General features: G+C 63.0%; 51 protein-coding genes and 3 pseudogenes (1 of these 54 only partly in view). 31 read left to right on the top strand and 23 right to left on the bottom strand.

The window, feature by feature from the left end; translation table 11 throughout:
• A protein-coding gene (locus YH3_RS07405) for a TetR/AcrR family transcriptional regulator (protein WP_228401948.1) crosses the window boundary here: on the bottom strand, positions 1-88 show its beginning. 500 nt of this gene lie to the left of the window's left edge; 88 of the gene's 588 nt are visible here — the first part of the coding sequence; it begins with the start codon at positions 86-88; its stop codon lies beyond the left edge, outside the window.
• 178 nt (positions 89-266) lie between these two features.
• On the opposite strand from YH3_RS07405, the gene YH3_RS07400 reads away from it, so the two are divergent.
• From YH3_RS07400 to YH3_RS07390, 3 genes are all read left to right on the top strand, one after another.
• Positions 267-1832, top strand: coding sequence for an LVIVD repeat-containing protein (locus YH3_RS07400; protein ID WP_042452515.1), 1566 nt, complete (start codon positions 267-269; stop codon positions 1830-1832).
• The gene (locus tag YH3_RS07395; protein ID WP_054831545.1) at positions 1829-2485 is read left to right on the top strand and encodes a DUF305 domain-containing protein; all 657 of its coding nucleotides are present in this window, start codon (positions 1829-1831) and stop codon (positions 2483-2485) included. The genes YH3_RS07400 and YH3_RS07395 overlap by 4 nt, the downstream gene beginning before the upstream one ends.
• Before the next feature lie 65 nt (positions 2486-2550).
• Complete coding sequence (locus YH3_RS07390) at positions 2551-3474, top strand: DUF2797 domain-containing protein (RefSeq protein ID WP_003945794.1); 924 nt, start codon at positions 2551-2553, stop codon at positions 3472-3474.
• A 7-nt stretch (positions 3475-3481) separates the two neighbouring features.
• Here YH3_RS07390 and YH3_RS07385 read toward each other — a convergent pair whose 3' ends face one another.
• Complete coding sequence (locus YH3_RS07385) at positions 3482-3952, bottom strand: hypothetical protein (RefSeq protein ID WP_003945723.1); 471 nt, start codon at positions 3950-3952, stop codon at positions 3482-3484.
• Positions 3953-4656: 704 nt separating this feature from the next.
• On the opposite strand from YH3_RS07385, the gene YH3_RS36405 reads away from it, so the two are divergent.
• From YH3_RS36405 to YH3_RS07365, 3 genes and pseudogenes are all read left to right on the top strand, one after another.
• Positions 4657-5025 (top strand): hypothetical protein, encoded by a 369-nt coding sequence (locus YH3_RS36405; RefSeq protein WP_020906454.1) that lies wholly within the window; start codon positions 4657-4659, stop codon positions 5023-5025.
• A 112-nt stretch (positions 5026-5137) separates the two neighbouring features.
• A complete protein-coding gene (locus YH3_RS07370) occupies positions 5138-5503 on the top strand; it encodes a pyridoxamine 5'-phosphate oxidase family protein (RefSeq protein ID WP_047269305.1) in 366 nt (121 codons plus the stop codon).
• Positions 5504-5581: 78 nt separating this feature from the next.
• Positions 5582-6325, top strand: a pseudogene (locus YH3_RS07365) (HNH endonuclease family protein); the annotation flags it as partial.
• Positions 6326-6341: 16 nt separating this feature from the next.
• Here the strand turns inward: YH3_RS07365 and YH3_RS35975 are convergent.
• From YH3_RS35975 to YH3_RS07350, 4 genes are all read right to left on the bottom strand, one after another.
• On the bottom strand, positions 6342-6512 hold the full coding sequence (locus tag YH3_RS35975) for a hypothetical protein (RefSeq protein WP_007734610.1): 171 nt from the start codon (positions 6510-6512) through the stop codon (positions 6342-6344).
• Positions 6513-6865: 353 nt separating this feature from the next.
• Positions 6866-7234, bottom strand: coding sequence for a hypothetical protein (locus YH3_RS07360; protein WP_228232477.1), 369 nt, complete (start codon positions 7232-7234; stop codon positions 6866-6868).
• Between the two features lie 289 nt (positions 7235-7523).
• Positions 7524-8642 (bottom strand): Ig-like domain-containing protein, encoded by a 1119-nt coding sequence (locus YH3_RS07355; RefSeq protein WP_064443193.1) that lies wholly within the window; start codon positions 8640-8642, stop codon positions 7524-7526.
• A 55-nt stretch (positions 8643-8697) separates the two neighbouring features.
• Complete coding sequence (locus YH3_RS07350) at positions 8698-9912, bottom strand: Ig-like domain-containing protein (protein ID WP_064443192.1); 1215 nt, start codon at positions 9910-9912, stop codon at positions 8698-8700.
• Between the two features lie 297 nt (positions 9913-10209).
• On the opposite strand from YH3_RS07350, the gene YH3_RS07345 reads away from it, so the two are divergent.
• Genes YH3_RS07345 through YH3_RS07335 form a run of 3 tightly spaced genes read left to right on the top strand, consistent with a single transcriptional unit; the run spans position 10210 to position 12817 of the window.
• Entirely contained in the window at positions 10210-11709 is a 1500-nt protein-coding gene (locus tag YH3_RS07345; RefSeq protein WP_228401945.1) for a SulP family inorganic anion transporter, read from the top strand.
• Positions 11710-11744: 35 nt separating this feature from the next.
• Complete coding sequence (locus YH3_RS07340) at positions 11745-12170, top strand: MerR family transcriptional regulator (protein ID WP_047269546.1); 426 nt, start codon at positions 11745-11747, stop codon at positions 12168-12170.
• 26 nt (positions 12171-12196) lie between these two features.
• Positions 12197-12817 carry an L-threonylcarbamoyladenylate synthase gene (locus YH3_RS07335; protein ID WP_003945756.1) on the top strand — a complete coding sequence of 207 codons (621 nt, stop codon included), beginning with the start codon at positions 12197-12199 and terminating at the stop codon, positions 12815-12817.
• 34 nt (positions 12818-12851) lie between these two features.
• Here the strand turns inward: YH3_RS07335 and YH3_RS07330 are convergent, their stop codons facing one another.
• From YH3_RS07330 to YH3_RS07320, 3 genes are all read right to left on the bottom strand, one after another.
• Positions 12852-14765, bottom strand: a complete 1914-nt coding sequence (locus YH3_RS07330; protein ID WP_003945738.1) for an alkyl/aryl-sulfatase — start codon at positions 14763-14765, stop codon at positions 12852-12854.
• Between the two features lie 99 nt (positions 14766-14864).
• Entirely contained in the window at positions 14865-15428 is a 564-nt protein-coding gene (locus YH3_RS07325) for a TetR/AcrR family transcriptional regulator (RefSeq protein WP_042452540.1), read from the bottom strand.
• Positions 15425-16660, bottom strand: a complete 1236-nt coding sequence (locus YH3_RS07320; RefSeq protein WP_064443190.1) for a cytochrome P450 — start codon at positions 16658-16660, stop codon at positions 15425-15427. The genes YH3_RS07325 and YH3_RS07320 overlap by 4 nt, the downstream gene beginning before the upstream one ends.
• A gap of 108 nt (positions 16661-16768) precedes the next feature.
• Here YH3_RS07320 and YH3_RS07315 point away from each other — a divergent pair, with 108 nt between their 5' ends.
• Entirely contained in the window at positions 16769-17614 is an 846-nt protein-coding gene (locus YH3_RS07315) for a glycosyltransferase family 92 protein (protein ID WP_064443189.1), read from the top strand.
• Between the two features lie 109 nt (positions 17615-17723).
• On the opposite strand, the gene YH3_RS35970 is transcribed toward YH3_RS07315, so the two are convergent.
• A complete protein-coding gene (locus YH3_RS35970) occupies positions 17724-17873 on the bottom strand; it encodes a hypothetical protein (RefSeq protein WP_021343080.1) in 150 nt (49 codons plus the stop codon).
• A 205-nt stretch (positions 17874-18078) separates the two neighbouring features.
• Here YH3_RS35970 and YH3_RS07310 point away from each other — a divergent pair, with 205 nt between their 5' ends.
• On the top strand, positions 18079-18840 hold the full coding sequence (locus tag YH3_RS07310) for an SDR family NAD(P)-dependent oxidoreductase (RefSeq protein ID WP_042452547.1): 762 nt from the start codon (positions 18079-18081) through the stop codon (positions 18838-18840).
• Here the strand turns inward: YH3_RS07310 and YH3_RS35965 are convergent.
• Positions 18822-18959 (bottom strand): hypothetical protein, encoded by a 138-nt coding sequence (locus YH3_RS35965; RefSeq protein ID WP_003945592.1) that lies wholly within the window; start codon positions 18957-18959, stop codon positions 18822-18824. The genes YH3_RS07310 and YH3_RS35965 overlap by 19 nt on opposite strands.
• A gap of 219 nt (positions 18960-19178) precedes the next feature.
• Here YH3_RS35965 and YH3_RS07300 point away from each other — a divergent pair, with 219 nt between their 5' ends.
• The 3 genes from YH3_RS07300 (at position 19179) to YH3_RS07290 (ending at position 22449) form a co-directional block, all read left to right on the top strand.
• The gene (locus YH3_RS07300) at positions 19179-20123 is read left to right on the top strand and encodes an alpha/beta fold hydrolase (protein WP_047269548.1); all 945 of its coding nucleotides are present in this window, start codon (positions 19179-19181) and stop codon (positions 20121-20123) included.
• A gap of 262 nt (positions 20124-20385) precedes the next feature.
• A complete protein-coding gene (locus tag YH3_RS07295) occupies positions 20386-21159 on the top strand; it encodes a VOC family protein (protein WP_042452552.1) in 774 nt (257 codons plus the stop codon).
• Positions 21160-21294: 135 nt separating this feature from the next.
• Positions 21295-22449 (top strand): alkaline phosphatase family protein, encoded by a 1155-nt coding sequence (locus YH3_RS07290; protein WP_042452555.1) that lies wholly within the window; start codon positions 21295-21297, stop codon positions 22447-22449.
• Here YH3_RS07290 and murJ read toward each other — a convergent pair.
• The 4 genes from murJ to YH3_RS07270 all read right to left on the bottom strand — a co-directional run bounded on the left by murJ (position 22435) and on the right by YH3_RS07270 (position 27218).
• Positions 22435-24063 (bottom strand): murein biosynthesis integral membrane protein MurJ, encoded by a 1629-nt coding sequence (murJ, locus tag YH3_RS07285; protein WP_235808459.1) that lies wholly within the window; start codon positions 24061-24063, stop codon positions 22435-22437. The two genes, YH3_RS07290 and murJ, sit on opposite strands and share 15 nt — an antisense overlap.
• Before the next feature lie 97 nt (positions 24064-24160).
• Positions 24161-25189 carry a beta-ketoacyl-ACP synthase III gene (locus YH3_RS07280; protein ID WP_003945837.1) on the bottom strand — a complete coding sequence of 343 codons (1029 nt, stop codon included), beginning with the start codon at positions 25187-25189 and terminating at the stop codon, positions 24161-24163.
• A gap of 161 nt (positions 25190-25350) precedes the next feature.
• Positions 25351-25992, bottom strand: a complete 642-nt coding sequence (locus tag YH3_RS07275) for a response regulator transcription factor (protein WP_042452561.1) — start codon at positions 25990-25992, stop codon at positions 25351-25353.
• Positions 25980-27218 (bottom strand): sensor histidine kinase, encoded by a 1239-nt coding sequence (locus YH3_RS07270; RefSeq protein ID WP_238592541.1) that lies wholly within the window; start codon positions 27216-27218, stop codon positions 25980-25982. Before YH3_RS07270 ends, YH3_RS07275 begins: the two co-directional genes overlap by 13 nt.
• A gap of 109 nt (positions 27219-27327) precedes the next feature.
• Between YH3_RS07270 and YH3_RS07265 the strand changes: the two genes are divergently transcribed.
• From YH3_RS07265 to YH3_RS07250, 4 genes are all read left to right on the top strand, one after another.
• Positions 27328-28110 carry an ABC transporter ATP-binding protein gene (locus YH3_RS07265; RefSeq protein WP_054826162.1) on the top strand — a complete coding sequence of 261 codons (783 nt, stop codon included), beginning with the start codon at positions 27328-27330 and terminating at the stop codon, positions 28108-28110.
• Positions 28110-30593, top strand: a complete 2484-nt coding sequence (locus YH3_RS07260) for an FtsX-like permease family protein (protein ID WP_064443188.1) — start codon at positions 28110-28112, stop codon at positions 30591-30593. Before YH3_RS07265 ends, YH3_RS07260 begins: the two co-directional genes overlap by 1 nt.
• 21 nt (positions 30594-30614) lie before the next feature.
• Positions 30615-31247 (top strand): bifunctional 2-polyprenyl-6-hydroxyphenol methylase/3-demethylubiquinol 3-O-methyltransferase UbiG, encoded by a 633-nt coding sequence (locus tag YH3_RS07255; RefSeq protein ID WP_064443187.1) that lies wholly within the window; start codon positions 30615-30617, stop codon positions 31245-31247.
• Positions 31248-31336: 89 nt separating this feature from the next.
• Positions 31337-33172 carry an acyl-CoA dehydrogenase gene (locus YH3_RS07250; protein ID WP_007734578.1) on the top strand — a complete coding sequence of 612 codons (1836 nt, stop codon included), beginning with the start codon at positions 31337-31339 and terminating at the stop codon, positions 33170-33172.
• Between the two features lie 85 nt (positions 33173-33257).
• Here YH3_RS07250 and YH3_RS07245 read toward each other — a convergent pair whose 3' ends face one another.
• Positions 33258-33890, bottom strand: a complete 633-nt coding sequence (locus YH3_RS07245) for a hypothetical protein (RefSeq protein ID WP_238592539.1) — start codon at positions 33888-33890, stop codon at positions 33258-33260.
• A gap of 179 nt (positions 33891-34069) precedes the next feature.
• On the opposite strand from YH3_RS07245, the gene YH3_RS07240 reads away from it, so the two are divergent.
• Positions 34070-34792 carry an ATP-binding cassette domain-containing protein gene (locus tag YH3_RS07240; RefSeq protein ID WP_058227323.1) on the top strand — a complete coding sequence of 241 codons (723 nt, stop codon included), beginning with the start codon at positions 34070-34072 and terminating at the stop codon, positions 34790-34792.
• A gap of 5 nt (positions 34793-34797) precedes the next feature.
• Complete coding sequence (locus YH3_RS07235) at positions 34798-36810, top strand: YhgE/Pip domain-containing protein (protein ID WP_064443185.1); 2013 nt, start codon at positions 34798-34800, stop codon at positions 36808-36810.
• On the opposite strand, the gene YH3_RS07230 is transcribed toward YH3_RS07235, so the two are convergent.
• Complete coding sequence (locus tag YH3_RS07230) at positions 36807-37385, bottom strand: nucleotidyltransferase family protein (RefSeq protein ID WP_007734569.1); 579 nt, start codon at positions 37383-37385, stop codon at positions 36807-36809. The genes YH3_RS07235 and YH3_RS07230 overlap by 4 nt on opposite strands.
• Positions 37386-37450: 65 nt before the next feature.
• On the opposite strand from YH3_RS07230, the gene YH3_RS07225 reads away from it, so the two are divergent.
• From YH3_RS07225 to YH3_RS07215, 3 genes are all read left to right on the top strand, one after another.
• Positions 37451-37696 (top strand): helix-turn-helix transcriptional regulator, encoded by a 246-nt coding sequence (locus YH3_RS07225; RefSeq protein ID WP_007734566.1) that lies wholly within the window; start codon positions 37451-37453, stop codon positions 37694-37696.
• The gene (locus tag YH3_RS07220) at positions 37693-38181 is read left to right on the top strand and encodes a hypothetical protein (protein ID WP_064443184.1); all 489 of its coding nucleotides are present in this window, start codon (positions 37693-37695) and stop codon (positions 38179-38181) included. Before YH3_RS07225 ends, YH3_RS07220 begins: the two co-directional genes overlap by 4 nt.
• 85 nt (positions 38182-38266) lie before the next feature.
• A complete protein-coding gene (locus tag YH3_RS07215) occupies positions 38267-39250 on the top strand; it encodes an LLM class F420-dependent oxidoreductase (protein ID WP_193777148.1) in 984 nt (327 codons plus the stop codon).
• 4 nt (positions 39251-39254) lie between these two features.
• Here YH3_RS07215 and YH3_RS07210 read toward each other — a convergent pair whose 3' ends face one another.
• Together YH3_RS07210 and YH3_RS07205 are read right to left on the bottom strand one after the other, a co-directional pair.
• Entirely contained in the window at positions 39255-41477 is a 2223-nt protein-coding gene (locus YH3_RS07210; protein ID WP_042452579.1) for a VanW family protein, read from the bottom strand.
• A gap of 294 nt (positions 41478-41771) precedes the next feature.
• Positions 41772-43127 (bottom strand): acetyl-CoA C-acetyltransferase, encoded by a 1356-nt coding sequence (locus tag YH3_RS07205; protein WP_003945465.1) that lies wholly within the window; start codon positions 43125-43127, stop codon positions 41772-41774.
• A 130-nt stretch (positions 43128-43257) separates the two neighbouring features.
• Here YH3_RS07205 and YH3_RS07200 point away from each other — a divergent pair, with 130 nt between their 5' ends.
• Both YH3_RS07200 and YH3_RS07195 read left to right on the top strand, forming a co-directional pair.
• Entirely contained in the window at positions 43258-44604 is a 1347-nt protein-coding gene (locus tag YH3_RS07200; protein ID WP_003945596.1) for a 3-oxoacyl-ACP reductase, read from the top strand.
• The gene (locus YH3_RS07195; protein WP_371594756.1) at positions 44601-45467 is read left to right on the top strand and encodes a MaoC/PaaZ C-terminal domain-containing protein; all 867 of its coding nucleotides are present in this window, start codon (positions 44601-44603) and stop codon (positions 45465-45467) included. The genes YH3_RS07200 and YH3_RS07195 overlap by 4 nt, the downstream gene beginning before the upstream one ends.
• Before the next feature lie 115 nt (positions 45468-45582).
• Here YH3_RS07195 and YH3_RS07190 read toward each other — a convergent pair whose 3' ends face one another.
• Both YH3_RS07190 and YH3_RS07185 read right to left on the bottom strand, forming a co-directional pair.
• Complete coding sequence (locus YH3_RS07190; protein WP_003945885.1) at positions 45583-46182, bottom strand: TetR/AcrR family transcriptional regulator; 600 nt, start codon at positions 46180-46182, stop codon at positions 45583-45585.
• Between the two features lie 72 nt (positions 46183-46254).
• Positions 46255-47433: a glycoside hydrolase family 3 N-terminal domain-containing protein gene (locus YH3_RS07185; RefSeq protein WP_058039141.1), complete on the bottom strand. Its 1179-nt coding sequence runs from the start codon at positions 47431-47433 to the stop codon at positions 46255-46257.
• Positions 47434-47534: 101 nt separating this feature from the next.
• On the opposite strand from YH3_RS07185, the gene YH3_RS07180 reads away from it, so the two are divergent.
• The 4 genes from YH3_RS07180 (at position 47535) to YH3_RS37270 (ending at position 53817) form a co-directional block, all read left to right on the top strand.
• Complete coding sequence (locus tag YH3_RS07180; protein WP_058039142.1) at positions 47535-48002, top strand: universal stress protein; 468 nt, start codon at positions 47535-47537, stop codon at positions 48000-48002.
• A gap of 45 nt (positions 48003-48047) precedes the next feature.
• Positions 48048-49136, top strand: a complete 1089-nt coding sequence (locus YH3_RS07175; RefSeq protein WP_064111908.1) for an isochorismate synthase MenF — start codon at positions 48048-48050, stop codon at positions 49134-49136.
• Positions 49137-49265: 129 nt separating this feature from the next.
• Complete coding sequence (locus YH3_RS34865; RefSeq protein ID WP_003945488.1) at positions 49266-49439, top strand: DUF2613 domain-containing protein; 174 nt, start codon at positions 49266-49268, stop codon at positions 49437-49439.
• Positions 49440-49482: 43 nt separating this feature from the next.
• Positions 49483-53817, top strand: coding sequence for an alpha-(1->3)-arabinofuranosyltransferase (locus YH3_RS37270; protein ID WP_064443182.1), 4335 nt, complete (start codon positions 49483-49485; stop codon positions 53815-53817).
• A 23-nt stretch (positions 53818-53840) separates the two neighbouring features.
• Here the strand turns inward: YH3_RS37270 and YH3_RS34860 are convergent.
• Positions 53841-54890 (bottom strand): annotated as a pseudogene (locus YH3_RS34860) (acyltransferase family protein); the annotation flags it as partial.
• Positions 54891-55106: 216 nt separating this feature from the next.
• On the opposite strand from YH3_RS34860, the gene YH3_RS07165 reads away from it, so the two are divergent.
• Positions 55107-56240 carry a DUF3068 domain-containing protein gene (locus YH3_RS07165; RefSeq protein ID WP_064443181.1) on the top strand — a complete coding sequence of 378 codons (1134 nt, stop codon included), beginning with the start codon at positions 55107-55109 and terminating at the stop codon, positions 56238-56240.
• 169 nt (positions 56241-56409) lie between these two features.
• Positions 56410-57366: an ABC transporter substrate-binding protein gene (locus YH3_RS07160; RefSeq protein ID WP_064443180.1), complete on the top strand. Its 957-nt coding sequence runs from the start codon at positions 56410-56412 to the stop codon at positions 57364-57366.
• Here the strand turns inward: YH3_RS07160 and YH3_RS36625 are convergent.
• A pseudogene (locus YH3_RS36625) lies at positions 57347-57506 on the bottom strand (polysaccharide biosynthesis protein); the annotation flags it as partial. The gene YH3_RS07160 and the pseudogene YH3_RS36625 sit on opposite strands and share 20 nt — an antisense overlap.

Raw genomic sequence — 57506 nt, 5'->3', positions numbered from 1 at the left:
CTGCTGAGACGAGTGCCGCACGATTGCGCGCCGCATCTCTCGGCCCTCTGTTGAGAGATCCGCTATTGACGCGGCCAGACGATGTCACGCACACTACGATACCAACCGGACAGCATTGTCCGGTTGGTTGCGGCCCGACACCGGTTCACACCCCGACCCGATCGTCGTGAGCGCTCGAACACGCGCCTGCCCTCCGTGCTGCCTGTCCGTGAGATACGTCTGCCCGTGAGATACGAAAGGCAATCCCGCACCGGGAGTTGGACTCGATGAAATCGTTCACGACCATCAGAACCAGATCTGCCATCGCACTCGTCGCCTTGATCACCGTCCTTCCCGTGTGCGTCGCGTCGGCTGAGCCCGCCACTGCCCCGGGCTCGATCCACGAGAACCCGGGTGTCGCTTCCACCGCCGCAAGCCGCGCCGAATGCGGCCCGGGATCGATGCCCGAGACCGGGTTGCAGGGTGATGTTCCGGCCGAGGACCGAAACAGCGGACGCAGCCGAGACGGCTACAGCTGCAACATGTCTCAGATCGGCGGCTACTCGGGTCGCGGCGGCGGGATCACGTCCACCAACTTCGAACACTGCTCGTACGTCGGCAGTTTCTTCCCCGGGAACCTCCTGGGCCCCGCCCAGGGCGTCCAAGTTCTCGACGTGTCGGATCCTGCCAATCCCGCTCTCACCGCCACGCTGACCGAACCCGCGATGCTGGCCGGAACGTGGGAGAGCCTCAAGGTCAACACCGCGCGAAAGCTGCTGGTGGGCACGGGCGTTCCGCTCTTGACCGGCGTCGGCCTGATGTCGGTCTACGACATCTCCGATTGCGCGCACCCGAAACTGCTCAACCCCGGACCAGGAACCGATCTGGGGATGCTGCTGCCCATCACCAATCACGAGGGAGGATTTTCACCGGACGGGAACACCTACTGGTCTTCCGGCACCGCTCCCGGCGTGGTGAGCGCCGTCGATCTCACCGATCCCGCCGACCCGCGCGTCGTCTGGCAGGACCTCATCGGGTTGTCGACGCACGGCTTCGGAATCAGTCCCGACGGAAATCGCATGTACTTGTCGAACAATCTCGGCGGAATACATGTCCTCGACATCAGTGAGGTTCAGCGCCGGGTCCCGAATCCTCGGGTGCGCCAACTGTCCCAGCTCTCGTGGACCGACGGTTGGGCCACCCAACACAGCATTCCGGTCACCTACGACGGTTCGCCGTACCTGTTCACCGTCGACGAAGGTGGTTCCGGCGGAGTCAAATTGATCGACGTCTCCGATGACGACGAACCGTCGGTCGTCAATTCGGTGAAGCTCGAAATCAATCTGCCGGAGAATCAAGACGCTGCGCTGGCGTCTGCTGCCGGCGGATCGCTGTTCGCGTACGAATCTCACTACTGTTCGGCAGATCGCCCGGTCGACCCGACGGCGCTGGCATGTGGATGGATCTCGAGCGGGATTCGGGTCTTCGATGTTCGAGATCCCTTCGACGTCCACGAAATTGCGTACTTCAACCCACCTGCTCGGACCGGCGGCAATCTCGAACTCGCCAACTCGCCACACGCTCTCGCGTCGCTCATCGGGGTACCCGTTCTCAGCACCCCGGCAATCGCGCAGTCGATCGCGCAGGGCCAGTTCGACCCCGGCCAAGCACTGAGTTCGCGGTCGGGCATGGTCGCTCTCGGCGACATCTCGACCGATTGGTGTTTCTCCCCACCCGAATGGCGAGGGACCACGTTGTGGGCGACGTGCGCCGACAACGGCTTTGTTGCCATGCAACTCGAAAACGGTGTCTACACACCACCCGCTGACCAGAAGACGACCGTGGGATCATGACGGCGCCGCGATCGGTCAAAGCCGTCGCACTCGTGGCCGCGGCACTGATGCTGCTCGTACTCGGCGCAGCACTACGTCCGCTGTTCGCACCCGAGAACCACACGCAGAGAGCTGTTCTGAGCGAAACCGAAATCGGATTCGTGCACGACATGGCGGCCCACCATCAACAGGCCCTCTTCATTCTCGCGCGTCTGAGTCCCGATGTGGACCCGGCGGTGACGAGACTGGCCCAGCAGATCGACGATGTTCAACGAACGGAAATCGGTGTCATGCTCGGTTGGCTGAGGTTGGCCGGTGTCCCGCCGAACAGTAGAACGCCGATGGCGTGGATGGAGGCGTCGCCGAGCGGCGCGGGCGACTCTCGTCATCACCCGGCAACGCTGGACACCGAGACCGACTCCATGCCGGGTATGGCTACGACCGAAGAACTCGAGAAACTGAGCAGCGCTCGCGGGCTCGACGCCGAGGTCCATTTCCTTCAACTGATGGAACGCCACCACCGTGGCGGGATCGCCATGGCGCAGGCCGCCGATGCCCTGCTCGAGAGCGGGCCGGTGAAACAGTCCGCCCGCGACATGATCAATTCCCAGAGTCAGGAATCCGGGCTGATGACGCTGATGCTCGAACAACGTGGGGCACAACCACTGCACTGACCCGCATGTGCAGTGACTACCATAGGTGTCGACCTGCGAACTACAGAAGGAATCGACACTTCATCATGACCCTGCTCGTTCGCGGAATCGATTGGTCGAACCCGACAGCACCGCGGATCCGATGCGTCGACGACACCACTTCCGCTACGACCTTCTTCACTCACGACTCGGTGCTGCGGTTCTCCGTCGACGAGACGAAGGGCCGCCGCTGCCTCGGCTGGCGAGATCTCACCGCTGAAGGTCCAGGGCACTCGCCGTGCGACCGCGGGGCGACGGTCACCGCAGGACGCCAATGCGACCGATGCCGAAATCGTGAGGGGTTCACCACGGTTCATCAGGCACACGTCAGCGGCGCGCACATTCATCCGAATGTGCGTACCTACCTCGCACAACCACAATGGCTCTACGTCGACGTATTCGCCGGCGGCCAGATGAAGGTGGGGACGGCTTCCGAGTTCCGCAAGCATCCGCGAGTCGCCGAACAAGGGGCAGTCTGCGCATTGTTCGTAGCGCGGTCGACGGACGGTTACAGCATTCGCGCCCTCGAAGCCCGAGTTTCGGAGCACTTCCACTTGAGCCAGGCAATACGTACGTCTCGGAAGATCGAAGCGTTGACAGGTCCCTTGGATCGAGAGAAACTACGAAAGTCGTTGCACCACTTCGTATCGTCGATCAAAGACGAGCTGAATGACATCGGATCGGACATCGACGGAATCGAGATCCTGGAGGCTCCCGAAGAATGGACGGCGCCGGCGTGCGCTGACGTGGTCTTCGATGCGGCACCGTTGATCGCGTATCCGCACACTTTCGAGTCCGGGGAACATTCCTTGTATCTGGAGGGCCTTGCCGGTTCGATCGCCTCGCTGCGGATCGACCCCGATCCTGAATCGCCACGCTTCGTCGCGGATGTGTCCGGACTGGTCGGTCGAACCATCACCGTCGGCGAGTTCGAGTCCCCTGGCGTGGCGATTCAGGAATCGTTGTTCTGAAAGTAGGTCAGCAACTTCCCGCGGTCGCTGCGGCGAATCCGCGAGTGACCTCGGCCTGCTCGTCGGCAGACAGGCTCGACCATTCGGGATAAGCCTGGATGGAGGTCAGCATGTCGTTTGCCAATGATTCACGCGTCATGCCCATTTCCTCTCCGGACTCGTCGATGGCCGGCTGGTAGGCGTCGAGGTACCGGAGAACGTCGGAGCACGCCTGCGCGTAGGTCCGTGGCAGTGCCGAACTCACATTCGGGTCGGACGGGACCTCAGCCGGAGCACTCGAGTCGACCGAAGGGGTCTCGGTAGGTATTTCCGACGACGTCGCCGGAGCCTCGGATGACGTCGTCGACGTCGCCGTGGTGGTCGCCGAAGCAGAGGAAGTGAGTGTTCCGACCTCGGTCGGCTTGTCTCCGTCAGAACCGCAGGCAACCAGCGCCACCAGCGAGCAGGCACCGATGAACCCGGTGATCGTTTTCTTCATCCCTCAAGGATGCCAGAGGGCCACTGGCGTTCGAACGGACCGGCATCGCCCGTCAGCGCCAATTGCCCGAGCATCCTGCCGAATCCGAGCGCCTCGCCCTCCCGACTGCGGGATTGGACTGTATGCCCCGTTCGCGAACCCATGCTACGGTGACTTAACTGCAAAATAACTACGGGTGGGATTGTCCGGTCTGCCGCGTTCATCCGGAACGCTCCGATCGGAAATAGTTCGTCTATAAGGGGCTGGAACGAGTGGGACTTTTTCGTCGACGAGGTTCCCGCGAGGAAGACGACGATCGCGGGCACAACCTCGATCGCAGCGACCCCGGGTACGCCGCCTGGTTCGCGAACGTCGCCGACGCGGGTGGTCAGCCGATTCCGTACAAGCGACCGCTGACCGCACCGGTGTATCCGCAACTCCAGCCGCCGGCCCCGGACTACGAGACGGATACGAGACGGCCACTCAACGCACCCGCCGGAGACGGCTGGCTACCCGCAGACCGCATCGACGAATTCGAGTCGTCGAATGGCCGCCCATCTGCACCGAACGGAACGAGCCCACAAATCTCCCAAACTGAAAAGTTGCCGCCCGACCCACTCCCGACGCCGCAACCAACGATTCCACCTCGAAATGTACCGATGACTTCACCACCGAAGCATCACCTGGAGTCGCCCCGCGCGACTCGGCCCTACCAAGGAGAAGCAATGAGCAACATCGACAAGATCCTCGGCGAATTGATGCGCATCGACGGTGCCAGCGGTGCAGCCGTCGTCGACGCCGACAGCGGAATGGTTCTCGGCATGAGCGGCAACCCGTCATTCAGCCTCGAGTACGCCGGCGCCGGCAACTCCGAGGTTGTGCGAGCAAAGCTCCGCACGATGAGTAACTTGGGGATTACCGACACCCTGGAAGACATCCTGATCACCCTGAGCAACCAGTACCACCTCATTCGCGTCCTCGAGACGCCCGGACTGTCGACGCTGTTCGTGTACCTCGTTTTGGACCGTGCGCGTGCGAACCTGGCGCTGGCCCGCCACAAGCTGGGCGAACAGACCCCCAAGATCGAGATCTGACGCTTCCACTTCCTTCCCGACAATGCCCGGTCCTCGCCAACGGCGAGGGCCGGGCATTGTTCGTTCCGAACACTCGCTTGGTGAACCTCGCGCCGGCGCCGATACTGGGACCGTGACTATCGCGGATGCTCCTTGCGTGTGGTTGACCACCCTCCGAAGCGACGGCTCGCCGCACACGACTCCGGTCTGGTTCTTACTGCATCAGAACACATTCTGGATACCGAGCGCTGAGCAGAATCGTAAGGTTCGGAACCTGCTGGATGATCCTCGGGTCTCGTTGGCAGTCGACGGATCCGCTGGCGACCCGTGGGTCGCACAGGGCCTCGCGACAATTCATCACGATGTCGGCGAATTCGTCGACCTCCTGAGACTTTTCGGCGAGAAGTACGACGGCTGGGATGCCGCAGACGAAACTCGTGACGGTCCGCGGGTCCTCGTCTCGGTCCCGGTGACTCGATGGTTCCTTCGACCAGACTGACAGACAGTGCCGGTTAGGCCCGAATTGTCGTGAATGACATACTTGTAGTTCATCTCTCGCAGAAATGGACTCTCACACATGGCACGCACGGCACATCACAGGCGCGGCATCACCGGCGTCACCATCGGCATTGCTGCCGTGATCGTGCTGGGAGGTTGCGCCAATTCCAACGCCGACGCGCCCGAAACATCTTCTCTCGGTTCGGGAATCGGATCCGGTGTCACCACGACGGTCGTGACCGAAGCCTCGGCTCCTTCGTCCGCCGCAATTGAACTGCTGGCACAGATCCCCGTCAAGGGACGCGCACCCAAGACCGGATACGACCGCGCGCTGTTCGGTACCGCCTGGACCGACGACGTCACCGTCGAATTCGGCCACAACGGCTGCGATACTCGCAACGACATCCTGCGGCGTGACCTCACCGACCTGACATTCAAGGACGGCTCCAAAAGCTGCTCGGTCCAAACCGGTACGCTCCGTGACCCGTACACGAACAAGACCATCGCGTTCACCCGCGGCCAGGACACGTCTTCTGCAGTCCAGATCGATCATGTAGTCGCACTCTCGGACGCCTGGCAGAAGGGCGCACAACAGCTCGATACACAGACGCGAACCAATCTGGCCAACGACCCTCGAAACCTGCGCGCTGTCGACGGGCCCACGAACCAGAAGAAGTCGGATTCCGACGCGGCGACCTGGCTGCCACCCAACAAGGCCTACCGCTGCCAGTACGTGACTGCTCAAGTGGAAGTCAAAGCGGCATACGGTTTGTGGGTCACCCAAGCCGAACACGACACCATCGCAGACATTCTCGCGACCTGCTGAACTCTTGCGGTGATCAGCGGCCCTTGATCAGATACCGCACAATCGCCATTCCGAGCGCGAGGCCCACTACGGTGGCGAGCGCTGCAACCAGACCGTGACCGGTCAGTGCGACGAACACACCGGTGATGACTGCGACGACGGCAATGATCCCCGCGTCCACTCTGCTTTGACCACGTTCAGGCATGGCACTCTCTCGTGCCGTCTGGTCCGTCCGCTCCCCTCGTAGCGGACGGACCCAGCGGCAATCTGTCGAAATGCGCGAACTCCGGTGGCCTCACCGGGCTGACTTTGCGGGCGGTCCTGCGAGGCCGGCACGTCCCCCGGAGCCAACTCACATCGGTTCACGAAGTCCGTACCTTCGCAGAATATACCGATTGGTAGGTAATTACCGAGGGCTAAAGTCCCTGGTCATGGACTCATGCGACGAGTGGTCGGAAACTCGAGACGAACGAGCACATCCGCGAGGCGAGCGTTAGCCGAGATAGCAGAGGTCCGTGGCCACGGCCAGAGGCCCATCTGGAATCAGAGCGGAGACGTCTATGACCCGAAAAGTGATCCGAGATCCAACGATCCGACTGACGACACTCGCTTCCAATCAGCGCAATATGCGGTGGTGAAGCGAGAATCCGTCAAGAGAATCGTGACTGTCGCCGGTTCGAGGGTGCTTTCGAACTCGAGTACATTCAATTCACCATCGCCGTCGACTTTCGCTCGGCCGTATATGCACGGCATGTCAGCTGATATGGGCCCAGACGTCGTGTAGGTTCCCGGCAACACCTCCCACGGCACGTCGAACAGTCCGTGACCAGGAATCGTTCCCGGCGCTGCTGAGGCCGCAGACGTCCCGATCATTGCCACACCGACAGCTACTGCTGCAGCGGACGCGAGCAAACTAACCTTGCGCATTTTCCCTACCTTGTTCATACCTGAACCGCAGCGGCGAGTTCGAAGGCTTGTTGATGTAAGAACCCGCGGTTCGCGCAGTTCTTCAACTAACGGTAGTAAAAGGGCACGAGTTTTGGTGAGCTACCTTTTTGTGGTTCTGGCCCGATTTCCGTGACGGAGACTCCCATTGAGAAGATCAGAGAACGCCGGCGTTGCGGCTCTCGGCATGATTCGAACCTGTCATTCCAGTATTCGATCACACACCCGCATTCGAGCCGAAACGTCGACGCTCCCCTGCCGTTTGGGTGACTCAGCCTCCGAGTGAGCCCGTCGGCAGCTTCGAGAAGATGTCCCCGAGGCTTCCGGTTCCACCAGGAGTTTCCGGTTCCGTCGGATCCACCGGCTCGACGACGATGACGCCAGGCACGGTGACGGTCACGGTCTTGTCCGCAGATTCCGAAGAACTGAACTTCTTGGTACCCAGGAACTTTGCGGTGATGCGATGCTCGCCCTGGTCGCGGAACGGCCAGACCAGTTCTGCATGGCCATTGGAATCGACTGTGGCGCTGCCGATCTTCGTATCGCCGTCGAAGAACTCGACCGTTCCCTCACCCGGGTTCGGGTCGATACTCGCCGCAATCTTGACGTCTTCGCCCGTCAGTGCCTCCAGTGCGACAGCGACCGTCGTCTCGGTCTGGTTGGTCGTGAATACCTCGGTAGTCGAGAGGGCGTTGCGTCCCTCGCCCGCAGCAACACAATACCCAGCGGCATTGACCCACCGGGATTCACCGAAACTCATGCTCGTGTCTTTGATCTTGATACTCGGGCTCGTCGCCCCGGCGCGCAGGTGCGTCGTCGCGTTTCCCTCGTCGGACCGAGCTTCGAGTTTCAATTCGACTGCCGGCAAACGAAAGTCCGTGTTGGCCTTGACTTGCAGCCCTTCCTTGGGCTTGTTGTCGCTGGCGCTCGGACCGTCGTTGACTGTCTTGTTGCCGGCACCGGTAATTCGCAGGTACTCACCCGCCGGGTTTGCGTTTCCGTCTGCGCCCACCCGGAGCAGCACCGCAGTCTCGCCGGTCAAGTTGGACGACGAATCACCGACGAGGGAGTACGAAACCAGGGTTGCCCCTTGCGGTAGTGCGATGTCGTACTTGATACGACCGGTGTCCGAATCCGAACTACGCATGGTGCCTGGATGCAATTTCACTGTGAACTGTTCGCCGGGACGCACGGACGTGGGCGCGGTTACCTCCATGTTGTCGGAGAACGACGAATCCCAATCGGTGGCGCCGTCGACCCGGCACTTGTGTTCGAAGGAAACTGTCCGCGTCACGGTATCGGAAGCCGCTGCCACCGGCGCGGACACAGCGAGGAGTCCGGCCGCGAGTGCTGGTACGACAGCGCAAACTGCCAGAGTGCGGGGGTTCATGTGTTGCCTTTCAGAAGAACTCGGCCATTGAAAGTTCAGTGAGGTAGGACCGTGATCACTTGCCACCGAGCGAACCCGTCGGCAGCTGCGGCAGAACGGACTCGAGGCTGCCGAGACCACCCGGGGTGCCCGGATCGGTCGGGTTGGGATCGACCGGACCTGTGGTGTCACCGGTCACCGTGAGTACGTGTGCCGCCGACGTGTACTTCGCCTCGTCTCCGGTAGCGGTGAATACTGCAGTCACGGACTTGGTACCCGCCTTACCGAAGGTGAGATCCAGGCGCGCAATACCGCGAACCACCGGCCGCGGGTCACCGACGGGTTTGCCGTCGACCATGAACTGTACTGTTCCCGTTGCGTTTTCCGGATCGACGTGAGAAGCAAAAGACACCTTGGTACCGGTCGCGGCGGTAGCCGGTCCTTCGAGCTTAGTCACGATGTCCGCGCCTGGCTCAGGATCAACGGGCCCCAGGTCCCCGTCGATCTTCGTGGATGCCAGGGCGCCGGCACCGGCATTGAGGGGGCCGGTCTCAGCGTCGCGCGGCGAGCAGGATGTGGGCGCCCAGATGGTTCCCGCGAGCCAGTGACTGACCTGAGGGAGGAAGGTCAAAAATGACTCCGGCCCACCGAAAGTACCTGCAGCACCCGAAGTCCGGACATTGGTTTCGACTGCGCCGGAAGGCCCGGCCTTTACGGTGATTCTGATCTTCGGAAAGACGATGTCCGTCTCGGCTCCGGACTGAGCATTGATCGCCAGCCCGCCGTGCGCACCCGACGACGATGACGGGCTGTTGCCGATCGCTTCGTTTGCGCCGGACAACCGGAGTATCGGACCGTCCGCTGCGGGAGTGCCGTCTTCGTTGACACGAATCACCGAAGCAGGTTTCCCGGCAATAACATTGCCCGGATCGGTGACCGTCGCCGAAACGAACTCCGCGTTGGTCGGAATCGGCAGATCAATCTTCAGACGCGAGATCTTCTTGACGCTTGCGCCGCTCACATCGTTCGGGATCTGGACGCTACCCGGATCCACGTCGATGTCGAAGACCTGACCTGGCGCGACTACCGTCGGAGCCGAAACCCGCACCGTGGCAGGCTTTCCGTCTGACGAAGGACCGGAGAACGCACTCGGAACTGCGCGGCACGTGACCTGGAACGTTGTCGACGTGGTTTCTGCAACGGGCGCCGCGGTTGCCGGAATCACGGCCACAGCGGTTCCACCGGCAAGGAGGCCGGTAAGGAGCGCAGCATTCAGTAGGCGTTTTGACATGATGTCCTCTCGGAACAACCTGATTGACGTTTGCCGCCGAACTGTAACGGAGCCAGCGCCCGAGTTGACCCGTTTTCAATAAACAAAACCCACACAGTAGGTAAATACTTGGTAAGAGTTGCTAGTCGTCACATCTGACCGCCGCCGCAGGCCTTTCCTCTCTCGATCAATCTCGCAATTCGAGATTCACTGCAGGGAAACACAATTCGACAGAAGTTCGCACCATAGAGAGATCTCCGGTCATACTCTACCCTTACAGGAGGGTAGAGTATGAGAACCTCGTCAGGACGGAATCTCATGGCAGTAACCATCGCTTCATCCACCAACGACAATTCGGTTCGGGCCGCGCTCCGGTCACCTCACCGTCTCAAAACGGAGGTTTTGGCCGGACTGGTCGTGGCGTTGGCACTGATTCCCGAGGCGATCTCGTTCTCGATCATCGCCGGCGTCGATCCGCGGGTAGGACTGTTCGCGTCGTTCACGATGGCAGTGACCATCGCCGTCGTCGGCGGACGACCCGCAATGATCTCCGCAGCTACCGGCGCCGTCGCACTGGTCGTCGCTCCACTGACGCGCGAGTACGGAATCGACTACCTGATTGCGACAGTCCTTCTGGCCGGCCTTCTCCAGATCGTGCTGGGCCTCCTGGGCGTCGCAAAGTTGATGCGCTTCATTCCGCGCAGCGTCATGGTGGGATTCGTCAACGCACTCGCCATCTTGATCTTCATCGCCCAACTCCCCCACCTGATCGATGTTCCGTGGCTCGTCTACCCACTCCTTGCAGTCGCACTTCTGATACTCGTATTCCTGCCGAAACTGACGAACTCCGTCCCGGCTCCACTGGTGGCAATCGTGCTACTGACAACCGCCACAGTCGTTTTCGCGTTCGATGTCCCCAACGTCGGCGACGAGGGCGAGCTTCCGTCGAGCCTACCGACGCTACTGTTCCCCGACGTCCCCCTGGACATGCACACACTGTCGATCATTGCGCCGTACGCATTGGCCATGGCGCTCGTCGGACTCCTCGAATCGTTGATGACGGCCAAGCTCGTCGACGACGTCACGGATACTCACTCGAACAAGACCCGAGAAGGGTGGGGCCAAGGCGTCGCGAACATCGTCACCGGCTTCTTCGGGGGCATGGGAGGGTGCGCGATGATCGGCCAGACCATGATCAACGTCAAGGTCTCCGGCGCTCGCACTCGAATCTCGACTTTCCTGGCGGGCGTGTTCTTGCTGATACTCGTCGTCGGCCTCGGCGATGTGGTGGCGTTGATTCCCATGGCCGCATTGGTGGCCGTCATGATCATGGTCTCGGTCGGCACTTTCGATTGGCACAGCATCAATCCGAAGACCCTGCGCCGCATGCCGATCGGCGAGACAGTGGTCATGTTGGTCACCGTGGTAGTCACCGTCGCCACCCACAATCTTGCCTACGGCGTGATCATCGGAGTGATCACCGCGATGGTCATCTTCGCCCGCCGCGTCGCGCATCTCACCGAAGTGATCGACGTCGCGCATCCGGACGAGGACACCCGTGTCTATGCGGTTCGAGGCGAACTGTTCTTCGCATCCAGCAACGATCTGATCTACCAATTCGACTACGCCGGCGACCCGAAGAACATTGTCATCGATCTGTCCGAGTCTCATGTCTGGGACGCGTCGACCGTCGCGACACTGGACGCCATCACCACCAAGTACGCGGCCAGAGGCAAGAATGTCGAGATCGTGGGGCTCGACGACGCATCGGCCGAGCGCCACCTGCGCCTGTCCGGTCGCCTGGGTGACGGTCACTGAGAGTATGGAAGCCCAGCGCGAGGAAAGTGGGAGTGATGTCTGAGCCGGAACATGCGGGCCAAGGGCCGAACATGCAGATCGGACAGGTTGCCGAACGCACCGAACTGTCGATCAAGACGATTCGTCATTACGACGAGGTCGGTCTGGTTACTCCGTCCGAGCGGAGCGCCGGAGGATTCCGCCTCTATACCGAGGCCGATGTCCAACGGCTACTGGTAATCCGACGAATGAAGCCACTCGGATTCAGTCTCGAAGAAATGAAACAACTTCTCGATTCTCTGGCAGTGCTCGGCGACGAAGCTTCGGACGCGCCAACGCGCACCGCTGCAACCGAATTCGTCACCGACTGCCACACCCGGGCGGAAGAAAGCTGCACACACTTACGTAAGCAACTCGCCTACGCCGAAGAGCTGACGGGTTTGCTCGCCGACCACAGTCTCAACGGTGAACGGCATTCGTGATCTGCAAGCTGAACTAAGCTGAGTTGATGGCCCGATACTTCGACGTTCACCCGGAAAACCCGCAGCCGCGCGCGATCAGCCAGATCGTCGAAATGCTGCGCAACGACGCGGTCATCGCCTACCCCACCGACTCCTGCTACGCCCTGGGCGCCCGAATGGACAATCACTCGGGCACCGATCGGATCCGCGAGATCCGTCATCTGCGTTCGGACCATCACTTCACGCTGGTCTGTGCCGATTTCGCGCAGCTCGGGCACTTCGTCCACGTCACCAACTCGGCGTTCCGCGCGGTGAAAGCGGCTACGCCTGGGCAGTACACGTTCATCCTTCCCGCCACGAAGGAAGTTCCGCGTAGGCTGGCACACGCCAAGAAGAAGACCGTCGGAGTGCGTATCCCCAGCCACCCGGTAGTGCGGGCACTCTTGCAAGAGTTGGGTGAACCCATCCTCTCCAGCACCCTTCTCCTGCCCGGCGCCGAGGAACCGATGACGGACGGCTGGCAGATCAAGGAAGAACTCGACCACCAACTCGACGCCGTCATCGACTCGGGTGACTGCGGAACCGAACCCACCACAGTCGTCGACTATTCGTCCGGTGTTCCCGAAATCGTGCGGGTCGGCGCGGGAGATCCTTCTCGTTTCGAATGATCCCCCGCCCGGGCCACATCATGGAGTCGACCAGTCACGGCGTGACGATATCGAACCACAGATCGAAGTCCTCCAGCAGCGAGATGAACGTCTCCAGTTCGGACTGATCTCCCACAGCTTTTGCCGTTCCGGCCTTGATGGATTCGGTGAGCGAGGTCGTTCCCAGATACACCTCGTTGAACACGGCACGGGTCAAGGTCAGAGTCAGGGCGGCCGAAGCATCTGCCTTGTCCATGTCGTAGTTCAGCACGCCGTTGCGCACTGTGACCAGGACGTTGTCCGCGGTGTCCGACAACACGAATCGCAACGACAGGTCGACGTCGGCGGCCTTCGGGCCATCGAGGCGAACTGCCCAGAAATCCAGCATCTGTTCGAGCGGCATCACTGCGACCACGGCCGGGCCAGTGGGGTTGTTGGACGGCATCGGCGCCAGCGGATGCCGCAATTCCATCGCTCCGACCAGGTAGAAGTTGCGCCACGTACCGTTCTCGGCTTGGTAGCCGAGTTGTTCGTACGTGTCCGCCAACAACTCTCGCGCTTTCTGATTACTCGGATCGGCGAACACCAGATGGTTCACCAGCTCCGCGGCCCAGCGGTAGTCGCCGTCGTCGAACGCCTGCTTGCCCTTGGTCAAAAGTGCGTCCGGCCCGCCGACGGCTTCGACGTAGCGCTTGCCGTTCTCCACCGGCGGATGGGGATTGAGATGAGCGGGAACGCCGTCGAACCAACCGAGATAGAAGGTGTAGATCGCTTTGACGTTGTGACTGAGCGAGCCGTAGTACCCACGGTTGTACCACTGCTTTCCGATCGCGTCGGGTACCTCGATCTGGTCGGCAATCTCTACCGGTGTCAGTCCCTTGTTGGCAAGGCGCAACGTCTGATCGTGCAGATACTTGTACAGATCTGCCTGATCCGACATCAGCTTCAATATCTTGTCGTTGCCCCACGTGGGCCAATGATGCTGCGCAAAGATGATTTCGACGTCGGGGAACAGTTCCATTGCCAGACGCACGTAGTGCGACCACGCTTTGGCGTCGCGAGTCTTGGCGCCGCGCAACGTGTATAGATTGTGCATCGTGTGCGTGACGTCCTCGGCTGACCCGAGCGCCTTGAAATCTGGTAAATAGAAGAGCATTTCGGATGGCGCTTCGGTTCCCGGCGCGAGCATGAACGTCACGCGCACACCGTCGATGACCTCTTCGTGCACCGGTTCGGTGATGACGTCGGTAGGCACGGCAAACGTCGAAGTGCCGTGCGAAGTGGACAGGCCGAGACCACCGGATACCTGCCCTTGTGGCCCCGGACGCAGGAACGATCCGTACATGTACATTCCGCGACGTGTCATCGCCGTGCCGGCAAGTACGTTCTCGGAAATCGCTTCCTCGGTGAAACTGTCTGGTGCGTAGACCTTTACGGCACCGGACTCGATCTCTTCGTCGGTGACAAATCCTTTGACACCGCCGAAGTGATCGCCGTGGGAGTGCGTGAAGATGATTGCCTTGACCGGAACCTTCGGGCGGTGCTGGTAGTACAACTCCAGCGCGAGAGCGGCTGTTTCCGCGGACATCAGAGTGTCACCGATGATCAACCCGGTGTCGCCCTCGATGATCGTCGTGTTGGACAAGTCCTGGCCGATCACCTGGTACAGACGATCAGCCAGCTTGAACAGTCCACCGCCCTTTCCCATCAAAGTGGCTTGGCGCCACAGACTCGGGTTGACGGTATCCGGTGCATCGCCGTCGGCGAACCCGTAGGCGTCGTACGAGAAGATGAACTGCCCTTTGTCACCTTTGACCAGTCCGCCATCGATGAGCGGTGCCACGAGACCTCGAGAAATCAGTTCGAAGTCGAAGGTGTCGTCGAAAGGAAGGTCACGGAGAACCTGGGCATTTGCCAGGCGAGTCGCTTCGGTGGCGGGCTTGGGGTCGAGTTCGGACGGTGTAGTCATCTTCTCTTACGCTCCTCGGGAACTCGCGGTGACCTGTGTCGGGATATCGGTTCATCCTCGATTCCCACGCAGCCCTCGCGCATCACCCGGAAGGGATGATCAGGTGGCCCGTCCAGCAATCAACAGCGCAACGACGAACTCACGCACCAACGTCCGCTCGTCGTTCTCGTCCGCCCCCGGCACCATGAGCAGCGAGAGGATCACCCGCACGATCCAGCGTGCCCGCGACGCTGTGCCTGCTCCGAGTTCACCGAGCATCGCGACACCAAGTCCGTTGATGACGTCGGACGAATTGGCGAGTTCACCGGCAAGACTCGCATCGCCCGGGGCGAACCATGCAGCCAACGTCGGAGTGCTACGCACCGCGGAGACTGCGGTGAGTATGGCCGTCTCCAGACGCTCACTCGGATCGTCGATGGTCGCTACCGATTCCGCGATCGCAGTTCCCAGCCTGCGAGCTTCGCGGTGAACGAACGCAATGTGAAGAGCCTGCCGATTCTCGAAGTACCGATACAAGGTGGCCCGGGAACATCCTGCAGCAGAGGCTATCTCCGCCATACCGACCGCGTTGACGCCTTTCTCGACGAACAATTGTGCCGCACTGTCGAGGATCTTCTCGGCTGCCGCCAAGGCGCGCCCCTCGCCGAGCCAGTCGTTGCTCATGGCCGAGTCACCGACATCGGAGCCGAGAGCGGACGGCGCACGTAGTTGCCCGGCGCGTATTGCATCGCGTCGATGTCGACATGGAAGTCGGGAATCCGGGAAAGCAACTCTTCCAAAGCAACTCGCGCCTGCATTCGAGCTGCCGACGCGCCCAGACAATGGTGGGCGCCATGGCTGAAGGTGAGGATCTTCTGCGGTCGACGCAAGACGTCCAACTCCGCCGCGTCGGGTCCGTACTTCTCGGGATCACGATTGGCCGCACCGTACATCAGCAGAACCTTACGTCCTGCCGGAATCACTTTGCCACCCAAGGCCACATCTCGCGTCGTGGTGCGTGCCAGTCCTTGGACCGGCGAGGTGAGTCGAAGCAACTCGTCGACCGCGTCGGTGATCAATGCGGGATCGTCCAGCAGGATCTGACGCTGGTCGAGGCGTTCGGTCAGCATCGCCACCGAACCACCCAGCATTCCTGTCGTGGTGTCGTTTCCCCCGGCCACCATGGTGAAGGCGAAGCCCAGAATCGACAGCAGGCCGGACATGTCGCCGTCTTCACCGAGTCCAGCGGCGAGTAGGTGCGAAATCGTGTCGTCACCCGGTTCGACCTTGCGGCGTTCGATCAGCGAAGCGAAGTACATCATCAGCTCACCGGTGGCGGCCTGCGCCGTCGTCGCTGCCGCGGCCACACCACCTGCCGAATTGGCAGCGACAATGGCTTCGGTCCAGCCGTCGAACTGGTCACGGTCCGATTCCGGCACACCCAGATAGTGTGCGACAACCATAGACGGCAACGGTTTGAAGAGCTCGACGACGATATCGCCGCTGCCACGCGCTTTCAGCGCCTCGATACGTTCGACGACAAATTCGCGAACCATCGGCTCGACCGCCGATACCTGACGCGGAGTGAAACCCTTCGACACCATGCGCCGGAACTCCGACTGCACTGGCGGATCCTGCATCACGAACGGCGGATTGTCCTGCATCCCGATCTGTTCGAGTTCACCGTAGACAGTGGTCAATCCCTTTGCCGACGAATACGTCTCGTAGTCGCGAGCGGCGTTGTAGACGTCTTCGTGACGGGTGAGCACCCAGTATTCGTCCTGCGGCGCAGCTTCCGGCACAACGTTGTGCACCGGGTCGTTCTCGCGCAATGCGTCGTACATGGCCCAGGGCGAACGCCAGGACTCCCCGGTGGAAGGTACAAACCGTGGCGAATGCGACACAGAAGTTGTCATGACTCGACTATGAGACAAATTGCCAAATGTGTCAACGTTCTACGATCAACCGTTCCTACGAGCAGCATTGAGTAACTCGCATCCACGCAGAGCACTATCGTGTGTCGGGTGATCACGGATCCGAAGAATCATCCGAACAGCTCTGACGCCGGGCGCCGCGCCGTGGTTGCGGTCCTGCTCCCCCGCGAACATCTCCCCTTCATCAGGGACTGGTGCCTGCACCACATCGAGCAAGGCTGGGAGGTTGTTCTCTACGACAACACCGGTTCCGTCGGGTCCACCCGCAAGACAAGCGCATTCAGCCTCAACCGTTGGCACGGCCGCAGCGAGGACAAGAGAGGCAACTCTTACGGCGCCTTCACCCGATCGATGTCGGACAGTGAAGTTCAGGTCGCATTCCGCAAAGAACTGCACGACCTTCCGGTGACGATCGTCGACTGGCAACCGCGCGACGCGGACGGTCGGATCGTGCACGGACAGGTAGAGGCGTACGTCGATTACGTGAGCCGGTACCGCGACACCGTCGCATGGGCAGCATTCATCGACGCCGACGAATACCTCCAACACGCACCAGGATTGGACTGGGAGGTTCTACTTGCCGGCGTTACTCAAGCGGGTTCGCACCGCGTCGTTCTCGATGCTCTGGTCTACGAATCCAGGTGGACGCGCGACGGGCAATTGCGAGACGTCGAGGAATTGAAATGCCTTGGGCTGCAAAGCCACGGCTGCAAGAACATCGTCAAGCTGTCGGAGATTCTGCGAGCAGACGTCCACTGGGGATGGAAGACAACAGGACCCGACACCCTCATACGGCCGGACAGATCGCTCTACTACTTCCGCCACTACCGCGGTTCGGAGGCGATGCTCGACTACACTCCGTTGCCGAACTTCGGACCCCAGGTCTACGAAGAAGGTGCGGATGTGCCGGCAAAGATCGACGTATCACAAAAATGAATGTGCCTGCAAGACACAGGTATTCATCTGCAGACAAACCTCCGGCCCGCATCCACGAAGGCAATATCTTCAGAATGCGAGCCGGAGGAAATCTGACTGCAGAAGCAGATCAGGAAGCGCTGTTGCCACCGAAGAGTGCAGCAATCGTGGCGACGGCTGCGATGCCGCTAACGATGCCGGCGATCGGGCCGAGAACCTTGGCCAGGTCCGTGAGCGGTCCGGTGGTTGCGTTGGCTGCAATGCTGCTGGTGTATGCCATGTCTAGCTCCTCATCATGGAATGTGTACGCGGTCCGCGCGCCCGGTATGTAACGGCGCTCACAATATACGTAAGACGACCGAAAATTGAAGCGGCACCGCTGAGTGGGACGTAACTCACATCTCATCCAGCGGGAACCCACGAGTAACAATGCGCGATTCGGACAACGCTTCGGGAACCGTTGAATGACGAGCAGGAGAACAGCAGTGGGCAAGTTGGATGGAAAAGTGGCCCTGATCACTGGCGCAGGGCAGGGCGTCGGCCAGGGAGTTGCGTTTGCGCTCGCCAAGGAGGGCGCTTCCGTCGCGGTCGCGGGCCGCACTGAGTCGAAACTCGTCGTCACATGTAACGAGATCGCCGAACGCGGAGGCCGTGCCGAACCGGTGCTTATGGATATCGCCGACGCGGATTCCATCACCGGAGCCGTGGCGCGAACGGTGGAACTGTTCGGCGGCGTCGACATTCTGATCAACAACGCCAGCCTCAACCCGCTCGGCAACGTCCTCGACCTCACTCCGGAGCGCCTTGCCGACGGATTGACGTCCGGCCCCGTCGCGACTCTGCGAACCATGCAAGCCTGTTACCCGTTCATGAAGGAGCGCGGCGGCGGGGCAATCATCAACATGGTCAGCTCCGTGGCCGTCCGCTGGGACGCTGCCGGCTACGGCGGCTACGCGGCCGTGAAGGAATCCGTCCGAGCCCTCAGTCGCGCGGCAGCATGCGAATGGGGCGTCGACGGGATCCGGGTCAACGCGGTTGCTCCCCACGCGTCGTCGCCGGGGCTGCAGCGGTGGGCAGATGCACGCCCGGAGGAGGCTGCCGCCTTTGTTGCCGGGATTCCGCTACGGAGGATCGGCGACTGCGAAACGGACATCGGAACCGCGGTGGCTTTCCTGGTCGGCCCGGATGCCGCGTATCTGACTGGAGCAACAATTCCGCTCGACGGTGGTCAGTCGCGCTGGGGCTGAGAGCTGGCGTCGTCGAAGGCAAGCACCGCCGACTTGGCTTCGGCGATCGGGCGGCGGAAAACGAAACCGACCAGAACGGATGCCAAAACCAAGGCGGCCAGAACAATGAGCCCGACCATCCACCACATGGTTTTCAGTATGCCCGAACCGACCTCCGCCGGACGCGCGCCACGGCCGTCGGAAAGCGGCGACAGCCTCGAAAAGTGCTGAACACCAGTCAAATTCCGTTTTGCCCGTTTCCTGAGCTTCTTGAGAAGCCGTGATCGATGACACATATTCGGATCCCGAACCGGAACGAGTGCGTGACTACGACGACACCTCGGTGCATCCTGGCATGTATGGAATCCGCTGTTTCGGCCCAACTCGTCGACGGAAGCACCCTCACACACCCGTGGGGCGGGACAAGCAACATCACCGATCTCGGCGGTGACGTTCACTGGATCGACTTCGGCGGTCCCAGCGGAGCGCCGCCCATCGTGCTCGTTCACGGTCTGGGCGGCTCGCACCTGAACTGGGTGCGGGTCGCACCGGCGCTGGCGGCGCGCACGCGCGTGTACGCCCTTGACCTCGCCGGATTCGGACTCACCTCTGCCCGTGGGCGACACACCGGCGTCGACGCCAACGCAGTACTTCTGAATCGCTTTCTCGACACAGTGGTGGGTGAGCCCGCCGTCCTGTTCGGCAATTCCATGGGCGGAATGGTCTCGGCAATGTCGACCCATGCCAGTCCCGAATCAGTCGCCGGCCTGGTGCTGGTGGATCCGGCGCTCCCCCTGCCCGTCCAACTTCCCGATCTGACCGTCGCCGCCCAATTCGCGCTCTACTCGATGCCGTACGTCGGTGAGCAGGTTCTCGGCTTCGGACGCCGAAAGATGTCAGACCGGCAGTTGGCCGCTCAGATGACCAGATTGTGTTTTGCCGATCCGACGCGAGCCGACCCCGCGGTCCTCGACGCGGGCGCTGCCTTGACGGCGATTCGCCGCAACGAACCTACCCAGGATGCCGAATTCCTTCAGGCAGCACGGTCACTGCTGATGACCCTCGCCCGTCCTGCCTCCTATCGAAAGACATTGCGAGAGATCACGACTCCGACGCTCCTGATGCACGGCGATCGCGATCGGCTTGTCCCAGTCGAGGCCGCACGGGCAGCCGCTGCTGCACATCCACACTGGACCACCATCATTCTCGGCGACACCGGCCACACCCCACAATTGGAGATTCCGGACGAGTTCACCCGTCATGCGCTCGCGTGGCTCGATCGCACGGGGCTGATCAGGAGCTGACACGTACCAACACTCCCCGGTGGAACGCCCTTGCCGATCGAGCAAGTGCCCCATCAACTTCGGAGTATCAAGAACGATTCGGCGGTCGTCTACGTTGGCAGGTCCGGCCCACCGGGGAACGCGAAACGGACACATACCCCAAAGCTCTCGAACCCTGGGAATGTGTCGGGGTACGCGCGTAGCGTGAGATTCAGGCCTTCCTCGGCCAAGCATTTCCGCGTCCCCTGCTTGTGTATCCGTTTCGGTTAAGGAGAGTTTTCAGATGCCCGCACGCACAGCGCTCGACGGAACACCCTGTTGGATCGACCTCACCAGCTCCGACACCGAGGTTGCCAAATCCTTCTACACCAACGTGTTCGGCTGGCAGGCTGACACAAACGACGACCCGCAGTACGGCGGCTACGCGATCTTCAGCAAAGACGGGCAGCCCATCGCCGGGCTCGGACCCCAGCAGGAGGGAAACCCCTACGGCAACGTGTGGACCACCTACATCTCCTCGACTGATGCGGCAGCGTCGGCGTCCAAGGCCCAAGCCGCGGGCGGAACGATCATGATGCCGTCGATGCAGGTCGGTCCTCAGGGCAGCATGGCGATCGTGGGCGATCCGGCCGGTGCCGTCGTCGGCATCTGGCAGGCAGATCAGCATCACGGCTTCGGTTTGGTCGGCGAGGCCGGAGCGCCGGTCTGGCACGAGACCTTGTCCAAGAACTACGCCGCGGTCCTGCCGTTCTACACCGACGTGTTCGGCTGGACTTACGAGTCGATCGGTGACAGCGACGAGTTCCGGTACTCACAGGCCAAGCAGGGTGACACCGTCGTCGCCGGTTTGATGGATGCCAGCTCGTTCCTCCCGGCAGAGGCGCCGTCGTTCTGGCAGGTGTACTTCGGGGCGGACGACACCGATGCGGCCGTCGCCAAGGTCGTCGAATTCGGCGGCAGCGTCTTGCGCGATCCCGAGGACACGCCCTTCGGTCGTCTCGCGTCGGTGGCCGATCCACTAGGTGCCAAGTTCCAGATCTCCACGATCATGGAATGAATCTCCGCGCGGAGGCCGCACCGGTCCGCGGTCTCTGCGCGCTGATCATCTGGAAAGTCCGGATTTGACCGCACAGATTTGAACACTCGCCCAGAAGGTATGCAGTTTTCTGCGTCCAACGCCTAATCTCATGGGATGCCCGCCCCCGCCCCTCTCCTCGATGTGTACTCGCAGCCGACTCTGTCGACGCTTGCGCCGTCGGTACTCGCTTCTCTCGGAGTGAGCGGCGAAGCGAACCGTCTCGATCTACAGCCCAGCAAGAAGACCGTAATTCTGCTGGTAGACGGGATGGGCGCGAACTTGCTCGCCCGCAACGCCGAACACGCACCATTCCTGAATTCACTGATCGGAACGCCCATCCGGGCAGGCTTCCCCACGACGACGGCCACCAGCATCGTCTCACTGGGGACCGGTCTGCCTTCGGGAGCGCACGGCATCACCGGCTACCAGTCCTACGTCGAAGAAGCCGATTCGGTGTTCAACTGGCTGGGTTGGCACAGCGCGGGCAAGAAGGAATCTCAGACCGACTCCATCGTCCCGGAAACCCTGCAGCCGCAGGCCACGACGTTCGATCGCGCCGCCGCAGCCGGCATCACCGTTACAACCGTCGTACCGTCGAAGTTCGACGGCAGCGGCCTCACCCGTGCCGGGATGCGCGGTGCCCAGTTCGCCGGAATCCAGGCATACGGAGACCTCCTCGCTCGCACCGTGGCGGCGTCGAAATCTGCCGACCGCACGTTCACGTACTGCTACATCAGCGAGATCGATGCACTCGGCCACGTCTACGGACCCGAGTCCGAGCCGTGGATTTTCCAACTGATGCTGGTCGATCGACTGGTCGAGCAACTCGCCGCGGCTCTCGGTCCGGACGTGAGATTGCTGGTGACGGCAGACCACGGAATGGTCGACGTGTCGGACGAGAACAAGATCGACTTCGACAACACTCCGATTCTGTCCAAAGATGTACTCGCTCTTGCCGGTGAACCTAGATGTCGTCACATCCACACCCGAGAAGGCGCTGCACAAGATGTTGCGGACCGCTGGCGCGCCGAACTGGGTGACCGCATGTGGATCGGGACGAGGTCCGAGGGCATAGTCGCAGGATTGTTCGGGCCTGCAGTGCATTCCGAGTATCACGGCCGGATCGGTGATGTCATCGCCATTGCGTCCGGGGACGTGGCCGTCGTACGTCGATCTGTCGAATCGGGACTGTCCGGCCTCCGTGGACAGCACGGCGCCCTCACTCCGGACGAACTGCTGGTACCGCTCTTGTCCTCAGGACAGCAGTAGGGCTCGCGCCCGGCGAATCTCGGGAACACCGACGACCTTGCATGCGCCCAACAGGACGACGGCACCGACGGCCGCACCCGCCGACAATGAAATAACAGCAGCAAGCCTGGGCTCGGGAACTCGGTTCTGAACCGCCACCACCAAAGCGAGCGCACAACCACCTGCCAGAATTGCCGCCGCCGAAATCCTTCCGACGGTGGCCTGCACGCGACGGAATCCCAACAGCCCGTATCGCTTTCGAAGAAGGATGTGGCCGAGCACCGCTCCACACACGTAGGAGAACGAGCCGGCGGCACAGACGGCCAGGACCAGCCTTTCGTCACTAGCCGACAGTGACGCAAGAAGGACGAGCACAGTCTTGGCGACCACCATCACCAGGGCGATCACCGCGGGAGTTCGGGTGTTGTTGTCGGCGTAGAACACTCGCAGCTGAAGCATGACCATCGCAAAGGGCACCAGCCCGAATGCACTGACCGCAACGGCCGTCCCGATCAACCGGGCACTGCTGCCGTCGACCCGGCCGAAGAAGATCAAGGTGGTCAACGAGGGACCGAACACCATGAGCGCCACAGTCACCGGGATCAGCGCCACCACAGAATACCGGGCTCCCCGGCCGAGATCGGATACGACGCCGACGTCGTCACCCGCAGCAACCGACCTGGCGATCCGCGGCATCAGCACCGTCAACAACGACACACCGAGAATGCCGTACGCCACTTGAAACAGCAGATCCGCGTGCGTGTACATCGAGTAGACGTGACGGGAGAGAGTGACCTTCATCGTCACCCACACACCGATCTGGCCGGCAACGACGTACACAAGTACCCAGCCGAGCAACGGCGCCCCGACGCGCACCGGTCGCCAGGTGTGCGGTACGACGCGCACGCGAAGGCGCCACCGAAACCCGTTGCGGTGCAGCGCTCGAGCAACGACGGCGGTTTGCGCCACGATCCCGAGCAGAGTGCCGATACCGATCACCAGAACCTGCGCGGTGGTCATCGACTCGGGAGTCAGAGCCACCGGTCCCGGGATACACAGGAAGACCGCGACCGTCACCAGAAGGACGACGTTGTTGATCACCGGTGCCCAGGCCGGCGCGCCGAATACCGATCGAACGCTGAGCACAGCCGTCATCATCGCCGTGACGCCGTAGAAGAAGATCTCCGGAAGAAGCAAGTACGCGAAGAGCGTCGTCAGCTCTCGTTGAGCCGGATCATCGATCACGGCCGAGACCAGAGGCGGCGCGCACACCACGGCCACTACCGTCACGAGCGCAAGAGCCAGCGCTCCGACGGTGAGAACGCGCTGCGTCTGCTCTCGTTCGAGCGTCCGCCCACGGCTCCGTTGCCGCGTCAGATACGGAAGCAGGACGCTGGCGAGAATCCCGCCGAGGAGGAGCTGATAGACCATGTTCGGGAAGCTGTTGGCCGCGTTGTACGCATCACTGACCAGGGCGATGCCCAGGACCGCGGCAAGGGCAAGGGTGCGGACGAAGCCGGTGATCCGACTGACCGTGCTGGCGAGCGCCACTTGCCCGCCCATCTTCGCCAAGCTGCCGCCCGTCACACCATTACGTTCGGACTCCCGTTCGGACTCCCCCACGTTCTCGACCATCTCGCCAGAGTGCCACATCGCAGACGTTCGACGATCCGGACGGAAACGGAAGGGCGCCCCGAACCGTGGGTTCGAGGCGCCCTTCCGTAAGGAACAATCAGGCGGATTCCGCTCCAGCCAACGGCGGCATGACGACAACCTGACCGGCGAAGGACAGACCCGCACCGAAGGCGAGAAGCAATGCCTTGTCGCCCGGCTTGCACTGGCCGTCGCGCAGCATCTGCTCCATGGCGAGCGGGATCGAGGCCGCGGACGTGTTGCCCGTCTCGGCGATGTCGTTGGAGACGGGGAAGCCCTCGGGCAGCTTCATGCTGCGAGCGATGACCTCGTTGATGCGCTGGTTTGCCTGGTGCGGCACAAAAGCGTCGATGTCCTCGATACCCAGCCCCGACTTCTCCAGGGTGCGAGTGGCGACCTTGCCCATCTCGAAGGCAGCCCAGCGGAACACCGCGGTACCGGCCATCTTGATCCACGGACGAGGTCCGGTCGGGTTCTTGGTGTAGTCGAGCCAGCTCGGCTCCTGAACGATGGCGTCGGACTGGCTGCCGTCCGAACCCCACTCGACCGGGCCGATTCCGACGGTGTCGCTCGGGCCGACGACAACTGCGCCTGCGCCGTCACCGAAGATGAAGCGAACGCTGCGATCGGTGGGCTCGGTGGCCTCGCTCATCAACTCGACGCCGACGACGAGTACGTGATCAACCGTGCCGCCGCGAACCAGGTCGCTGGCCACCGCAAGGGCGGTACAGAAACCGGCGCAGCCTGCCGCGACGTCGAATGCAGCCGGACCCTTGATGCCGAGCTCGTGGGCGACGATGGACGCAGCCTGAGGAGTCTGCAGGTCCCACGTCGACGTCGCGATGATCACGGCGCCGATCTGCTCAGGGGCAATGCCGCTGACGTCCAGTGCTTTACGCGCCGCGCTGATCGACATCGCGAGGATGCCTTCACCTTCGCCGGAGAACCGGCGCGACTTGATACCCGATCGCGTCTGGATCCACTCGTCGGTGGAATCGATCAGCTCGCAGATCTCGTCGTTGGTCACGACTCGCTCCGGGCGGTGAACGCCGAGCCCGAGAAGGACGGACTGCCGACCTCCGGCCACACTGGCAATCGGCTTACCCATTGATCGATCTCCTCGTTGGTTTCTGGTGATGACGCGCATTCGACATCACACGTTACGTACAGGACATAAGCCCCTGCCTCTCAGGTCACCGTTCGATCACGGCAACAACATGAGGCTGGCTCACATTACGCTTCGGTCAGGTATGTAGTCCAGATCCACGATCAGGCGCGTAAATGAGCTAGAACTGCCAAAACACGACGATGCCCGCTTTCGGAAGCCGACAGGCCGAGTTTTGCGAAGATATTTCCTATGTGCTTGCTCACAGCAGTGTCGCTGACGACCAGTTTCCTGGCGATTTCCTGATTTCCCAGCCCCTCCGCCATCAGTCCGAGAACCTCGGACTCGCGTGGCGTCAGCGATCTGATCGGATCGTCGGCGCGTCGACGGCTCATCAGTTGGGATACGACCTCGGGATCCATCACGGTTCCGCCGTCGACGACCCGGTTCAATGCGTCGACGAACTCGGCTACCTTGCCGACCCGTTCCTTGAGCAGGTACCCGACCCCGCCGGCGCCTCCTGCCAACAATTCACCGGCGTAGCGATCCTCGACGTAAGCGGAAAGGACCAGGACGGGAAAGCCCGGGCGAAGCTTGCGCACCTCGATCGCCGCTCGAAGTCCCTCGTTGGTGAAAGTAGGAGGCATCCGGACGTCGAGCACCGCGGCGTCGGGGGTTGTCTCCTCGAACACCGTGAGGAACTGCGCGGCGTCGGAGACAGCAGACACCTCGAAGCCCTCTCCGCGGAGCAGCAGTGCCAGCCCCTCTCGCAGGAGAGCGTCGTCCTCGGCAATCAGAATCCGCACGGTAGTTCCACCCTCATCGTTGTCGGTCCACCCTCCGGGCTCTCCAATACTGCGGTTCCTTCGAAACCCTCGCCCCGGCGTCGAATCCCCGCCACGCCGCCGCCCGGGCGTTCGTTCGCGCCGCCGTGACCGTCGTCGATCACGTCGATGAGCATCGTCTCACCCGACGAGTCGTCCGACGTCTCCGTCCGTGCCGTGACGGTGACCCTGCGGGCTCCGCTGTGTTTTGCGACGTTGGTCAAGGCCTCAGCGACGACGAAGTACGCAGCAGCCTCGACGGCAGCCGGGGCACGGCGGAGCTCGTCGATCTCGAGTACGCAGGGCACGGCGGAGCGCCCGGCGAGCGCCGAGATCGCGCCCTCCAGACCCAACTCGTCGAGGATCGGCGGGTAGATGTCGTGCACCAACGTCCGGAGTTCGCTCAACGCCTCGGTGGCCGCATCCTGGGCCCGATGCAGTTGTGGCAGAGCCTGGTCCGGATTGTTCTGCAACGACCGCTCGGCCATCCCCAACATCATCACCACCGCGACCAGACGGTTCTGCGCTCCGTCGTGCAGATCCCGCTCGATGCGCTTGAGTTCGGCCGAATGCGCGTCGAGCGCCGCAGCGCGGCTGGCCGTCAGGGCGGTGACGCGCTTCGAGAGGTCCGAACGCGTATCCGGCGCAAGCAAAGTCGTGGTCGACCAGCTGATCCATTTCGCCATCGCGGGGATCAACCACCACGCGATCAGGAAGTACAAGATGCCGATCAACGGCATTCCGGCAGCGCCCAGCCACGACGTCACGGGGTACGGGTTGTTGACGGGTTCGCCCGCGGGCATCTGCTGCCAGTACAGCGGGACGGCAATCGCATTGAGCGCACCGAGTGGCAGAGCAATGGTCAGCATCGCCGCGACGAAAGCACCCAGACCATGAATCGACAACCAGGCCGCGTCGCGCCTCGTCGACTGATCGGTGAGGAACCGGCTCCAGTCCCCGAATGTCGGATTGCTGGGCATCGGTGGGTATCGCTGCAGAACAGGGCGTCCGGTGTACGCAGCGGTGCGTTTGCGAGCCAGGCCGGCCCACCACCGGAGCACTCGCACGTACGACGGCAACAGCAACCAGCCGACGATCAGAATCGAGAGCGACAACAGAATGAGACCGACCATCAGCAAGAACAGGGAAACCACAGCTGCCGCGCCCTCGACGAGCACGTACACCGCAGCCCTGGTTCTCTTCTTCACTGCCCCAGCATGCCGCACCACACCGCACGATCCACTACAGCTGGCTACACCATTGATTCGGGACTCTGCTGGATGTCGACGAATGGCGAATCTCCATAGCGTTCTTCCCATGAAGAATCGACACTCGGTCCTCGCCCCGCCGGCTCCTGGTGCCACGGGAGCTCGAACATCTGCCGTGCGACTCGAAGGGGTCAGCAAGGTCTACGGCAACGGCCGCGGCGCCGTGACCGCCCTCGACAACATCAGCCTCACTCTGCCGCGCAGCACCTTCACCGCCGTGATGGGCCCGTCCGGATCAGGTAAGAGCACTTTCCTGCACTGCGCCGCGGGCCTCGACCGACCGAGCAGCGGATCGGTGTGGCTGGGCGATACCGAGATTTCACAGCTGAAGCCGAAGGCCCGCAGCATCTTCCGTCGCGATCACATCGGTTTCGTCTTCCAGGCCTACAACCTGCTCGGCGCTCTCGACGTCGAGCAGAACGTCACGCTCCCCCTACTCCTCGCCGGGCGACGAGCCGACAAGCAGTATCTGACCTTCGTCCTCGAATCCGTCGGACTCGGATCACACCGAAAGCGCAAACCCTCCGAACTGTCCGGCGGTCAGCAGCAACGCGTCGCCATCGCACGCGCCCTCGTCACCCACCCCGACGCACTCTTTGCCGACGAACCGACCGGCGCCCTCGACTCCCGCAGCGCCAAGCAGGTTCTGGAGTTGTTGCGCCGGACAGCTGCCGAGTTCGATCAGACCATCGTCATGGTCACGCACGACCCGGTGGCCGCGTCGTACGCCGATCGTGTGCTGTTCCTCGCCGACGGGAAACTTGTCGGGCACATCGACCGCCCGACCCCGCAGCAGATCGCCGAGCGCATGACACACCTCGGGGACTGGTGATGATGAAAGCGCACACCTTTGCGCACCTGAAAGCGCATCGCTCCGGTTTCGTCGCCGTGTTCGTCTCCGTATTCTGCGCAGCGCTCCTCACCTGCGGTCTGGGTGTGCTGCTGGAATCGGGAGTGCGAGGCGGTGTCTCACCACATCTCTACGCCGGTGCCGACGCCGTCGTGAGTGCACCACAGGCGCTCGAGGTCAAGGAAGACGCCGATCAGCCCTTTGCCGAGCGAGTTCTCCTCGCCGGCGATACGGTCCGCAAGCTCGACGCACTCGATGTCACCGTGGTTCCCGACATCTCCGTCCCCGTCAGCACCGCCAAGGGCGTCGTACTCGATGCACATCCTTGGGAAACAGCACAATTGGCGCCGTACTCGCTCACCGAGGGGCGCGCTCCGCAGAGCCGCGACGAGGTGGTCTCGACCACGGGCGCCGCGCTCGGCGAGCGAATCACGCTGGCTCACGGCGCGGTAACGGACGAGTACACCGTCGTCGGCACAGCTGATTCGGCTTCGGTGCCGTCACCCGACCGTCCGGCACTCGTCTTCCTCTACGACGCAGAGGCCGAACGGTTGTGGCCGCACCAGAACGCTGTCACCGCAGTCGGATTGATCGCTCCCGAAGGCGTGGATGCTGCCGCTCTCGCCCGCGATGCACTCGCCGGAACCGGTGCGGAGGTCTCGACCGGCACTGCACGCGGAGGCATCGAATTCCTCGACGCCGGTGCTGCGCGGACGCAGTTGATCGTGCTCTGTGCGTCGTTTGCCGGTCTCGCGTTGATGGTCAGTATGTTCGTCGTTTCCAGCACGCTGTCGCTCTCGATCAACGCCAGACGCCGAGAGTTCGCTCTGTTGCGGGCAATCGGGGCCACCACGCGACAAGTCCACGTCATGATCGGACGTGAAGTGCTGCTCGTCGCGGCGGCTGCGGCGGCTCTCGGCGCGGTGCCCGGATACCTGCTCGCCCGATTCCTGGGTGCACAGTTTGCCGACGCCGGGGTCATGCCCACCGATTTCGCGCTGGCCTACAGCCCGCTTCCGGCGATCGCGGCATTCCTGATCTGCGTACTCACTGCCCGCGCGGCAGCGGCGATCGCGGCACGACGACCGGCGAAGCTCGACCCCGTCGAAGCGCTTCGCGAATCCGAAAGCGGCCCGGCGAAACTGAGCCGCGGACGCATCGTCACCGGGCTGATCTTCGGCGCCGCCGGCCTCAGCGCGTGCGTGCTCCCCGCTTTCCTGCCCGGCAGCGTGGCAGCCGCTGGAGCCGGTTCGAGTGCACTGTTGTTGATCTTCTCGGTCGCGCTGCTCGGCCCCTTGTTGGTGCGCGGCATCATCAAGGTGATCGGCGGTCCACTGCGCCGTAGTGGGTCGGCGTCCAAAGTTCTCGCTGCCGCCAACGCCGAATCCAATTCGAGACGGCTCTCGTCGGCGGTTGTTCCATTGGCTCTCGCAATCGCACTGGGCTCGGTGCAGTTCTTCAGCCAGAGCACCGTCGCCGCCGAGGCGACCAACCAGTCGATCAAGGGCGTCACCGCCGACCTGATCGTCGGCGCGCCGGCCGGTATCGCTCCCTCGCTCCTCGACTCGATCGCATCGGTGCCCGGAGTGAGTGCGGCAAACCCGGTGGTCCGCAGTCAAGTCCTGCCGGTACCCAGCGGTGAGGAAGGCGGCTCAGCCGAGAGCGCGATCGCTGCCCAGGGCATCGACGCCGCCGGCGCCGACGCGACCCTCGATCTCGCGGTGACCGAGGGCGACCTGAGCGCTCTGACCGGCGATACCGTTGCCGTGAGCGAAGACGGCGCCTTCACACTCGGAGCCAAGGTAGGTCAGCGCGTCGACCTCTATCTAGGGGACGGCACACTCGTGCATCCGATGGTCGTCGCAAAATATGGTCGCGGCCTCGGATTCGGGGACGTGACCATGCCGATCGAGACTTTGCGTCAGCACTCCACCGACGCTCTGATCGACACCGTTCTGGTTGCTGCCGAACCCGGACGGTCGGCCGAAGTCCAGCAGTCGTTGCGCTCGTTCCCCTCGATCGCCGCGATGAACCAGGACCAGTTCGGGGCCGCGGGCGAAGATCAGCGTCGTATGCAGTCGTGGGTCAGCATCCTCGCCGTCCTCGTCCTGCTCGGCTATCTCGCAGTCGCCGTCGTGAACACCCTGGTCGCCGCCACTGCCGAGCGTTCCCGCGAGTTCGCGCTCCTTCAACTGGTGGGCTCGCGGACGAGGCAGGTCCGAGCGATGATGCGCATCGAGTCGTTGATGGTGGTGGGAATCGCCGTCGTGGTCGGATCACTGATCGCCCTGCCGCCTCTGATGGGCATCGCCGTAGCGGTGTCCGGGCAGCCGATCCCGGCGATTTCACCGGCGATCTACGGTTCCATCGTCGCCGTGACCGCTGTTCTGGGATTTGTCTCCATCGCGGTCCCGACGCGCGCCGCCCTACGCAAGAACCCGATGGACGGAGTGCGTAACCACTGAGTGGCACTACCGTCGTCATCTATGGATGCGGCGGCCTGGGACAAGAAGTACGAAGAAACCGAGCTCGTCTGGGGCGCTCCTCCCAACGAACTGCTGGTGGAATACGCGACGGCCCTCCCCCACGGCCAGGCACTGGACCTGGCGTGCGGCGAGGGCCGTAACGCGTTGTGGCTCGCGACCCGCGGTTGGGAGGTCACCGGCATCGACTACTCGGCCGTCGCGATCGAGAAAGCCCGCACGATCGCGGCCCGCTCACCCCGATCGGTTCTCGACCGGCTCGACTACCGATGCGGCGACGTCACCGTCGCGGATTACGCCTCGAGGAACGGGCAGGGATACGACTTGGCCCTGCTTCTTTACCTTCATCTGCCCGCACCACAACGCACCCTGGTTGTGAACCGTGCCATAAATTCTCTGAAACCTGACGGAATCCTCATGATTTTGGGTCACGACCGAAGCAACATCGACTACGGCGTCGGCGGGCCGCAAGATCCCGAAATCCTTTACACACCAGAAGAATTGATGCAGGAGTTCCACGGAAAGCTCGAGTTCGAGATCGCCGGAAATCCCCACAGGCACACCGAAACGGGAATCGCGGTCGACGCGCTTGTCATCGGACGCAAATCCGGTGTTGGCAATGCAAAGAACGGCTAGTAACATGTATTAAGTTACCGACGAGTAATAAACTTCGGGCGGTACTAGGAGTGCTGGACCGCACCACCTCACTGGGAGAAGCAGAAGACATGGGCCATTACAAGAGCAACGTTCGGGACCTGGAGTTCAACCTCTTCGAGGTTCTCGGACTGGAGAAGCCACTGAGCGAAGGCGCTTGGGGCGACCTGGATGCCGACACTGTCCGCAACATGCTGGCAGAGGTCGCACGCCTGGCCGAGGGACCGCTTGGCGAATCTTTCGCCGATGCGGACCGCAACCCCCCTGTCTTCGATCCCGAGACGCACACCGTTGCACTTCCGGAATCCTTCAAGAAGTCGTTCAAGGCTCTGTGGGATGCCGAGTGGTACCGCATGGGATTGAGCGAAGAGGTCGGCGGCGTGCCGGTTCCCCGATCCGTCGTGTGGGCCATCGGTGAGCTGATCCTGGGCGCACAGCCTGCAGCGCACATGTACCAGGCCGGACCCGCCTTCGCGGACGTGCTGTTCAACAACGGCACCGAAGAGCAGAAGAAGTGGGCAGCCACCATCGTCGAACGCGGATGGGGCGCCACGATGGTCCTCACCGAGCCCGACGCCGGCTCCGACGTCGGTGCCGGACGCACCAAGGCGATCAAGCAGGACGACGGCTCCTGGCACATCGAGGGCGTCAAGCGCTTCATCACCTCGGCCGACTCGGACGACCTGTTCGAGAACATCTTCCACCTCGTTCTCGCTCGCCCCGAAGGCGCCGGACCGGGCACCAAGGGCCTGAGCCTGTTCTTCGTCCCGAAGACGCACTTCAACTTCGAGACCGAAGAGTTCGGCGAGCGTAACGGTGTCTTCGTCACCAACGTCGAGCACAAGATGGGCCTGAAGGTCTCCGCCACGTGTGAGGTCACCTTCGGCGGCCACGGCATCCCCGCACAGGGCTGGCTGGTCGGCGAGGTCCACAACGGCATCGCCCAGATGTTCGACGTCATCGAGCACGCTCGAATGATGGTCGGCACCAAGGCAATCGCCACCCTCTCCACCGGTTACCTCAACGCTCTCGATTACGCCAAGCAGCGCGTGCAGGGCGCAGACCTGACCCAGATGACCAACAAGGCAGCACCGCGCGTGACCATCACGCACCACCCCGACGTGCGTCGTAGCCTGGCAATGCAGAAGGCATACGCCGAAGGCCTGCGCGCGGTGTACCTCTACACCGCAGCTCACCAGGACGAGGTTGTCGCCCAGCTCGTCTCGGGCGCAGACAAGGACACCGCGTTCCGCGTCAACGACCTGCTGCTCCCGATCGTCAAGGGCGTCGGCTCCGAGCGTGCGTACCAGTACCTGACGGACAGCCTGCAGACCCTCGGTGGCTCCGGCTTCCTGCAGGACTACCCGATCGAGCAGTACATCCGCGACTCCAAGATCGACTCGCTGTACGAAGGCACGACGGCCATCCAGGCTCAGGACTTCTTCTTCCGCAAGATCGCTCGTGACCGCGGCGTCGCGCTCGCTCACGTTGCCGGACAGATCAAGACCTTCATCGACAGCGAAGCCGGCAACGGTCGTCTGAAGGCGGAGCGCGCACTGCTCGCCACCGCACTCGAAGACGTCCAGGCCATGGCCGCCACGCTCACCGGCTTCCTCATGGGAGCTCAGGAGCAGCCCACCGAGCTGTACAAGGTCGGCCTCGGCTCCGTCCGCTTCCTGATGTCCGTCGGCGACCTGCTCATCGGCTGGCAGCTGCTCCGCCAGTCCGAGATCGCTCTCGCAGCACTCGACAACGGCGCTTCCGACAAGGACAAGGGCTTCTACGAGGGCAAGGTCGCCATCGCTTCCTTCTTCGCCAAGAACGTCCTGCCCGAGCTCACCGCTTCACGCGAGATCATCGCGAACACCGAGAACGACATCATGGAGATCGACGAAGCAGCATTCTGATTCGTTCCTGATTCATGAAAAGTGCCGGTCCCGAGAACGTTTCGGGGCCGGCATTTTCATGCTCAGCAGTCCATGGAATCCGAGGTCATCTGCGCTCGACGGTCGGACAACTGATCTGTGCGGACAGTACGGACGTCGTCGGTTGTTCGCCGGGCCGTGCCGCCCTTCCCACCAGGGAAAGCGCCACGCGCCTGCGGTCCGGAGAACTGACGATTTCGATGGACTTGTCGTCACCGCCCCCGAAGGACACGAACTGTCCGCTCTGATCCGAGAACTTCATGATCGCCGACCCGTGCTGACCTGGTTCCGGTTTTTCGTTCACGTAGACCTGCAACTGGAAATCACGTCCCGGATACTCGCCGCCGCCGTCGTACTCGTAAAAGGAACTGGTGTGCACCTCGTAGGCCCACCGGCGGTGACCGGCGGGCAGCGAATCCGCCCAGTTGTGCTCGAAACACGTGACGGATCCGGGCAGCGAGACATTGGCTGCGCCGCTCCACCCACCGGACAGGGTGATGGCTCCGTACGGCGCTGCTTCGGACTCGTGCCGATCGGAAGGCAAGGGCGGAACGGTCACGGGTCCGACATTGCGACCGGTGAACTCGAAAAGCCTCTCGCTCGACACGAACGGGGGCGACTCGCGCTCCCCGGCACAGGAGACAACCGACAGGGTGGCCATGACCAGTAACGCACACATACCGCGTCTACGAACCGGCACCTCGACTCCCCCGTTCCGTTTCCAACAGAATACATACCGTTCGGTCTTCAAGTTATCGAACGTGTCCGACACATCCCATTCCTGGGACCGCTCGCCCGCTACCGATGTGATTGGGTGAGCACGAACGTCCACTGAACCAGCACTCGGTTCTTTCGCAGGCCGAGTAGATCAACAGACAGGTGATCATCGTGGTCGCACCAGAGCACGCACAACCCGATTACGCCCCCGACCTGGCATTGACCGCCACGGACTTGGCGCTCGACGGCCCATGGGGGCCGGTGTTCGGACCCGTCAATCTCGAGATTCGTGCGGGCGGTGTGACGATCCTCGAAGGCTCGGCCGGTTCAGGACGTACGTCCTTACTTCTGACACTCAGCGGACGAATGAAAGCCAGTTCCGGCTCACTGTCCGTCTTCGGTCGAACGCGTCCCCGCGATATCTTCGAGATCGCCGGGGTCGCCGGGTTCGAGGACATCGACGAGCTTGCCGAATCCGTCACCGTCCGCGATCTGATCACCGAACAAATTCGCTGGGATGCGCCCTGGTACAAGCTCATCGGACGCGCCGGAGACCGCGAACTCGAAGCGGTGTGCGCTCCCGTCTTCGGCGATCATCCGTTACCTGCGCTCGGCCGGTACGTCAGCGATCTCGGGGAACTCGAGGCGATCCTGCTGCGTATCGCCGTCGCGAACACGAAAAAGCCGGCCCTGCTTGTCGTCGACGATCTCGAACAGGTGCGGCGCGACTCCGAACGTGCATACCTCGTCGAGCGACTCGTCGAGATGGGGAGCTACCAGACCATCATCGCGTCGACCGTCAACCCGCTGCCAGACGGATCACCCATCGATGCCGTCACCCTGCTCCAAGAAGTCACCAATCCCGACCAAGAAGGGGCGAGGTAACCGCGATGCTCGCTGGAATGTCTCTCGGAACCGAACTCAAGCGGTTCTCCCGCGGCGCGATGCCCAGGATCGCACTCGTCACCATCATCTTGATGCCACTGCTGTACGGCGCAATGTACCTGTGGGCCTTCTGGAATCCGTTCGGTGAGGTCAACAAGGTCCCCGTCGCGCTGGTCAACACCGACCGCGGCGCGATGGTGCAGGGTCAGGAACTCAACGCGGGCGACGAGGTAAGCCAAGCGCTGCTCGATTCCGGTGAGCTCGATCTCCACCTGGTCTCGCAGCAGGAAGCCGCTCAGGGAGTCTCGGACGGCACGTACTACTTCTCTCTCACATTGCCTGAGAATTTCAGCGAGGCCGTCGCCTCCCCGACGACCAAGGACCCCCACAAAGCTCAGTTGCAGTTCACCTTCAACGACGTCAACAACTACCTCGGCACCATCATCGGCCAAAACGCCGCCCAGCAGGTCCTCAGTCAGGTCAGCGACAAGATCGGCGCGCAGTCCGTCGAGACAGTTCTGGTCGGATTGACCGATGCGGGTGCTGGTTTGAAGCAGGCCGCCGACGGAGCGCTCCAGCTCTCGGCCGGAGTGAACACTGCCAACGCCGGAGCCGGCGAATTGGCGTCGGGCTCGAAAACTCTGGCCGACAACATGGTTACCGCACGTGACGGTGCAGCCACTCTTGCCGGCGGTACAGCGCAACTCTCGACCGGTATCAACACCGCCACGGATGGCGTCCTCGCACTGACCGACGGTCTGGGGCAGCTCGATCTCGGAGCCGTCCAACTGGGCGACGGCGCAAGCCAACTCAGTGGTGGCGTCACCCAGGTCGTCGACCAACTGAGTGTCCTCGGGAACACACAAGCAGACGTCGCACAGCTGGTCGGGCAGGCAGTGGCCAGCCTTCGACTTAACCCGGATCCCGTCAGCCAACAGATCGCCAATGCCCTCGCGCCTGCCCAGGACATACTGCGCACTCAGGGTTTCGGTGAAGCGACCATGGGCCAACTGGGCGAACTCAAGAGCGGTGCACAACAACTCGCCTACCAACTCGACGATCCGTCGAGCACCTTCCGAGCCGGGCTCAGCGCCGCGGCCAACGGCGGTGGTGAACTCCGCAACGGCCTGGTACAGCTGCGTGACGGCGGTCAGCAAGTCAACGACGGCGCTCAAACCCTCAGTAGTGGACTGGTTCAACTCACCGACGGAAGCGTTCAACTCTCCGATGGTGCAGCCAAACTCGCAGACGGCACCGAGCAACTCCGTGCCGGGTCTGCCGAACTCGCGACCAAACTCATCGAGGGCGCCGGTCAGGTCCCCAGTTGGAGCGATCAGCAGCGAACCGCAACCGCTCAAACCCTCTCCAGCCCGGTCGAACTACAGGAGACGTACGAGAACCGGGCAAGCACGTTCGGTACCGGTTTTGCTCCGTTCTTCCTGCCCCTCGCGCTGTTCGTGGGCGGCATCATCACCTGGATGCTGCTCAAGCCGCTCCAGAACCGGCCCATCGCAAACGGACTCGGCGCGCTGCGAGTGGTCCTCGCCTCGTACTGGCCGGCATTGCTCATCGGCATCTGCCAGGTGATCGTGATGTACCTGGTCGTGCACTTCGCCGTCGGCCTGCACCCCACACACGCCCTCGGCACCGTCGGATTCCTGATGCTCATCACTGCCACGTATATGGCGTTGATCCAGGCATTCAACGCCATCTTCGGAGTCTCCGTCGGACGCGTCATCACCCTGGCGTTCCTGATGCTGCAACTGGTTTCGGCCGGCGGCATCTATCCCGTCGAAACCACCGCGAAACCGTTCCAGATCATCCACCCCTTCGACCCGATGACCTACGCGGTGAACGGGCTACGACAACTCACCGTCGGCGGTATCGACTCGAGACTGTGGGTCTCGATCGCCGTCCTCGGCGGCCTTCTCGTCGCCTCACTCGGCGCCAGTTCACTTGCTGCACGCCGAAATCGGCAATGGACCATGGACAGGCTGCATCCGCCGATCGAAGTCTAGGCGAGGGTCTCCGGCCAAGGCTCCACGGTCAGCGCAGGCCATTCCCTGCGCCACCGTGCTGCCTTGGCCTCGTAAACCTCTCTCGGCGCCAGCACCGGGTTGGGGCGGACGATCATGTCGAAAAGATCGTCGTATCCATGCGGGGCATACACGTCCAAGGTCCCATCCGATCCCTTGGTGATCCCGAAACAGCAAGTTGTGGAAGCGAAGTGGTCGACAGCGTCGCGGCAACTGGTGAACGGAACGCCGGGAATCCCGAAATGCTGCTCGTACCACAGGTGCACGCGGGCTTCGTTGCGTACTTCGACATCGGCATCCACATCGGCGAACAGTTCTGCCGCCGAACGAATCACACGGTCCTCCGCGTCGTAGCTCAGATCGCCGGCGTCGAAGTAGAACAGGTCGTAGTCCTTGATTCCGGCGCCGAGATCACGGCCGTCGATGTGATTCCAGACGGTTTGGAAGAGCCCACCCGCCGTCAGGTACCACTCCGGCAATCCCAGCTTCGGCGCACGATCCACGATCGTTGCGACCACCGGATTGGCCAGGGCGATCTCGAGAAATCGTTCACGCATGCTCTTCAGCCTCTCATATGACAAGCAAACTTGACATCTAGTGACAAGTATTCTTTACTTTTTGCATGACTGGAAAGGCCGGCGACAACAACGTGCGGGAGCACCGACGCCTCGCCGGCCTCACCCAGGCGCAACTGGCCACGGCAGGTCAGGTGAGCAGACAGAGCATCGTCTCCGTCGAACGCGGTGACTATGCACCGAGTGTCTACCTGGCACTTCGCCTGGCCCTGGCGCTGGGGACCACCGTCGAAGCGCTCTTCCCCTTACCCGAATCGGAACTCACCACAGAAATTCCAGAGGAGACGGCATGAGCACCATGATGAAGGCACTGCGGTTCGTCGGAGATCTGGACGACGACTTCTACAAGGACGAGCGTCAGCGCGACGTCTGGAACGAAGCCTCGGCGGTGGGACTCCAGAGTGTCTTCTGGGCAATATTCGTCAGCTCGGCGATTCTGCCCTGGGTCGCCGGCCGAACAGGGGCGTGGATCTCGCTCGCCCTGCTGATCGTTGCGTTGTTCGGCTCGTTGATCACGATCATCTATGCGAAGCGCCGCGATGTGGACGTGTACCTGCTGTCCACCTACGGCCGCCCTCGCGTGGTGATCAGCATCGCGCTCTACCTCGTGGCCGCTGTCGGAATCATGGCCCGTCTCGAATTCGATTCGTACGAAGAATCGTCAACCTGGGTCGGCGCGCTGGTAGGCGCCATCATCGGCGGTGGCATCGCAATCGCAGTCGTCAAACTTCACCAGCAGCGCGCCAAGCGACGCGACGCGGCCGAAGAACTTCTCTGACTTCCGGAAGTCTGCCCAGCACAACGGAATCCATAGAGTTGGTAAAATCGTGCCAGGTCAACCGATCGCGAGTAACGTCGAAACGGTGAGCACTCGCCTCGGATACCAGATGCCCAACTTCAGCTACGGCGGTCCGGTCAAGGACCTCTTCCCCACCGTCATAGCGCAGGCCCGCGAAGCCGAAGCCGCAGGCTTCGACACTGCATTCGTGATGGATCACTTCTACCAACTCCCCGGAATCGGAGCGCCGGACGCCCCGATGCTCGAGGCCTACTCGGCGCTCTCCGCGCTGGCGACGGCCACCGAGACCATCCAGTTGTCTGCACTGGTCACGGGAAACACCTACCGCAATCCGCCCATGCTCGCCAAGACCGTCACCACCCTCGACGTGGTGAGCGGCGGTCGGGCCATCCTGGGCATCGGCGCCGGTTGGTTCGAACTCGAACACAATTCGTTCGGATACGAGTTCGGAACGTTCACCGAGCGCTTCCAGAAACTCGACGAAGCACTGCAGATCATCGCGCCGATGCTCCGCGGTGATCGCCCCACCTTCGACGGCAAGTGGTACCACGTCAAGGACGCCATCAACGAGCCTCGCGTCCGCGACGACCTGCCGATCCTGCTGGGCGGTGGCGGTGAGAAAAAGACGTTCGGCCTCGCCGCTCGCTTCGCGGATCACCTCAACATCATCTGCGACCCGTCGGAACTGCCGTGCAAGATGGAAGCACTTGCGGCACGCTGCGACGAAGCCGGTCGCGATCCCGCAACCCTCGAGACCAGCTTCCTCACGTTCATGATGATCGACGAGGACGGCGACAAGGCTCGCGCCCATCAGCGAACGTTTCTCGCGGAGCGTGGCCTCGACATCACCACGGCGCCGGAAGACGTGGTCGCCAAGGCCACCGAACGCCATTTCGTCGGCAGCCCGGACGACGTCGCCGAGCAGGTTCAGACGCGCATCCTCGACCACGGCATCGACGGCGTCGTGATCAACCTGATCACCAACGGCGAAGAGCCAGGCATCGTCGACCTTGCGGGCCGCACCCTCGGCCCACTCGTCGGCAAGTAATCCCCTACTCGCACTTCACGATCGGCACCGGGTCGTACTTGACGGTTCGGGTGTTCGAGGAAATCTCGGCGCCACTCGCGTGGTCGGTGATCACGCGAGTGTCGCTGACCGTGAACCCGGGTGCACCGCTCGAAGCCACACAACCAGGCCCCTCCGGCAACGTCACGGTGTTCGGCGACGTCGGCGACGTACGCGGGCCGGTCGTCGACGTGACATCGACGGTTTTGGTTCCCCAGATCCGAACTGTGATGTTCGACGACGTCGCAATCGTCTCGATCATCACGCCGGTCTTCGCCGGATTACGGAACTGCAGGTCGATCGCACCATCGAAGATGGTCGCCTCACGAGCCTCGGGGTACCGCGAGATGTAGTAACTGTGCTCGGTGTGCGCGACGTCCTCCATACCTGCGAAATACGTCGCGTTGTAGAGCGTCGTCGCGAGCTGGCTGATACCGCCGCCGACAGCCTTGTCCGGGCGACCGTTGTTGATGATCCCCGACTCGATGTATCCCTGCGCCGCACCGCGCGGGCCCGTGTACTCGTTGAGCGAGAACGTGTCACCGGGCTTGATCACGGCCCCGTCGATCTCCGACGCGGCCAGGCCGATGTTCACACCAGACGCGTATTCGAAACCACCGGTAGTGAATTCGCCGATCACCTCGTTGATGCCGAGGGCCTCCGCGGCTTCGGTGGTCAACGCCGGCGGGACCGGTCCGTAAACGGCGGGCGTTGCCCGAGAAGCCGTGCTGCCCAACAGAACCGGAAGTTCCTTGACCGTGTCCGGCCAGTTGATCAGATCACCGACGACACCGGGCACAACCGACGGTTTGCCACCGGCGAAGGTGAACGACGCGTCCTTGGGTTGTACTTCCGTCGACGCCAACTGCGGAGTCAGAATCTTGATCGCAGCATCCGTGTTGTACTGCGGAGTCAGCCCACCCGAGCCGTCGGGTGTGAAGGTCAGAACCTCGCCGATCTGATCGACGCCGAGTGTCGCGACCTTGCCGTCACGGCCGTTGACCACTACGTCACCCGAGACAGCTGGAATAGCGATCTCCTGCAGCGCACGATCGACACCGGCCTGAGTGACCGTCACCGGAACCTCGTCGACCGGAAGATCGACGACGCCACCATCGGACCATTCAGCGGCGAAGGTCGAACCCGCCTGCTGCGTTTCGAGCGCCTGACCGGCAGCGGGCGAAACACCAGTCGCCTTCCCGTTCTCGAACACGACTGCACCTTCGACGGGCGCACGATCGCTGTTCGCCGCGAGCTGCGCCATCGACGCATCCAACGCACCCTGGTCGATTGCCGACACCACGGGCACCTCGCGGGAGCCGAAGAACGACGTGATGCGGGTGATCGGGTTGATGGGCTGAGCGTTCACGCCCGACAGCGTCGCCGACCAGTCGACGTCCACACCCGCAGACGCGGGAACGATCTCGGAGTCGACGCCGCCTGCATGTACCGCTACCGGTTCGACGAGCCTCGGGCCGAGTTGGGCGCGCAGCGTGGCTTCCGCGTCGGCGGGCGTGAGATCACCGATGTCCACCCCGGCGACCTGAGTGCCGCGTGGTGTCTTCCCGGACGAGGTGAAGATGTCCACTCCGTAGGCAATCGCTGCGACGGCAAAGATGGCGCCGACTGCTATCGCCGGTTTGACCCACTTGCGGGAAGACTGCGAAGCGGGCGCCACCGGTTGTTGCGGCGCCGGGGGTGCAACTACCTCTGGTTCTCGGACAACAGGCTCGTACTGCTGCTGGATGGGTTCGAGTTGCTGGGTGTCGTACTGCTGCACGAACTCGGGACGCGGCGGCTTCGGGGGAACCACCACTGCCGGGGGCTCGAACTGCTCTGTCTGCTCGTCGATGGCTTCTGTCGCCGGAGCCGAGTTGACTACTTCCGTCGGCGGTGCGTCCTCCGCGGGGACGACAGGGATGACGGTGGTGACCTCGTTTGCCGATTCGTCGACTGTCGCTTCCGTGGAATCGCTTGCTTCTTCGTCGACAGGCCTTGGTGCTTCGGCTGGTTCAGGTTCTACTGATTCAGCCTCGACAACGGCCTCAGTGTCCTCAGGGGCCTCGGGTTCCTCGACCGACTGGGGTTCCTCGACCGACTCGGTCTCTTCGACCGCCTGAGGTTCCTCGACCGACTCGAGTTCCTGTTCCGGGAGGGACGAGTCCTCGCTGTTCGTCTTCTCGACGGACGGACCCTCTTCGTCACTCACCTGTTGGCTCCTCGCTGCATCAACCGTCGCTGCGGCGCTCACCGACAACTCAATACAGGATATCCGGACATACGAGAGCCCCGCGCTGCTGCCAGGTCGGGGGTCAGGCAGCAACACGGGGCTGTCATGAATATCGGTAGCTATTCTGCAGCGTTACACGCCTGCGCGAAAAAGTTTGCAAAGAGTTCGGGGATCCGGCCACCCCTCGTGGCCGGATCCCCGATTACGCATCCCCTCGCGACGATCACTGCAGGTGAGCGCAGTTTTCAGTCGCATGGGGAGATTGTGGAGCGGTTACCGCTCGATGATCGCCGTGACACCCTGGCCACCGGCCGCACAGATCGAGATCAGGCCGCGGCCCGAACCCTTCTCCGCGAGCATCTTTGCGAGGGAAGCCACAATACGTCCGCCGGTTGCCGCGAACGGGTGACCTGCAGCCAAGGACGATCCGTTGACATTGAGCTTGCTTCGGTCGATCGATCCCAATGCGCCGTCGAGGCCGAGGCGTTCCTTGCAGTACTCGTCCGACTCGAAGGCCTGCAGGGTTGCCAGAACCACCGAAGCGAAGGCTTCGTGGATCTCGTAGTAATCGAAGTCCTGCAAGGTCAGACCGTTGCGGGCCAGCAAACGCGGGATCGCGTACGTAGGAGCCATGAGCAACCCGTCTTTGCCGTGGACGTAGTCGACGGCAGCGGTTTCGGAATCGACGAGGTGCGCCAGAACCGGAAGATTGCGTTCGGCTGCCCACTCGTCGGTGGAGAGGAGCACTGCAGAAGCGCCGTCGGTGAGCGGCGTCGAGTTGCCTGCCGTCATCGTCGCGTCGCCGAGCTTGGTACCGAAGACGGGCTTGAGCGTCGACAGCTTCTCGACGGTCGAACCGGGACGGAGGTTGTCGTCGCGGGTCAGGCCGAGGAACGGGGTGACGAGGTCGTCGAAGAAACCGCGGTCGTAGGCAGCTGCCATGTTCTTGTGGCTGGCAGCGGCAAGTTCGTCCTGGTCCTCGCGCTTGATGCCGAATTCCTTGGCGGTGATCGCAGCGTGGTCACCCATCGACTTGCCGGTGCGAGGCTCGCCGTTGCGCGGAATTTCCAGGCCGAGCATGCCCGCACGGACGTTGCCGAGCAGCTTGATGCGGTCGCCCGTGGACTTCGCGCGATTGAGGGAGAGCAGGAACTCGCGCGCCTGATCGTTGACGCCGATCGGGGCGTCGGACGTGGTGTCCGTGCCGCCGCCGATGCCCGAATCGATGCGGCCGGCCGAAATGGCGTCGCCGACGGCGATGATCGACTGCAGTCCCGTGCCACACGCCTGCTGAAGGTCGTACGCCGACGTGTACGGGCTCAGCGCGCTGCCGAGAACGGACTCGCGAATGAGATTGAAATCACGGCTGTGCTTGAGCACCGCACCGCCGACGACCATGCCGAGCTTCTCGCCCTGCAGATTGAATCGGCTCACCAGACCGTCGAGCGTCGCAGTGAACATGTCCTGGTTGGACGCCTGTGCGTACGCCTTGTCCGAGCGTGCGAACGGAATGCGATTTCCGCCGACGATCGCAACCGGACGGCGCTGACCTGCAGAATTTGCAGCGGCTGCGGCCGGTGCAGTGCGCGGTGCGGCGGGCTTTGCATTTGAACGGGCTTTGCTTGTCACTTGCGTCTCCAAGGATGGTGCGATTACCTGTTGAAGACTATTCTTACTCAGTAGTAAGTTACTTGTCTATCGCCGCATTCTTTCGATTGCCCGGTGAGAGACAACCCGAAACACAACAGAAGGTAGGACCGTGGCAGCCAGCAAGGGAGCTCCCGACCTCTATTCACAGTTCCTCTCGTCCGCCCCCGGCGCATTCATCGCGTCGAAGGCCGGCCTGCCCAGGCCCGAGAACCTGCGTCGCTACAAAGCAGGGGAACCCGCACTCGCCGGACCTGTCCTCATCGGCGGCAAGGGTCGGCTCGCAGAACCACTTCGCGTACTGCTCTCCGACTACCCGGCGGCTCAGGCACACGACAGCAGCTTCGGTGGACTCGTGTTCGACGCCACCGGAATCACTCAGGTCAGCGAGCTCGAGCAGCTGTTCGAGTTCTTCCAGCCCGTGATCCGCAACCTCGCACCGTCGGCTCGCGTCGTCGTTCTCGGCACGACGCCGGAAGAAACGTCGAGCGTCGACGAGCATGTCGCGCAGCGCGCTCTGGAAGGCTTCACCCGCAGCGTCGGCAAGGAGATCAAGCGCGGCTCCACCGCTCAGCTGGTCTACGTCTCCCCCAAGGCATCCACCGGACTCTCCGGCGTGGAATCGACTCTGCGCTTTCTCCTTTCGGCAAAGTCCGCCTTCGTCGACGGCCAGGTCATCGTCGTCGGCGCTGAAGATTCCGTCGCGCCCGCAAGCTGGGACAAGCCACTCGAAGGCAAGGTTGCCGTCGTCACCGGCGCAGCCCGCGGTATCGGCGCCACCATCGCCGAGGTCCTGGCCCGCGACGGCGCGCACGTCGTCTGCGCTGACATCCCGGCCGCCGGCGAAGCGCTGTCCGAGACCGCGAACAAGGTCGGCGGCACGTCCCTCGCCCTCGACGTCACAGCAGCCGACGCAGCCGAGGTCCTCGCAGCTCACCTCCTCGAGCGTCACGGTGGAGCGGACATCATCGTCCACAACGCCGGCATCACCCGCGACAAGACCCTCGCCAACATGGACGAGGGCCGCTGGAACATGGTCATGAACGTCAATCTTCTTGCACCGCAGAAGATCACCGAGCACCTCGTCGAGAAGGGCGCCCTCAAGGAAGGCGGCCGCGTCGTCGACGTCTCCTCCATCGCCGGCATCGCGGGCAACCGCGGCCAGACCAACTACGGCACCTCCAAGGCCGGCGTCATCGGCCTCGTACACGCCGAAGCTCCCGTCCTGGCGAAGAAGAACATCACCATCAACGCCGTCGCACCGGGCTTCATCGAGACCGCCATGACCGCAGCCATCCCCTTCGCCACCCGCGAAGCCGGCCGCCGCATGAGCTCGCTCCTGCAGGGCGGCGAGACCGTCGACGTCGCCGAGACCGTCGCATACTTCGCCAGCCCGGCCTCCAATGCCGTTACGGGACAGGTCGTTCGCGTCTGCGGCCAGAGCCTCCTGGGCGCATGATGGCAACAAGGACCGTCGCGCTCACCGAGCAGCCGAAGACCCTCGACATCTACTCCCGCGCGGTACTGGGATTGTTGCCGTGGAACAAGTCCAACTCACGCTCGGTGCCACAGCAGACCTTCACCCTCACCGGATTGAAGGTCGACACCGACAATCTGGCGGCGTACTGCCGCGTGACCGGACTGCGGTTCGGCGACACTTTGCCGATCACCTACCCCTTCACCTTGGCCTTCCCGACCGTGATGAAGCTGATGGTGTCGAAGGACTTCCCCTTCGCCGCCGTCGGCTCCGTTCACGCCGAGAACGTCATCGAATCGCTGCGGCCCATCTCCGTCAGCGAACCGCTGGACCTCTCGGTGCATGCCGAGAACCTGCGTGAGCACCGCAAGGGCCTGCTGATCGACGTGATCACCGAAATTCGGGTGGGACGGGAACTGGTCTGGCGACAGACCTCGAGCTTCCTGAACCAGCAGAAGACCTCCCTGTCCGGCCAGCCCGGTCCGGAGCCCAAGGCCGACGAGGTCCCCCCGATGCCGATGAGCACCATCCGCGTCGACCAGACCACGATCAGCAAGTACGCCGCCGTCTCCGGCGACCGTAATCCGATTCACGTCTCGTCTCTGGGCGCGAAGGCTTTCGGTTTCCCGAAGACCATTGCTCACGGAATGTGGAGTGCCGCGGCAGTTCTGCGGACCGTCGAGGGGTCCGTCGCGGACAAGGTCACCTACAGCGTGCGTTTCGGCAAGCCGATTCTGCTACCGGCGACGCTGAATGCCTACGCTGATCGCACCGACGACGGCTGGGATCTGTCGCTGCGTCACCCGAAGAAGGGTTACCCGCACGTCACTGCGACGCTGCGCTGACCTAGGACTGAACTGGGTTGGGCTGGTGCGTTTCCGACCCCGCCCCGACAGTGTGAACGTATCGCTCCCCCTGTTCAACAGGGGGAGCGATACGTTCACGCGATGTGACTGGGGGCTATTCGGACTTCTTCTTGCCCGACAGACCGCGCCACGCGAGGGATTCGAGTAGATCCGCTGCGGCATCCACTTCGATTTCCCCACCCGCAACCCGGTCCGCTACCGCCTCACCTGCGCCGACGAGCGCGATGGCGATGATCCCGTAATCGTGCGCGGCATCAGGATCCTTGGTGCTGGACTCGAGCAGATGCGCGGTCAACTCGATCAACCGATCGCGGCTGGACTGCACGGTTCCCGCAAAAGCCTGCTGCCCGACGGCCTGACGGTAGAGCACCATCCACGACTTGCGGTTTGCGCCCACGAACCCGAGGAAGCCCTCGAGAGCGGCGCGCAATTGTTCACGCGGAGTCAGGTTCGGCGCGCCGGCCGGGGCGAGGGCCTCGAGGAAGCGGAGCCCTTCGCGATGGATGCACGCGGCAAACAACTCTTCCTTCGAGCCGTAGTACAGGTACAGCATCGGCTTCGAGATCTCGGCCTTGGCTGCGATGGTGTCCATCGAAGTTTCGTGAAACCCCCTGTCGGAGAACACGTCCACAGCCGCGTCGAGCATCTGCTGCTCACGCACTGCGCGTGGCAGTCGCTTGGTACCGCCGGCCATGCTTCCTCCAACCACAGGGTAAATGTCGATCTTACTCTACGGTAAGATTGCGCGTCGAATCCTGACTTCGACTCAGCAGGTCACGGCACCTTTGGCAGCGGCAACTGTGACCACGGCCTGATCGACCCGCGTCTGCGGAAGCTCACCCGACGCGACGGCCTGCTCGAGATGATCGAGAACCCGCGGAACGTCGTCGGTTGTCAGCCACAATGCCTGATCGACTCCAGCCACCAGCGCAGCCTGAACCGCGTCGGCAATATCGTATCGGTCGGTGATCGCCTGCATTCCGCTGAGGTCGTCGGTGAATACCGGGCCGGTGAACGGCGCTGCGCCGTAACCCACTCCGTCGCGAAGCAACGCAACGGCTGCGGGGCTGATGCTGGCCGGGGTACCGGGCTCGGTCAGACCGGGAACCTCGAGGTGACCCATCATGACGCCGACTCCGGTTCCCGACAGCTCGCGGAAGGGAATCAGGTCCGACGCGATCAGATCCTGTAGCGGCGGCGTTGTCACCTCACCCCGGTGCGAGTCACCCGACGCGCTGCCATGCCCGGGAAAGTGCTTGATCACCGGGAAGATTCCGGCATCGCGCATGCCCTGCGCGTACGCACCGGCGTAGGCAACCACGGTCTGGGGGTCGTCGGAGTACGAGCGGTCCCCGATCACGGAGTCGTCGGGTTGGCTGCTGACGTCGACGTCGGGGGCGTAGTTGACGGTGATCCCGAGATCCTTCAAACCGCGTCCACGCTCGAGTGCCATCTGGTACGTCTGTTCCACTGTCATGGTCTGCGCCGTTTCCCTGGCCGACGGATCGGGCCCGAGGATGTCCGCGACGCGCGAAACCCGTCCACCTTCTTCGTCGATCGTCACCATCAACGGCAACTTCGACGCCGAAGCAACCTGCGGCACTTCACGATTGGTGAGCATCGACTGATCGGTCCAACTTCCGACGAAGATGCCGCCGATCTCCTCGTTCTGGACTATCGACAATGCGTCGTCGGTCCCGGTGACGCCGACGTTGAGCAGCTGGGCAAGTTTCTGACGCAGGGACAGCGAAGCCAGAAGGTCGCTACCGCACGATGCGGCGACGGGTGCGGAGCTCGATGCCGCAGGCGTCGACGTGATCTCGGTGCTGGTGCTGGTCGGGGCGCTCGAAACCGGATCGGCGGTCCCGTTTTCGCCCGAGCATCCCGCAACCAACCCTCCGCACAATGCAATGGTCGTTGCAGCCTTCAGAAACTTGATCCGCATACCTCGACCGTAACGGACCCGGTACCCATACACTCCCTCACGGGCACATCGGGACGGTAGCCTGGAAGAGAACCGATTCCCCCGCTGACGAGGAGGTCGTGATGCCACAAGGTCTGATGCTCATCGCGTACGACGGTTCCGACAACGCCAAGCGTGCAGTCGACTATGCGGGGCGTTTCCTCTCCGCCAATCGTGCTGTTCTCGTCACTGCCTGGGAGCCCATGGTTCGCCAGGCCGCTCGCATGTCCGGCCTGTCCGGGGTGATGCAACCGGAGTGGGTTCCCGACGACGACGTCGAGGACATCGCGTACACCGACGCCAAAGTCACCCTCGCCGAGGGCGTCGCACTGGCCGAGGCCGCAGGCCTGACCGTCGAAGGTAGAAGCGCCGAGTGCCGATCCGCGATCTGGTCTGCAATCGTCGAAACCGCAGACGAATTGGACGTCGACATCATCGTGACCGGCACCCGCGGCACCACGGGTTTGCGGTCGCTACTGCAGAGCAGCGTCGCGGATCATGTTCTGCGTCACAGTCATCGGCCGGTGTTGATCGTCCCTCCGGGGAAGTGACCTTCGCGCATTCCTGATCCGTGGCCGACTAGTGTCGAAAGCACCATGGACGGTTTTGTTCTCTCGCGCCCCGATCACAGCGTGGTCACCCGCGGCGTACAACGCAGCTTCGACAGCTCCGACGCGGCCACCCACGCTCTGTCGGCAGGTACGACAAAGCTGATCGTCGGAGCGCTCCCCTTCGACCCGGCTGCCGCAACGGCGTTGTACGAACCTGCCGAGGCGACGATCGCGTCGCGGCCGTGGCAACCGCGCGATCCCCAGGCCCTGCCCACGACCCGGGTTGACCGGGAGATCCCGTCGTCGTCGGAGCATCTTCGTCGAGTGGAAAAGTTGATCGGACGCCTCCGCAGTGGAGAGATCGACAAGGTTGTCGCGGCTCGCACTGTGGAACTTCGCACGCAGACCCCGATCTCCCCAACCGCGCTCGCCGCACGCATGGCGGCGCTCAATCCCGTCGCCAACACCTTTGCCGTCGACCTCTCTGCTGCGGGAGCCGAATTCGAGGGCCACAGCCTGATCGGCGCGACGCCCGAAGTATTGGTCAGTCGACGCGGGCGCGTCGTGACGTGTCGCCCGTTGGCCGGGACCACCAAGCGATCCGCCGACGCCGATCAAGACCGCGAGGCAGGCGAAAGCCTTCTGCATTCGACGAAGAATCTGGCCGAGCACGCCTTCGTGACGTCGTGGATCCGCGAGGTCCTGCAACCGATGTGCAGTGATCTGTCGGTGCCGCCAAGTCCCGAACTGACCAATACTCACGAGGTCTGGCACTTGGCCAGCCCGATCCGCGGCACACTGCGAAACGACACTACTGCGCTCGACCTCGCCATCGCGCTGCATCCGACGCCCGCGCTGTGCGGAACACCCACTGACGCGGCACTGAAAGTCATCCGCGAGACCGAGGAGCCGCGCCGTTTCTACGGCGGCGCCGTGGGATGGTGCGACGAGGCCGGTGACGGCGATTGGGTGGTTGCCATCCGCTGCGCCGAGATCAGTGCAGACGGCCGCAACGCCTGGGCCAGCGCGGGTGGTGGAATTGTCGCCGAATCGGATCCGCAGGACGAACTCGACGAGACGTCCACGAAACTGCGCACTCTGTTGACCGCGCTTGGCGCCGAAACCCTCGACTGACCAGCACGTCACGAGGGTAATCGTCCGGATTCTCGAGTGCGGGTGATACCTTGACCCGAGCAGTTCGTACGGGCCGGTAAGTCCGTCCGACCGCGAACGACCGACTAACGACCAATTGGGAGATCCGCGATGACGAAGTTCCTTGTCCCCGGTGTGGCCAGCGCTGTCATCGGTGCCGTTCTGGGTGCCGGCGTCATCTTCGGTGTCACGGCCGCCGCGTCGGACAACACTCGTCCCGAGATCGACCGCAGCGGAAACGCAGATTCTTCCGTGCTGAACCAGGTTGAGTACGGCAGCCGCTGAGAGCGCAGGCCTCGCGAGTTCCCGTTCTTCCGCCGACGCAGCGGTGTCTTCGGTAGACACCGCCCCGTCGGCAGAGCCCCTGTCGAAGCGGTGGCTGTTCGGCGCCTCCGTCGTAGCGTTTCTTCTCACTTTTCTGCAATCGCCGGGTCTGATCACCGCTGACACCAAGTACGACCTGACGCAGAATCCGTTCGGTTTTCTCGAACGCGCCTCGCATCAGTGGAGTAGTCAGGCCCCGCTCGGCCAGGTTCAAAACCAGGCCTACGGATATTTCTTTCCGCACGGGCCGTTCTTCGCGCTCGGCGAGTTGGCGAACGTTCCGCCGTGGGTCACCCAGCGCATCTGGTGGGCGCTGCTTCTGATCGCAGGTTTCTGGGGCATCATCCGAGTTGCCGAGGCTCTCGGCATCGGCAGCCGTAGTTCGCGCGTGATCGCAGCGGTTGCCTTTGTTCTTTCTCCCCGCGTGCTGACCACGCTCGGTTCGATTTCCTCGGAAACCCTTCCGATGATGTTGGCGCCGTGGGTGTTGTTGCCGGTGGTTTTGGCCTTCGGCCCTGTGCGTGGAAAAGGAGTCCCTGGACTCCCTGACCACTCACGGGGGTTGAGGCGGTTGGCCGCACAATCCGCACTTGCCGTCGCACTCATGGGTTCGATCAACGCCGTCGCCACCGCCGCGGCCTGCCTGGTCGCGATCATCTGGTGGCTCTCGCACAAACCCAACCGAACATGGCTGACGTTCACCGCGTGGTGGGCGCTGTTCGTCGCTCTCGGCACCCTCTGGTGGATCGTGCCGCTACTTCTGCTCGGCAAGATCAGCCCACCGTTTCTCGACTACATCGAGTCCGCCGGTGTCACCACTCAGTGGGCATCGCTCGCCGAGATACTTCGCGGCACGGACAGTTGGACCCCGTTCGTCTCCCCCGAACGCATTGCCGGCGCCGTCCTGGTCACCCAACCCGCAGCAGTCGTCGCCACCGGCCTGGTTGCCGCCGCCGGCCTCGCCGGGCTCTGCATGCGGTCCATGCCTGCTCGCGGCCGGCTGACGCTCATCCTGTTCGTCGGTATCACCGGCCTGGCCGCGGGTTACGTGGGTGAACTCAGCTCGCCGGTGTCGGAGTCGGTGCGCCTGTTCCTCGACTCGGCAGGCGCGCCGCTGCGCAACGTCCACAAGCTCGAGCCGTTGGTCCGTCTGCCGCTGGTGCTCGGACTCGCACACCTGCTGGCCAAAGTGCCACTGCCGGGATCGGTTCCACTCGCCCGATGGCGCCGCGCGTTCGCCCATCCCGAGCGCGAACCGATGGTCGCACTGACCAGCCTGATCCTCGTTGCCCTCACCCTCTCGACCGCCTTGGCCTGGACGGGAAAGCTCGCTCCCCGCGGTGCGTATCCGGACGTCCCCTCGTACTGGAACGAGGCGGCGCAGTGGCTCGAGGACAACACCTCCCCCGGGTCGGAAGCCGAACGTGCCCTGGTCGTCCCGGGAGCGCCCTTCGGCAGCCAGGTGTGGGGTCTGACGCGTGACGAACCGCTTCAGGCGTTGGCGAGTACACCGTGGGCGGTGCGTGACTCGGTCCCGCTGACCCCTCCCGGCGCCATCCGAGCGCTCGATTCGGTGCAACGTCTCATCGCCGACGGACGTCCGTCGGACGGCCTCGCACAGACCTTGCTGGGGCAGGGCATCCACTACCTGGTGATGCGCAACGACCTCGACGGCGAAACGTCGCGCTCGGCCAGGCCGATACTCGTGCACCAGGCGGTCGAAGGCTCGCCGGGGATCAAGCGAGTCGCCCACTTCGGTGAAGACGACAGCCCCGAACCGATCGAAGGGCTGGTCGCGGACAGCGATCTGCGTCCCGGTTACCCAGCCATCGAGATCTTCGAGGTCACCCCGCCCGACGGCACCCCGGCGGTCAGCGGCCCGTACTCCGTCGACCTGAACCAGGTTCCGCGTGTACAAGGTGGGCCGGAATCGTCTGTGCGACTTCACGAAAGCGGGCTGGTTCCGGAGACCGGGCCGATGATTCTTGCCGCCGACGCCGAAGCTGCTGGACTGCCCGTCGATTCGGTCACCGTCACCGACACACCGCGCGATCGGGAAACCGATTTCGGTCAGGTCGACAACCACAGTTCCGCCCTGCGCACCCCCGACGACGCTCGTCGTACCTACAATCTGGTGCCCGACTACCCGGTTGCGAACACGCCTCTCGTGGAAGGCCGTTGGAGCGGAGCTTCGATCACCGTCTCCAGCGCCGCCTCGGATGCCACCCAGCTGGGCGGCACTTCACCGTCGAGCAGTCCCGCGTCGACGGTCGACGGCGATCCCGCCACCGGCTGGTTCAGCAACGGCATCGAGCGCGCACTGGGCCAGTGGTTGCAGATCGACTTCGACACACCGATTTCCAGTGGGTTGCTTCATCTGACCACCAGTGCCGCGGCAATCGGAGCTCCCGTCAAATGGCTCGAGGTCTCGACACCGAACGGCAGCACAGCGGTGAAGGTGGAGCGTCCCGGTGAGCCCATCACCGTCTCGATCCCGGGCGGCACCACTCCGTGGGTACGCATCACAGCGACTCACACCGAAAACGGATCGCCTGGAACACAGTTCGGCATCAGCGAACTCTCCGTCGAAGACTTCTCCGATCGCAGCGCACCGAAGACCGTACCGATCCGTTTCGACACGGTCCTGCCGAATACGCCGACGGGCGCATCCGTGAACGCCTGGAATCTGAGCCAGGAGTTCCCCGGTCGCAACGCGTGCGCGGACTCGACCGACCGCGTGCGGTGCAGCAATGCATTCATGGCGATACCCGAAGAGCCGAGCCGTTTCCAGCGCACACTCACGGTGCCCGAAAACACAGTCGTTACACCGACACTGACTGTCCGAGCGCGTCAGGGCAACGCCCTCGAAGATCTGCTTTCCGTCCCAGGCCGAATCACGGCTTCGGGTTCGAGCGACATCGGCGACACACGCGGATCTGCCTTCGCTGCCACCGACGGCGACGCACGCACCACGTGGTCGGCGCCGCAGAGCACCACCGAACCTGGCGGCCCGAAACCGACGCTGACTCTCAATCTTCCCGAGCCCACCCTGGTCACCGGCCTGGACATCACCCGGGGACTTGGCACTCTGCCGTCGCTGCCCACCAGCGTCGCGGTGAATCTCGGCAACGGGCCGCAGGTGCGAGAGCTGCCCGAACCCTCGGACGACACGCCTCGAACCAGTCGAATTACCCTCTCCCCCTTCGTCACCGACAAGATCGTCCTGAGCATCACCGATTGGGAACCGGTCCTCGATCAGACGGCGCTCGGCTTCGCCCAGGCGCAGCCCACCGGCCTCGCCGAGGTCGGCGTCATCGGTGCCGACGGAACCCCGATCGCCGGTTCGGGAGTGCAGGGCTCGGACTCATTCGACAACCGCACCGTCACCGTCACCTGTGGCGACGGTCCGACCATTTCGGTTGCCGGACAGCAATTCCCCACCTCGATCACGGCGACGGCGACGCAACTCCGGACCGGCGCACCCGTCGAGGCACGTGTGTGCGGTCTGGACGCGTCGGCGACGTTGCCGGCGGGCCAGCCCGAAGTGGTCGTCGAACCAGGCCCGGCATTCTCGGTCGACAACCTCGATCTGACGGCGGTCGGTCCTTCAGCCGCGCAACGGAATACACCGCTCGAATCGACCTCGTGGACGGCGAATCACCGGGAACTCACCGTCACGAACTCGTCCACCGATCAGCTGATCGTCAATCCCGAGAGCACCAGCATCGGTTGGATCGCCACGGCGCCGGACGGTTCCGAGCTGACGCCGGTGGTCGTGAACGGTTGGCAGCAGGGCTGGATCGTGCCGGCAGGCACCGCGGGAACCGTCACCATCGACTTCCCCAGCGACCGTTGGTACCGCCTCGGCATATTCGGCGGGCTCGTGTTGCTGATCCCGCTGCTGTTCGCGGCACTTGTCCCTACGCGCCGAGAGCCCAAGTCCCTCACACCACCCCGTCCGTGGCGCAGCGTCGCGGCAGGATGGGTGGGCGTGCTCGCGGCGGCCACCGTCATCGGCGGCGGAGTGGGAGCGGCGATCGCAGTTGTGTGCTCGATCCTCGGACTTGCCGCGCTGCGAATCTTCGGCCCGGCTCGGACCGCACGCATTCTCGTCGGCACCGCCGGCGTGGCCGCGATGATCGGCATCACGCTGCTCTCGACCGGACCGTGGCGAGCACCGGGCGGCTATGTGGGCGACTCGTTCGCGATTCAGTTCTCGATGTTGGTGGCCTTGGTCGTGACCGGGTTGGCCGCGTTGCCCTTTGCCGGTTCACCGATATGGCGGCGCTTCTCCCAGCGCGTCACCGCGACGCGCGCCGGTTCCTCCACCAAGGCGTAACTGGCCGAGGCCACAGCGACGCTCAGGACGACCGTCAGCGCCAGGACGTAGAAGAAGCTGCCCGAGAACGGAACTATGCCGAACACGGGGAACACAGCGTTCAGTACGGCCAGGTGCCAGATGAACAGGCCGTAGGACCAGCGTCCGATTGCCAGCGCCAGCGGGCTCGCCAGGAATCGATGCTGCGATTGATCGCGCAGAACCAGTGGAGCGATCAACGAGAAGCTGATGATCGCACCGAGTGCAATCTTGATCGCGTACTGCCACGGCTCAGGCCGCACCAGACCTTCGGGCCCGGCCAGATCGGTGCACGAGAGAACGAAGGCCACAAACGCAACAAAAGTCAGGAGCACCCGCCGGTGCGCGAGGCGATGCATCCACGTCGACGGGCCCACGGCCAACTCGGCCAGCACCATGCCTGCGCCGAACCACGGCAGGTAGCCCGGTAGCCAGTTGTCGTGGTGAATGGCGTCCGGAGTCGGGATCGGAATGAAAGCCCACGTCAGCGCCAACACCGACACCCCGAGCAGAAGCGGTAGCCGGAACCGGGCCGAGTTTCCGCGTAGTCGCACCATCAGATACGCGAACAGCGGCAGCAGAACATAGAACGCCACCTCGACCGACAGGCTCCACATCTGCGTGAGGCCCTCGGTGAGTGTCAACGGCACGAAGACCTGCGCCAACCCGAGATTCGCCAACCACACTTGGTAGCCCCCGCCGGCACCGGGCAGGAACAGCAGGATCAGGACCACTGCCACCCAGTACGCCGGCAGAATGCGCGTCGCGCGGGAGATCCAGTACCGGACGGTCGACTGCGGCTGCCCGATTCCGCGGGCCTTTGCCGCGTGGGGGCGCCACAGGAGAAATCCGGACAAGGCAAAGAACACCGCTACGGCGAGATCGAGTCGACCGAACGCGCGCCCGATCGCGCCGGACTGCGCTTCACCGGTTTGGAACGCGACATGGGTGACGAGGACGCCGAGCGCGGCCAATCCACGCATACCGTCCAAAGCCGGAACGAAGCCCCGAGCCTGTGGCGGGACCGTCTGAGGGGAATTCGTGGAACTGATCATCACGGATAAGTGTGCACCCCAGGCCGATTGAGGGAAACCACCAGGGACTCACAACAAAATGCCTGGCCAATTCATGCCCTCATGCGACAAACCGGGCCGGTGGACTGTTAGTGTTCTGCCACACATGGTGTCCATCGGGGGCCCCATGCGATCTGCGCAGCTCATATTGTGCCGGTTGGGGAACCTCGAAAGACTTAACGGGTTAGGAGTCACAGCATGGCGGAACGCTCAGGGCCGAGCCGGATACTTCCTTGCATTCTGGTGGGCCTCGGTGCCTTCCTTTTGGCCATCGCCATCCTCATTCCTACCTACACGGTAGGCAAGCTGGAGAAGACGCCACTCGACCTCGAGGTGACCACCGTCGCCACAGGCACCGGTAGCGTCCTCAACTCGGCGGCCCTCCTCGCCGGTAAGGCGCAGGTCGACAACAACGTGCCGATCGTCGCTCAGCGCTACGTCACCACGCAGGACCCGTCCGACGCCGACATCATCACCGTCGAAGCCGGCCAGACCGTCCGTCGTACCGACAAGCAGGGTGACACCGGACTGCTGACCGCAACCCTGGACCGCGTCACGCTCGATCGCGTCAGCTCGATGCCGACCAACGATCCCGTCGGAACCGTCCAGACGTCCAGCGACCAGCCCGCCGAAGAAGTTTCCCGCGACGGTCTGCAGTACAAGTTCCCGTTCAACACGGAACAGAAGAGCTACCCCTACTTCGACCTGAACGCTCGCGCCACGAAGGACATCGACTTCGTCGAAGAGACCGAGATCAACGGTCTGAAGGTGTACCACTTCCAGCAGACGATCGATCCCGTCGACCTGTCGAAGGTCGTCAACTCCCCCACCAACAAGCTGAGCCTGCCCGCCGACACCTGGGGCGTTCCCGGTGGCGCTACTCCGATCACGATGACGCGTTGGTACACCAACGTCCGTGACCTGTGGGTCGAGCCCAAGACCGGCGTCGTCGTCAAGGGCCAGGAGCAGTTGCACCAGTACTACGGACGCAACAAGGACTCGGTCGACGTCGAGGTTCTCAAGGTCACGCTGCCCTTCGACGAAGCAACCATCGAGTACCAGGTCCAGCAGGCACGTGACGGCATGGACAAGCTCTCGCTGTTCGGCCGCACAGTCCCGATCGTGGCAGGTGTGCTCGGCGTCATCGCGCTGATCGCCGGTATCTTCCTCGGTATTCGCGGCGGCAAGGGCGGAACTCCGGCCCGCGCTGCACACGGCGGAACGAACCAGAATCCCAGCGGCCAGGGCTCGCCCGAGCCGGCTCCGGGTGAGCACGACTGGACCTCGGACGACACTCAGGTGATCCCGCGTCCGGATCTGCGCAAGGACTGATTCAGACAGTAAGCAGAGCGCCCCTTCCACACGGAAGGGGCGCTCTGCTGCGTTTCGGGGCTTTGTTGCCGGATCGGCGTACGGATTGGCGCAACGGGTCGTTCCCTCCGCGTGGTCGCGGGCTTAGCGTTTTCTGGAAGTCCAGACCACCCCGAACACGAGGAGCCACATGCCCGCATCAACAGTTCTGGGTTCGCACATCTGTGTCAGCGATCTGACACGTCGGAGATTTGTTGTCGGCACGGCTGCATTCTCCGGGCTGTTCGCCGCCGGTTGCGCGAGGTCCGCCGGTACCGAGGGCGATTCGGCCGGGATGCGCACGGTCACGACCTCGCTCGGAACCTACGACATTCCGGTCACCCCGAAGCGCGTCGTCGCCATCGACTCCAGACTCGACCTCGAACCAGCCGTTGCAATGGGCCTGCCGGTCATCGCGTACAGCTTCGACGCCGCCGAGCCGTGGGTTCCGGCCGATCCCACGGCACAGGTGTTCGAGGCACCGGTCAACGTCGAGGCAATTCTCGCGCTGGAACCGGACCTGATCATCTGCACCGACATCGGTGAGGCCTCCGACATGTGGCCGCTACAGCAGTTGAGCCAGACAGCGCCTGTGCTTCCGATGGACTTCACGCGTCCGTGGCGCGAGAACATCGATCAGCTGGCGAGTTGGCTGAATCGCACCGAGAACCCCGACGTCCGTCAGGTCATCGGAGCGTACGAGGACAAGGCAGCCGGATTGAAGGAACGCCACGCCCCGAGCTTGGCGAGCAAGCGGATCGTGCTGCTGAACTACGTGAATCAGAAGGTCAACGGCGTCAACCGAAAGGGCATCTCCACGCAGGTGGCCGAAGACCTCGGCGTCCAGCTCCAGTGGCCGGTCGAGGGACAGAAGGAGATCTCTACCGAAAACCTGGTGACTTCCCTCGACTCGGCCGACGGAATGATCGTCACCACCGCGCCCGGCGTGGATCCCGTCAGCGACGACCGCGCGATGTGGAACCGTATCCGCGCAGTACAAGGCGACAACGTCGTCTACACGGGTGGGAACATCAACTACGGATCCGTCTACACCGCGATGCGTACGCTCGACTACTTCGACGATCTGTTCACGCGTCTGGAGAACTGACAGAGCCGCGAGGTGCCGGCCCGGCGCGGTCGGCACTTCGCACTGCGGCGACGGACACCGCCAACGCCGTCGTCGACGCAACCACCACGGCGACGCCGATCAACTCTCCCGGCGTCTTCGCCCACACCAGCATCACCGTC

The sequence above is a fragment of the Rhodococcus sp. YH3-3 genome (assembly GCF_001653035.1).
Classification (GTDB): Bacteria; Actinomycetota; Actinomycetes; order Mycobacteriales; family Mycobacteriaceae; genus Rhodococcus_F; species Rhodococcus_F qingshengii.
Note: the sequence above shows the minus strand (reverse complement) of the source record. Positions and strands in the feature narration are given on the sequence as shown.

Excerpts from the sequence above, each read along its gene's own strand:
- YH3_RS07400 (WP_042452515.1), top strand. The coding sequence starts at position 267 with ATGAAATCGTTCACGACCATCAGAACCAGATCTGCCATCGCACTCGTC.
- YH3_RS07395 (WP_054831545.1), top strand. The coding sequence starts at position 1,829 with ATGACGGCGCCGCGATCGGTCAAAGCCGTCGCACTCGTGGCCGCGGCA.
- YH3_RS07390 (WP_003945794.1), top strand. The coding sequence starts at position 2,551 with ATGACCCTGCTCGTTCGCGGAATCGATTGGTCGAACCCGACAGCACCG.
- YH3_RS07385 (WP_003945723.1), bottom strand. The coding sequence starts at position 3,952 with ATGAAGAAAACGATCACCGGGTTCATCGGTGCCTGCTCGCTGGTGGCG.
- YH3_RS36405 (WP_020906454.1), top strand. The coding sequence starts at position 4,657 with ATGAGCAACATCGACAAGATCCTCGGCGAATTGATGCGCATCGACGGT.
- YH3_RS35975 (WP_007734610.1), bottom strand. The coding sequence starts at position 6,512 with ATGCCTGAACGTGGTCAAAGCAGAGTGGACGCGGGGATCATTGCCGTC.
- YH3_RS07360 (WP_228232477.1), bottom strand. The coding sequence starts at position 7,234 with ATGCGCAAGGTTAGTTTGCTCGCGTCCGCTGCAGCAGTAGCTGTCGGT.
- YH3_RS07355 (WP_064443193.1), bottom strand. The coding sequence starts at position 8,642 with ATGAACCCCCGCACTCTGGCAGTTTGCGCTGTCGTACCAGCACTCGCG.
- YH3_RS07350 (WP_064443192.1), bottom strand. The coding sequence starts at position 9,912 with ATGTCAAAACGCCTACTGAATGCTGCGCTCCTTACCGGCCTCCTTGCC.
- YH3_RS07345 (WP_228401945.1), top strand. The coding sequence starts at position 10,210 with ATGGCAGTAACCATCGCTTCATCCACCAACGACAATTCGGTTCGGGCC.
- YH3_RS07340 (WP_047269546.1), top strand. The coding sequence starts at position 11,745 with ATGTCTGAGCCGGAACATGCGGGCCAAGGGCCGAACATGCAGATCGGA.
- YH3_RS07335 (WP_003945756.1), top strand. The coding sequence starts at position 12,197 with ATGGCCCGATACTTCGACGTTCACCCGGAAAACCCGCAGCCGCGCGCG.
- YH3_RS07330 (WP_003945738.1), bottom strand. The coding sequence starts at position 14,765 with ATGACTACACCGTCCGAACTCGACCCCAAGCCCGCCACCGAAGCGACT.
- YH3_RS07325 (WP_042452540.1), bottom strand. The coding sequence starts at position 15,428 with ATGAGCAACGACTGGCTCGGCGAGGGGCGCGCCTTGGCGGCAGCCGAG.
- YH3_RS07320 (WP_064443190.1), bottom strand. The coding sequence starts at position 16,660 with ATGACAACTTCTGTGTCGCATTCGCCACGGTTTGTACCTTCCACCGGG.
- YH3_RS35970 (WP_021343080.1), bottom strand. The coding sequence starts at position 17,873 with ATGGCATACACCAGCAGCATTGCAGCCAACGCAACCACCGGACCGCTC.
- YH3_RS35965 (WP_003945592.1), bottom strand. The coding sequence starts at position 18,959 with ATGGTCGGGCTCATTGTTCTGGCCGCCTTGGTTTTGGCATCCGTTCTG.
- YH3_RS07300 (WP_047269548.1), top strand. The coding sequence starts at position 19,179 with ATGGAATCCGCTGTTTCGGCCCAACTCGTCGACGGAAGCACCCTCACA.
- YH3_RS07295 (WP_042452552.1), top strand. The coding sequence starts at position 20,386 with ATGCCCGCACGCACAGCGCTCGACGGAACACCCTGTTGGATCGACCTC.
- YH3_RS07290 (WP_042452555.1), top strand. The coding sequence starts at position 21,295 with ATGCCCGCCCCCGCCCCTCTCCTCGATGTGTACTCGCAGCCGACTCTG.
- murJ (WP_235808459.1), bottom strand. The coding sequence starts at position 24,063 with ATGGTCGAGAACGTGGGGGAGTCCGAACGGGAGTCCGAACGTAATGGT.
- YH3_RS07280 (WP_003945837.1), bottom strand. The coding sequence starts at position 25,189 with ATGGGTAAGCCGATTGCCAGTGTGGCCGGAGGTCGGCAGTCCGTCCTT.
- YH3_RS07265 (WP_054826162.1), top strand. The coding sequence starts at position 27,328 with ATGAAGAATCGACACTCGGTCCTCGCCCCGCCGGCTCCTGGTGCCACG.
- YH3_RS07260 (WP_064443188.1), top strand. The coding sequence starts at position 28,110 with ATGATGAAAGCGCACACCTTTGCGCACCTGAAAGCGCATCGCTCCGGT.
- YH3_RS07255 (WP_064443187.1), top strand. The coding sequence starts at position 30,615 with ATGGATGCGGCGGCCTGGGACAAGAAGTACGAAGAAACCGAGCTCGTC.
- YH3_RS07250 (WP_007734578.1), top strand. The coding sequence starts at position 31,337 with ATGGGCCATTACAAGAGCAACGTTCGGGACCTGGAGTTCAACCTCTTC.
- YH3_RS07235 (WP_064443185.1), top strand. The coding sequence starts at position 34,798 with ATGCTCGCTGGAATGTCTCTCGGAACCGAACTCAAGCGGTTCTCCCGC.
- YH3_RS07230 (WP_007734569.1), bottom strand. The coding sequence starts at position 37,385 with ATGCGTGAACGATTTCTCGAGATCGCCCTGGCCAATCCGGTGGTCGCA.
- YH3_RS07225 (WP_007734566.1), top strand. The coding sequence starts at position 37,451 with ATGACTGGAAAGGCCGGCGACAACAACGTGCGGGAGCACCGACGCCTC.
- YH3_RS07220 (WP_064443184.1), top strand. The coding sequence starts at position 37,693 with ATGAGCACCATGATGAAGGCACTGCGGTTCGTCGGAGATCTGGACGAC.
- YH3_RS07195 (WP_371594756.1), top strand. The coding sequence starts at position 44,601 with ATGATGGCAACAAGGACCGTCGCGCTCACCGAGCAGCCGAAGACCCTC.
- YH3_RS07190 (WP_003945885.1), bottom strand. The coding sequence starts at position 46,182 with ATGGCCGGCGGTACCAAGCGACTGCCACGCGCAGTGCGTGAGCAGCAG.
- YH3_RS07185 (WP_058039141.1), bottom strand. The coding sequence starts at position 47,433 with ATGCGGATCAAGTTTCTGAAGGCTGCAACGACCATTGCATTGTGCGGA.
- YH3_RS07180 (WP_058039142.1), top strand. The coding sequence starts at position 47,535 with ATGCCACAAGGTCTGATGCTCATCGCGTACGACGGTTCCGACAACGCC.
- YH3_RS07175 (WP_064111908.1), top strand. The coding sequence starts at position 48,048 with ATGGACGGTTTTGTTCTCTCGCGCCCCGATCACAGCGTGGTCACCCGC.
- YH3_RS34865 (WP_003945488.1), top strand. The coding sequence starts at position 49,266 with ATGACGAAGTTCCTTGTCCCCGGTGTGGCCAGCGCTGTCATCGGTGCC.
- YH3_RS07165 (WP_064443181.1), top strand. The coding sequence starts at position 55,107 with ATGGCGGAACGCTCAGGGCCGAGCCGGATACTTCCTTGCATTCTGGTG.
- YH3_RS07160 (WP_064443180.1), top strand. The coding sequence starts at position 56,410 with ATGCCCGCATCAACAGTTCTGGGTTCGCACATCTGTGTCAGCGATCTG.